Origin of the sequence: Pseudomonas cichorii (assembly GCF_015471405.1) — a bacterium.
In the GTDB taxonomy this organism is placed as follows: Bacteria; Pseudomonadota; Gammaproteobacteria; order Pseudomonadales; family Pseudomonadaceae; genus Aquipseudomonas; species Aquipseudomonas serbiensis.
The window spans coordinates 168,974-226,644 of the sequence record NZ_BLVZ01000011.1; the positions used below are offsets into that span (position 1 = coordinate 168,974).

Genomic DNA, 57,671 nt, shown 5'->3' on the forward strand with positions numbered 1-57,671 from the left:
CATTCTGTCAGGCCAGATACTGGAAATAGGTGCTGGTTGCGGCGCCATCAGCCGATATCTGGGGGAGTGCGGCGCCAGCGTGCTGAGCCTGGAAGGCAGTGCGCGCCGGGCCAGGATAGCCGCGAGCCGCACACGGGATCTGAACAACGTCACAATCGTTGCCGAACGCTTCGACCAGTTCAATCCACCGACTCGTTTCAATGTCATTACTCTGATCGGAGTCCTGGAATACGCCAGCATGTTCGGTCAGGAAACCGATGCAGCCCTGAGCATGCTCAAGCGAGTCAAAAGCTTGCTGAAACCCGATGGGGTGCTGCTGCTCGCCATTGAAAACCAGTTGGGCCTCAAGTACTTCGCCGGCGCACCGGAAGATCATCTCAATAGCCCGATGTACGGGATTGAAGGGCGCTACCGCGACCACGACCCCGAGACGTTCGGCCGCAAGCGCTTGATGGCGTTGCTTGAGGAAGCAGGCTTCAGCCGCTCGGAGTTCCTGTTTCCGATGCCCGATTACAAACTGCCCAACTCCATCGTCACCCAGCGCGGCTTTGAACTGGACAGTTTCGATGCGGCAGCCCTGGCCTGGCAGAACGCCAGAAAAGACCCTCAACTGCCCGGCGCGCCTTTGTTCAATCTGGAGCGGGCATGGCCGGTAGTGGTCAGCAATGGCCTGGGCATGGAACTGGCCAACTCCTTTCTGATCGCGGCCTCATCCTTGCAGTCCAGTGTTGTGCCACCCGACATGCTGGCGGGTCATTACAACGTCAGCAGGAAACCTGGCTACTGCAAGCAAACGCTATTCATTGAAACCGATAGCGGCATCGAGGTTCGGCATGAGTCCTTGCGAGCAGAAACGGCAACGGGTGAAAAAAGCGCTTATCGACATGTGCTTTCGCACGTCGACAGGTACCGACGCGGGCAGGCATTGAGTCAGCAATTCCTCAATATCGCCAGCGCGCCCGACTGGACCCTCAAAGACTTCGGGGCGTTCATCTCGCTTTATATGGCAGTACTCGAAACGTTGCTTGAAGAGCAAGGCCATTCAAGGCACTCGAACACCCTTGATGCACAACTGCCAGGGCTGTTTATCGATGCCGTGCCTCACAATATTCTGCTCGACTCACAAGGCCGCCCGGCCCTGATCGATATCGAATGGGATGTTCAGGAGGGCGTACAGCTCGGGCATTTACTGATCCGCGCCCTATTGCTGCTGATTGCCAGCGCCCAGCCGTTCTGCCCCGGCGTCATGCCGCTGACCCGCCGTCAGTTCATCATTCACAGCCTGCGCCATGCGGGCCTGGAAATGACCCTGCCGGAGCTGGAAGCCTTCATCGAAAAGGAGGCGCAGTTCCAGGCATTCGTCAGCGGTATCAATGCCAGCTACTTCCTGAACTGGGAGCCCGAGCAGATCATCAATTCACGGGCAGCTCCCGTTGAATCCAAAGTCCTGGCCAAGCTGTATTACAGCGACGAGGCTGGCAACTTCAAAGAAGATTACGCGCTGAGCATTGAAGTCCTGCCCGGTCATCAACAGTTGCAGTTTCCCCTGCAAAACCTCAAGGCACGCCCCAAAAGACTCAGGCTCGACCCTGTAGACCGTCATATTTCCTTCTCTGTGGATAACTTGCGCATCCTCACGCCACGGGCCGAAATCTGGACCTGGGATGGCGAGGTTGCGTCCCTGCCGTCGGTGTCGGGCCTGATGGAAGTCGAGAGGTCCGGCTTGTCCGTGCTGTTTGTCTGCCTCGACGATGACCCTTACCTGGAACTGCCGGTAGACCTGTCGCAACTGAACGACCTGCATTCAATCGTCTTGAGGCTGGACCTGGTGCTGTACACCGACGAAGTGATCGCCCGGCGCATCAACCAGAATCGCAACTGGGCCAACCAGAATGAGTCTTCGCTACGAACCGCCGTTGAGCCGCTGCATGAACAGATGCAGACGCTGGCCCTGCGCATCAATGAACTGGAAAGCACCACTTACCTGATCCAGCAGAATGTCGTCGACGGCAAACAACATACAGCCCAGACCGTAGAGCGCCTGCTCAATGACCACGCGCACCTGACCAATGGCCGTGAGGCACTTATAGCCAGCCTGGAAAGTGCTCTGCTCAATCAGCAGATTGAAAAGGACACCCACATCCACGCACTGAACCTGCGCATCCGCGAACTGGAAGGTTCCTATAGCCGCAGGCTGGCAACTCCGCTGCGCCACTCAGCCATCGCGGTGCATCGCCTGGCGCATATCTCGAAGCGCCTGCCGTCACTTGTTCGCCGGGGAGGCGGTTTAAAGAAAACCGCCAGACGGGCTGCCAATGTATTGCAGGAGCATGGCGTGCGGGGGTTACTGGCGCGGATGCGCTGGTTCCTGAGTGAACCGGGCGCGGAACCTGAAAAGGTCGAGATCGAACAGGCGCCAGACCGGCATGACTATGCAGCCTGGATCAGGCAGTACGACACACTCGATGACGATGATCGCCAGGAAATCGCCCGACACATCAGCACCTGGGAAAATCCGCCGCTGATTTCGGTCATCATGCCGGTCTTCGATCCGCCGCTGGACCTGCTGCGCGAAGCCCTCGATAGCGTAAGAAACCAGTTATATCCCCACTGGGAACTGTGCATCGCCGACGATGCTTCCAGCAATCCCGCGGTGCAGGAGTTTCTGAAGCAGGCCGAGCAACAGAGCCCGAAGATCAACGTCATATTCCGCAGTGCGAACGGGCATATTTCAGAGGCCAGCAATTCGGCCCTCGATATCGCGCAGGGGCAATACATCGCCCTGATGGACAATGACGACCTGCTTCCCGAACACGCGCTGTATTGGGTGGCACGCAAGATCATCGAACACCCGGACGCCGGCCTCATTTATTCGGACGAAGACAAGATTGACCGACAGGGGCACCGCAGCGCGCCTTACTTCAAACCCGACTGGAACGAGTTTCTGTTTCGCTCGCAGAACATGCTGTCCCACCTGGGGGTCTATCGGCGCGATCTAGTCGAGCAGGTGGGTCGATTCCGGGTGAGCTTCGAGGGTTCGCAGGATTACGACCTGGCCTTGCGGTGTAGCGAAAAACTGTCCCGCGAGCAGATCATTCATATCAGTCGTGTGCTGTACCACTGGCGAATTCACGCCGGAAGCACCGCCATGGCTGCCGATGAAAAACCCTATGCAGTCCGTGCCGGCGTGAAAGCCCTCGATGAACATCTGGAACGTACCGGGCACAAAGGCTGGACAGAGTTGCTGCCCATGGGCATGTACCGTGTCCATTATCAACTGCCGCTGCACAAACCTCTGGTCAGCCTGATCATTCCAACCCGCAACGCAGGAGCACTGCTCAAACAATGCATCGATAGTATTCAGAACCTGACCACCTACAGCCCGTATGAAATCGTCGTGGTCGATAACGGCTCCGACGATCTCGAATCTCTGGCTTATTTTGAGCAGATCAGCGAACAACCGAACATGACGGTGCTCAGGGATGACGGCCCTTTCAACTATTCAGCCCTGAACAACAAGGCCGTCAAAATGGCTCGCGGCGAGCTGGTCGGTTTGATCAATAACGATATTGAAGTCATCACCCCCGAGTGGCTGGATGAAATGGTCGCACTGGCCATACAGCCGGAAGTCGGTGCCGTCGGCGCGCGCCTGTGGTTCCCTGATAACCGGCTGCAGCATGGCGGCGTCATTCTCGGTATTGGCGGTATAGCCAACCACTCGCATAAATTCCTGCCCAAGGGCGAATACGGTTATTTCGGGCGGGCGGTATTGATTCAGGAGTTCTCGGCCGTGACCGCAGCCTGCCTGGTTATCCGCAAATCCATATTTGAACAAGTCAACGGACTCAATGACGTGAATCTGAAAGTTGCCTTTAACGACGTCGATTTCTGCCTGCGGGTCAAAGAGGCCGGATACGTCAACGTATGGACACCTTTTGCCGAGTTATACCACCATGAATCGGCAACCCGTGGCTTTGAAGACTCACCGGAAAAACAGGAACGGTTTACCCAGGAAGTCGATTACATGATGACTCGCTGGCCGAATATAAAAGCTGATTATGCCTACAACCCGAACCTGACCTTAGAGCAAATAGATTTCGGTTTGGCCTGGCCTCCGGCAACTAGAACTTAACGTTGTTCCACCTATTAGACTGACACTCATCCCCCCATGAACACACCCACTGAAATCGATATTTCAGGACTAAGGTGTTACGACAAGATTGTCGATGATGTGACCTATAGCGCTCCACGCGGTATCACTCGTGAAACACGAGGTCGGGTCTGGATCGTTCGTGTCCTGAAAAACAAACATGTACTGGTCTCGGCGCGCTTCACCGATCTGCGCTTCGGTGGAACCCGCCGCGCTCTGGAAGCTGCAATCATTCACTTGATCCACAGTGGCCATGCCTGGCGACGTGACGATGTCCTGCAATTGACCGAACATGCCACTGCACACTGGCGCAAAAGGAGTGGCGCTGGCCTGTGTGCGGTCGCGTATGTCCCGAAAAAGGGGCCGGGGCGCGGGGAAACCTTTTTCCTGTCCACCTACAAACGGGTCGCCAGTGGTCGGGGCCTGGGGAAACTTCGTTCCAAACTGGTCGAAGTCCTGGAAAACGCCCATGAAATGGAAGAAGGCATTTCGACAATACCTTATTCCACTCAAAAGAAGATTCGTCAGGAGGTTGACCTGTTGTTCGACAGCGAGCAGTTTCGGGCCTTTCTTGAGGCCGGGAAAAGAAAGGCGGACCATATTGCCGTCACTGAATATATCGAGAAGCTGTCCAGGGACCCGGAGCCCTAGGCTCTGATTCAGTTCATGACGCCTGAAGACTTTGTATCCTGCTTGTATCTATTTGTTGAAATCCCGACCATCAATTCTCTATTTTACCTTTTGTTTACATTCATCATATTGAGCCACCTGTATCAGGGCGAAGATAATCAGTCGGCATTGATGCCCTCTCACATCAATCATTCTTCGTTATTAATCCTGATGCCGCGATTCATCGTATTCGTTACATCATCCCGTTGGATTGATTACAGGCGCTGCACCCGTTATCGATACCCGAAATAAACAGGAAAGTTGATTATGTTAAAACTGACCTGCAAGGCCAGTACCGACCTGGAATCTGCGCAATTGCGCTGCTACAACAGGGTCGTTGATGGCATCACCCATAGCGTGCCACGAGGGATCAGCCGTGAAGTACGCGGCAACGCCTGGGTCGTGAAAGTCATCAAGAACAAACAGAATGTATTGCTGGCGCGCTTTACCGATGCGTCTTTCGGTGGGACGCGCAAGGCACTGGAAAGCGCCATCATCCACCTGACGCACAGCGGTCATGCCTGGCAGGCGAGTGACGTCCTGCAACTGGACGAGCGCGCCACCGTGCATTGGCGCAAGAGGAGTGGCGTCGGGCTGTGCGCGGTCGCTTACGTGATGAGCAACAAGCCAGGCCGTGGGGAAACCTTTTTCATCTCGACCTACAAACGGGTCGAGAGCGGCAGGGGCATGGAAAAGCTACGCGCCAAACTGATCGAAACCCGGACGTGCTCTTATGAAACCGAGCATGAGGTTTCGCCCTTGCCCGAGGCGGTCCGGCAAGAATTGCATCTTGATGTCGACACGCTGTTGCGCAGCGACCGCTTCCAGACGTTTCTCGATGCAGGGAAACGCAAGGCCGATCAAATCGCAGTCAATCAATACGTAGAGGCAATCAGCCGGCACGCATAAGGAGCGCCCCAAGACCCTCAGGCCTTGGGGCACGCTCTGTCAGACCCGGAAGCGGCTGACCATTGTCTGCAACTGAACGCCCAGGCGAGCCAGCTCGACGCTGGAAGCAGCCGTTTCTTCACTGGCCGAAGCGGTCTGCTCGGAAACATCGCGCACGTTGATAATGCTGCGAGTGATTTCCTCGGCCACGGCACTCTGTTGCTCGGCGGCAGCCGCAATCTGCTGGTTCATGGACTGGATGCTGGAGACGGTCTGGGTGATGCTGCCCAGCGATGCACCCGCCTTACGACTGAGGGTGACACTGTTGGCCGTCAGCTCACGGCTGCTGAGCATGATGCTCGACACCTGGCGGGTACCGTTTTGCAGACCGGCCACCAACGTCTCGATCTCTTCGGTCGACTGCTGGGTGCGCTGCGCCAGACCACGTACTTCATCAGCCACCACTGCGAACCCGCGACCCGCTTCACCGGCCCGTGCCGCCTCGATGGCCGCATTGAGAGCCAGCAGGTTAGTCTGTTCGGCAACGGCCTTGATCACATCCATGACCTTACCGATCTTGTCGCTTTCCTGCTCCAGTTCGTTCATCGCTTCAGCCGAGCGTCCCACTTCTGAGGCCAGACGTTCGATCTGCGCAATCGCCTCACCCACCACCCTGTCGCCATCGCGGGCTTCACGGTCTGCACTGGATGCCGCTTGCGAAGCCTGTTCGGCGTTGTGGGCAACTTCCTGAACGGTAGCCGACATTTCATTCATGGCCGTGGCCACTTGATCGGTCTCGACTTTCTGATTGTTGACCCCGGCGCTGGTCTGCTCGGTCACGGCCGACAGCTCTTCAGCAGCACTGGCAATCTGGGTCACGCCATCGCGGATACCGACAATCAGGTCGCGCAGGGTAGCGCTCATGCGCTGTACACCCTGTTGCAACACGCCCAGCTCATCGCGGCGTGTGACTGCAATGTTGCGCGACAGATCACCCGACGCGATGCGCTCTACTTCGGCCAGCGTGTCCTGCAAAGGAGCTGTGATCTGGCGGGTGATAATCAGTGCCGCCAGAATGCCCAGAACCAGAGCCAGCACGGTGCCGCCGATCTGCATGTTGCGTGCATGGTCACTGTCTTCAGCACCCCGAACGGCCTGAAGTTGATACAGCGCTTCGCTGACCTTGGCCATCGCTACGCCTTGCTCGGTGTTTTCCTTGCGCGCCGCGCCGATAGCCGCATTGGCCGCCTTGAAGTTATCCACAGCCTGACGGTAGCTGACAATGGCGCTTTCCAGTTGCTTGAACTCTTCAACATAGCTGCCATTGAACGCAGCCCTGAGCGGCTCCATACCCTGCAGGGCAGTATCGAGCTGACGGTATGCATTCTTTTCAGTGGTTTCGTTAGGTTTGCCGGTGTAACCACGCACTTCATAGCGAATCAGGGCCAGATTTTCCTTGGCTTTCAGAATCGCCTGGTAGCGCCCGAAACGGCGCTCGTCATCCGGCGGCATGCTGACAACATCGTCGATGATCCTGCCGATGATTTCTGCGCCTTTGACAGCGTGGACACCCATGGTTTTACGCAGGGCAGCATCGGCACGGTAAGCCTCACGCATCCGGTCATACGACTGCTGATACTCAGCAGTGAGCTTGCCCATTTCCTGGAGCTTTTCCTGGTTACCCGGATAGGTAAAAAGCGCCAGCAGCGAGTTGTGCTTTTCCTTGAGGCGGTTCAAAAGGCCCTGAGCGACATCACCCATCTTTTCATCGCCGTCCTCAGTGACGTACTGCAAGCGTCTGAGGCGCAGCTCACTCATTTCTGCATTGAGATTCATGATGTCGGCGACGCGCTCGCTACGCTCGATCAGGCTGCCCAAACCACCCCAGCCAGTCAGCGCCAGGAGGCAAGTCAGAATGAGTACTGCGCCAAAACCCAGGGCGAGTTTCAATTTGACACTGATGTTCGCAAACCATGTATTCATGACATTCCTTCGATTTCCTGAACGCTCGCCAGGGCGATTTAAACCGCGACCAGTTGTCCAGTAAGTGGGCTGGATCGAACTAATAAATTGATACAGATGATTACATGAATAACAGAAAGAATGGCTCATGGCCATTCATTAGTGCATGAGATTTACTCACGCTGGCGCGCGAAAAGGCTTGAGATAGAGCACTTTGGCTCAGAAAAAACTGAGCCCGGCAAAGGCCGGGCTCAAAGGTGCCGCGGGATGAATCAGACGCGGAAGTGGCTGACCATCATCTGCAACTGGCCGCCCAGGCGAGCCAGTTCGACGCTGGACGCTGCGGTTTCTTCACTGGCCGAAGCGGTCTGCTCGGAAACGTCACGCACATTGATAATGCTGCGGCTGATTTCCTCGGCCACGGCGCTTTGCTCTTCGGCGGCGGCAGCAATCTGCTGGTTCATCGCCTGAATGTTGGACACAGTCTGGGTAATGTTGCCCAGCGATGCGCCCGCCTTGCGGCTGAGTGAAACACTGCTGGCGGTCAGCTCGCGACTGCTGAGCATGATGCTCGACACCTGACGAGTACCATTCTGCAGACCTGCCACCAGGTTTTCGATTTCCTCGGTCGACTGCTGGGTACGCTGCGCCAGGCCACGAACTTCGTCGGCAACCACCGCAAAACCACGACCCGCCTCACCAGCCCGCGCAGCCTCGATGGCCGCGTTGAGGGCCAGCAGGTTAGTCTGTTCGGCAACGGCCTTGATCACGTCCATGACCTTGCCGATCTTGTCGCTTTCCTGTTCCAGCTCGCTCATGGCGTCAGCCGAGCGGCCTACTTCGGCAGCCAGTTTTTCGATCTGGGCAATCGCTTCACCCACCACCTTGTCACCATCGCGGGCTTCACGGTCGGCATTGGAAGCGGCGTGCGAAGCCTGTTCGGCGTTGCGGGCAACTTCCTGAACAGTCGCCGACATTTCATGCATGGCCGTGGCCACCTGATCGGTCTCGACTTTCTGGCTGTTGACCCCGGCGCTGGTCTGCTCGGTCACGGCCGACAGCTCTTCGGCAGCACTGGCAATCTGAGTCACGCCATCACGAATACCGGTAATGAGATCACGCAGCGTGGAACCCATGCGCTGGATACCTTGTTGCAGCACACCCAACTCGTCGCGACGGGTCACCACAATGTTCTGCGACAAGTCGCCCGAAGCGATGCGGTCCACAACGTCCATGGTTTCCTGAAGAGGACGGGTGATCTGACGGGTGATGAGAACCGCGGCCAGAATGCCCAGGAACAGCGCCAGCACGGTGCAGCCGATCTGCATGTTGCGGGCCTGCGCACTTTCCATATCACGACGATCCAGCTGAAGCTGATACATGTCTTCACTGATCTTGACGATGTCCTGACCTTGTACGGTCATTTCCTTACGAGCCTGCGAGATATCGTTATTCGCCGTCTTGAAACCCTGAAGCGCGGTGCGATAGCTGGCCAGGGAGGCTTCCAGTTGCTTGAGGAGATCACCATGGGTGTCGCTGAAGCTGGCTTTGAGCGGAGTCAGCCCTTTGATGGCGTCGTCCAGTTGGTTAACGGCTTTCTGTTCGTTTTCAGGTGTGAGGTCAGCGGCATAGCCACGAACTTCGTAGCGCACCTGCATCAAGTCTTCCTTGGTATTGATGACGCTCTCATACTGGCTGAAACGGGTTTCATCGGCAGGGTCCAGCTTTTTGACGTCGGCCAGGATCTGCTCGATCAGAGCTGCCCCCTTGACGGCATGTACACCCATCTCCGCACGCATGGCAATGCTGGTCCTGTAGCCATTGCGCATGTTGTTCAGGGATTTCTGGTAATCACTGATCACCACACCCAGCTTCTCAAGCAGCCTTACGTTTTCAGGGCTCTTGAAGGACTTGAGCAGTTTCTCCTGATAGCCTTTGAAGCCATCAAGCGACACCTGAACGGTTTCGGCGACCTTCTCGTCCCCGTTGGCGACCATATATTGCAGGCGCGTCACCCGCAGTTTGGTCAGCTGGGAGTTGAGCGAAGTGATGTCGCTCATCCAGTTACTGCGATCAATCAGACCGCTGAGGCTGGTCCAGCCAGTCAGGGCAAGAATGGCAGTAAAAACAAGTACTAGACCGAACCCAAGGGCCAGTTTCATATTTACGCTGATGTTTGCAAACCAGCTATTCATCGACTTTCTCCAGGATCGTCTAGTTTCAAATTATGGCCGCTGGAAAGTTGTTTTTTTAGGCCGCAGCAAAGGCAATACGTAATGTCACTATCGGCAGATCACAGCTGACCTGAAATAAAAAACGGAGAAAGTTGAAAAAAAATCGCTGGGCTTTCACGAAGCTTTCATTCGCTGCAGCCCACAGTTATAAAGGCATGCAGAGAATGACATTCGTCATACCCTGTCATAAAAAAGACGCCATAAATCTGTCTATAATGGATCCAAAAAAAACCAGCATTGCCGTATGGGTATATAGTACTTTAGCCATAGCGAATAGAACGCCTCTATAAAAACAAATTACCCGAACATCAAAACCTATTGTTTCTGCCGAGATTTATAGTAATGAGCTTGAAGTTCCGTCATAAAATCCTGTTAGCCGCATCGGGTGTCGTGGTATTGGCATTCGCACTATTCACTTTCTATAACGATTATCTGCAACGTACGACCATTCGTCAGAATCTTGAGACGTCTGTAGGACAGGCAGGGGAGTTGGCCGCCAGCAGTGTTCAGAACTGGCTGAGCGGGCGCATTCTCGTTCTGGAAAACCTCGCTCAGAACGTTGCCTTCCAAGGTGTAGGGACTGACCTGAGCGGACTAGTGTCCCAATCCTCGTTGGTATCCACCTTCCAGTTCACCTATGTCGGTGACAGCAAGGGCACATTCACCCAGCGACCCAATGTCGAAATGCCGGCGGGTTACGACCCACGCCAACGGCCCTGGTACAAATCGACCATCGAAGCCGGCAAGAGCATCCTGAGCGCGCCTTATCTGGCGTCGGTGGGCGGCCTGGTGGTCACCATCGCCAGCCCGATCAAATCAGGCGGCCAGGTTTCCGGCGTGGCCGGTGGCGACCTGAGCCTCGATACGCTGGTCAAGATCATCAACTCCGTCGAGTTCGGCGGTATCGGTTACGCCTTTCTGGTCAGCGGTGACGGTCAGGTCATCGTCAGCCCGGACAAGGATCAGGTGCTGAAGAACCTCAAGGACATCTATCCGGGCCAGACACTGACTCTGGACAAGCGCCTGCGTGAAGTGACCCTCAATGGCCAGGATCGCATCCTGTCCTTTACCCCGATCACCGGCTTGCCATCGGCCGACTGGTATATCGGCCTGAGCATCGACCGCAACAAGGCCTATGCGCCCCTGAGTCAGTTCCGTAGCTCTGCACTGGTCGCGGTACTCATTGCGGTGGCGGTGATTGCCTTGCTGCTGAGCCTGCTGATCCGTGCGCTGATGCGCCCACTGACCGACATGGGCCGTGCAATGCAGGACATCGCCCAAGGGGAAGGCGACCTGACTCGTCGTCTGCGTATCCAGGGCCAGGATGAGTTCGCCGAACTGGGCGGCTCCTTCAACCAGTTTGTCGAGCGCGTACACGCATCCATTGCTGAAGTGTCGTCCGCAACCGTGCAGGTCCATGACCTGTCGCGGCGTGTGGTGGAATCGTCCAACGCCTCGATCACAGGCTTCGATGAGCAAAGCGCCCGCACCAACAGCGTGGCCGCAGCGATCAACCAGTTGGGCGCCGCCACTCAGGAAATTGCACGCAATGCGTCCGATGCCTCGACCCAGGCCAGCGAAGCACGTGAGCAGGCTGAAGACGGCCGGATTGTGGTGGAAAAAACCATAAACGCCATGAGTGAGCTGTCGAGCAAGATCAGCGACTCCTGCACCAAGATCGAAACACTCAATGCCAGCACCGACAACATCGGACACATCCTGGACGTCATCAAAGGCATCTCGCAGCAGACCAACCTGCTGGCGCTCAACGCGGCAATCGAGGCAGCACGTGCCGGTGATGCCGGACGCGGTTTTGCCGTGGTGGCCGATGAAGTGCGCAACCTGGCACATCGCACCCAGGTTTCCGCCGATGAGATCCACAAGATGATCGGCGAGCTGCAAAGCGGTTCTCAGCAAGCCGTCTTGAACATGAACGAGAGCCAGACATCCAGCCAGGACAGCGTGGAGGTTGCCAATCAGGCAGGTAACCGTCTGCGCGATGTAACCCGGCGCATCGGTGAAATCGACGGCATGAACCAGTCGGTTGCAGCGGCTACTGAAGAACAGACCGCCGTGGTGGAAACCCTGAACGTGGACATCAGCCAGATCAACACCCTCAACCAACAGGGCGTGTCCAACCTCAATGAAACCCTCAAGGACTGCGCGGCGCTTTCACAACAGGCCGGGCGTTTGAAGCAACTGGTGGACAGCTTCAAGATCTGATGAGGTCAGCCACGTCAGCCGCCTCCTGTGCAGGAAGCGGCTGACGGGTTTCAGACAGGATCGTTACTTCAGCGCACGCCAGGTGAACGGATAACGGTATTCCTGGCCTTCGTTGGCCTTGATCGCAGCAATGATCGTCAGCACCAGTGCGCCGACACCGATCAGCATCAATAGCGGAAATCCGATAACCACGATCACCAGCAACATGCTGACAGCCATGGCAATCGAAACCGTGATCTGGAAGTTCAGCGCTTCCTTGCCCTGTGAATCCAGGAACGGATCAGAGTCCTTCTTGAGCTGCCAGACAATCAGCGGCCCAAGCAGATTGCCGAACGGAAAGATAAACCCGCCGAAAGCCGCCAGGTGACAGAACATTGCCCACTGACGAACATCCCGAGCAGGTTTTGGAAACTGGCTGTCACTCATATGCGGCTCCTTTCATTGCGCATCAGTCGGCCAGTGCGGCACGCTGCAATTCGAACAACTCGGTCATGCCTTTCTGGGCCAGCGCCAGCATTGCGTTCAGCTCTTCGGGCTGGAATGGCGCGCCTTCGGCAGTACCCTGAACCTCGATGAAACCACCGGCGCTGGTCATGACCACGTTCAGGTCGGTCTCGGCGGCGGAGTCTTCCAGATAGTCCAGATCGAGCACTGGCTCGCCCTGATACATACCGACCGACACGGCAGCGATCATCTGCTTGAGCGGGTCACCGCCCTTGAGGCCGCCGCGCTTCTTGATCACTTTCAGGGCATCGACCAGGGCAACCATGGAGCCGGTGATGGATGCAGTACGAGTACCGCCATCGGCCTGAATCACGTCGCAGTCGACATACAGGGTCACGTCGCCCAGCTTGGACATGTCCAGCGCAGCACGCAGCGAGCGGCCGATCAGACGCTGGATCTCCAGAGTACGCCCGCCTTGCTTGCCACGGCTGGCTTCGCGCTGGTTACGCTCGCCGGTCGCACGCGGCAGCATGCCGTACTCGGCGGTCAACCAGCCCTGGCCCTGACCTTTAAGGAAGCGTGGTACGCCATTTTCGACGCTGACCGTGCAGATCACCTTGGTGTCACCGAACTCCACCAGCACAGAACCTTCGGCGTGTTTGGTGTAGTTGCGGGTGATGCGGATCGGACGGAGCTGATCGGCAGCGCGACCACTTGGACGTTTCATCTGGGATACCTGTACTGGGACGGAAAACTGCCGAGCATTATAGAGGTCACAGCCCAAGCTGGGCATATCTAAAAGTCGCAATACCGATACCGGATAGTTCAAAGGCTCTGGGACCGGGCTTTCAAGCCTCGAGCACTGGAAAGAACGGAGCCTTGCATCGCTTGTCACATTCACGGATTGGGAGCCTGAGCTGCACTGCGCTACAATCCTGCGCCTTTGCAGCCTGTCGGCTTTTACGACTTCCGTGACCGCGCTCATGGACCGAACCAAGAGGTACTTCCTATGGTGCACAGCATGACGGCCTTTGCCCGAGTCGAACAGGCCGGCGCTCAAGGCACATTGAGTTGGGAACTACGCTCGGTCAATCATCGCTACCTTGAACCTCACCTGCGTCTGCCGGAATCCTTCCGCGACCTGGAGGGCGCAATCCGCGAGGCCCTGCGCCAGGGTTTGTCACGTGGCAAGGTCGAATGCACCTTGCGCTTCGTTGAGGAAAACGCGGGCAAACCGCTGCAAGTGGACCGCGAGCGCGCCGGACAACTGATTGCTGCTGCCGAAGTCGTCGCCGGCCTGATCAAGCAGCCTGCGGCCCTCAACCCTCTTGAGGTCCTGGCCTGGCCTGGCGTTCTGGTGGCCGACGCCTCGGACCCGCAAGCCCTCAACAATGAAGCCCTGAAACTCTTCAACGAAGCCCTGACCGAACTGAAGAACGGTCGCGGCCGCGAAGGTGCGGATCTGGCCAGGCTGCTCGATGAGCGCCTGACGTCCATCACCCAGGAAGTCGCCACCCTGCGCACTCTGGTGCCACAGATGCTGGCCGCTCAGCGGCAGAAAGTCCTGGATCGCTTTGCCGACATGAAGGCAGAGCTTGATCCCCAGCGCCTGGAGCAGGAAATGGTCCTGCTGGCGCAGAAAAGCGATGTCGCGGAAGAGCTCGATCGCCTGAGCACGCACGTCACGGAAGTGCGCCGCGTGCTCAAGACCGGCGGACAGGCGGGTCGTCGCCTGGACTTCCTGATGCAGGAGCTCAACCGCGAAGCCAACACACTAGGCTCCAAGGCCTTCGACCCACGCAGCACACAGGCTGCCGTCAACCTAAAGGTGTTGATCGAGCAGATGCGTGAACAAGTGCAGAATATTGAGTAAGGCTGAACCTGACATGACCCACAGTACCGGTACCCTGTACATCATTTCCGCTCCGTCCGGCGCAGGCAAGACCAGTCTGGTCAAGGCTCTGATCGACGACTCGGAGCAGCAGATCCGCGTTTCGGTTTCGCACACCACCCGCGCCATGCGCCCCGGTGAAGTCGATGGCGTGAATTATCACTTCGTTGATCGCGCCGAATTCCAGCGCATGATCGACCATGGTGATTTCCTGGAGCAGGCCGAAGTCTTCGGCAACCTCTACGGCACGTCGCAGAGCCATCTGCAGCAGACACTGGACGAAGGCCATGACCTGATTCTGGAAATCGACTGGCAAGGCGCCCAGCAGGTTCGCAAGCAGATGCCCCATGCACGCTCGATCTTCATCCTGCCGCCAACCCAGCAGGCACTGCGCCAGCGCCTGACCAACCGTGGCCAGGACAGCGACGAGATCATCGACGCACGCATGCGCGAAGCGGTCAGCGAAATGAGTCACTACAAGGAATATGAGGCCATCGTGGTCAACGATGACTTCGCCCATGCACTGGAAGACCTGAAAGCGATTTTCCGCGCCAACCGGCTCAGCCTGCAGCATCAGGAAGAGAAATACAGCCAGTTATTCAAAGAGTTACTGGCCTGAACCGACCTTGCGGGCACGCGCTGACGCCTGCCCGCAACGCTCACCCTTCGGCGTGCCGCTTGAAGCTTGTGGCTAACCGCTTGTAAACTACCGAGTCCGCTCGCCCATCCGGGCACCGCGCATACGCATTTGCTACGAGGAATACCCATGGCCCGCGTGACTGTTGAAGACTGCCTGGAACACGTCGATAACCGCTTCGAGCTGGTCATGCTCGCTACCAAGCGTTCGCGTCAGCTCGCTACTGGCGGCAAGGAGCCCAAGCTGGCTTGGGAAAACGACAAGCCTACCGTCGTCGCTCTGCGTGAAATCGCAGCTGGCCTGATGGACTACTCTGTCATCGCAGAAGCTGAAATCGTTGAAGATGAACCATTGTTCGCAGCGTTCGAGGACGAGTCCAGCGAGGCCGTCTAAGCCTATGCCGGGGCGATGTGGTACGACGCAGTGTAAAAGCCACGAGCAAGGAGTAACGCCTTGCCGAGCATAGACGCACTCGCCGACCGCCTTTCGGCCTATCTTGGCAAGGACCAGGTCAATCTGGTCCGCCGAGCGTATTACTACGCCGAACAAGCCCACGACGGCCAACGCCGTCGTAGCGGCGAAGCTTATGTAACGCATCCGCTTGCGGTTGCGAGCATCCTTGCCGACATGCACATGGACCATCAGAGCCTGATGGCCGCGATGCTGCATGACGTGATCGAAGACACCGGTATCGCCAAGGAAGCACTCTGCTTGCAGTTTGGCGAAACCGTGGCCGAGCTCGTCGACGGGGTCAGCAAGCTGACCCAGATGAACTTCGAGACCAAAGCCGAAGCCCAGGCTGAAAACTTCCAGAAGATGGCCATGGCCATGGCACGCGACATTCGCGTGATCCTGGTCAAGCTCGCCGACCGTCTGCACAACATGCGTACGCTGGAAGTCCTGTCCGGCGAGAAGCGCCGCCGCATCGCCAAGGAAACCCTCGAAATCTATGCCCCGATCGCCAACCGGCTGGGCATGCATAGCGTTCGTATCGAGTTCGAGGACCTGGGTTTCAAGGCCATGTATCCCATGCGCTCTTCGCGCATCAACCAGGCGGTCAAGCGCGCCCGGGGCAATCGCAAGGAGCTGGTCAACAAGATCGAAGAGTCCCTGAGCCATTGCCTTGCAGTGGACGGGATCGAAGGCGAAGTCAGCGGACGCCAGAAACACCTCTATGGCATCTACAAGAAGATGCGCGGCAAGCGTCGCGCCTTCAACGAGATCATGGATGTCTACGCATTCCGCATCATCGTCGACAAGGTCGACACCTGCTATCGCGTGCTGGGCGCTGTACACAATCTGTACAAGCCACTGCCCGGTCGCTTCAAGGATTACATCGCAATTCCCAAAGCCAACGGCTATCAGTCGTTGCACACCACCCTGTTCGGCATGCATGGCGTACCCATCGAAATCCAGATCCGCACCCGCGAAATGGAAGAGATGGCCAATAACGGCATTGCCGCACACTGGCTGTACAAATCCACCGACGACGAGCAGCCCAAGGGCACCCACGCCCGCGCCCGTCAGTGGGTCAAAGGTGTACTGGAGATGCAGCAACGTGCTGGCAACTCCCTGGAATTCATCGAGAGCGTGAAGATCGACCTGTTCCCGGACGAGGTCTACGTCTTCACGCCAAAAGGCCGGATCATGGAGCTGCCCAAAGGCTCCACGGCAGTGGACTTCGCCTACGCAGTCCACACCGACGTCGGCAACAGCTGTATAGCCTGCCGGATCAACCGCAGGCTGGCACCGCTTTCCGAACCGCTGCAAAGCGGCTCGACCGTCGAAATCGTCAGCGCACCGGGCGCACGCCCGAACCCTGCATGGCTCAACTTCGTCGTCACCGGCAAGGCCCGCACCCATATTCGTCACGCCCTGAAGCTGCAACGCCGCTCCGAGTCCATCAGCCTGGGCGAACGCCTGCTGAACAAGGTGCTCAACGGCTTCGAGTGTACGCTGGACAAGATCGCGCCCGAGCGCATCCAGCTGGTTCTGACCGAATACCGCGTCGAAGTCCTGGAAGACCTGCTCGAAGACATCGGCCTGGGCAATCGCATGGCCTATGTGGTCGCCCGCCGCCTGCTGGGTGAAGGCGAACAACTGCCAAGCCCGGAAGGCCCGCTGGCGATTCGCGGGACCGAAGGCCTGGTGCTCAGTTATGCCAAGTGCTGCACGCCGATCCCTGGCGACCCGATTGTCGGGCACCTGTCCGCAGGCAAGGGCATGGTTGTACACCTGGACAACTGCCGCAATATCAGTGAAATCCGCCACAACGCGGAAAAATGCATCCAGCTGTCCTGGGCCAAGGACGTCACTGGCGAATTCAATGTCGAGTTGCGTGTGGAGCTGGAACACCAGCGCGGCCTGATTGCCCTGCTGGCCAGCAGCGTCAACGCCGCCGACGGCAACATCGAAAAGATCAGCATGGACGAACGCGATGGCCGTATCAGCGTGGTCCAACTGGTCGTCAGCGTTCACGACCGCGTGCACCTGGCTCGCGTGATCAAGAAACTACGCGCCCTGACCGGGGTGACACGTATCACCCGCATGCGCGCATAGCCAACCCATCATCAGGAGTTCTTCATGACCAAGACTGTCATCACCAGCGACAAGGCACCTGCGGCCATCGGTACTTACTCCCAGGCGATCAAGGCTGGCAATACCGTCTACATGTCCGGACAGATCCCGCTGGACCCGAAAAGCATGGAACTGGTCGAAGGCATCGAAGCCCAGATCGTTCAGGTCTTCGAGAACCTCAAGTCTGTCGCTGAAGCAGCGGGTGGCTCCTTCAAGGACATCGTCAAGCTGAACATCTTCCTGACCGATCTGGGCCACTTCGCCAAGGTCAACGAGATCATGGGCAAATACTTCGAGCAGCCTTACCCGGCCCGTGCAGCCATCGGCGTTGCCGCACTGCCACGTGGCGCTCAGGTCGAAATGGACGCGATTCTCGTCATCGAATAAATCATTCCAGCGGGGCGCCAGCCGCTCCGCTTCCCCTGCAAAGGAAGGACTCCGCTATGCGCTCCGCGCTCGCCATCTCACTGCTGGCTGCCATCCTGACTGGCTGCGCCAGCCACGCCGACCGCAACCCTGACGGTACCTGGATCAATCAGAACGCCATCGACGCTGCCGTCAAAGGCGGCAACCTGCGCGAAGCACTGCTTGCCAACGGCCCGAACCTGGAATGGCAGGTGAACACCAAGGCCAATCAGGCCATCTATTCCAATGGTTTCGAGCTGGGCGAAGGCAAGATTGCCAGCGCTGCCGACGGCAAGCTGCACATCGACTTCTACGGCAACTTCTCTGAAGACCTGACCGTCAAGGGCGACCAGTTGATCCAGGCTGCCAGCGAATCAGGTCCGGAGCAGCATTTCGAGAAGCCCGAAAACCCGGCCCCGGAAGGCGCACCTTCTGGCAGCAGCTTTGAAAAAGCCCTGTACGGCGCTTACATGGGCGGCAAATGGACCATCGTCAGTGGCGATGGCCAAGGCAGCACCGTGCAGTTCCTGCCGGACGGCAGCGTGCAGGGTCTTCCCGAAAATGACCGCTACGCCCTGTGTCTGGCGGGCGATTGCGCAGCCATGAGCGGCGAATTCGACAGCATGTGGCTGGAAAAGAACGAACAAGGCAACCCGTGGATCTTTGCCCGCAAAGGCAAGCAACTGGAAATATTCCAGGCACTCAACACGGCTGGCGCTGGCGAGATGCCTCAACTGCGCCCAGGCCAGCGTCACTGGCTGCTCGAACAGCAGTGATGCATCCGTGAAGACGGGCCTGCTCATCACGATGATCAGGCCCGCCTCGCATTACCCGAGCAACGCCGCATACCCCGCACGATAATCCGTATACTTCGGCGCCCAACCCAGCGCCCGCGCTCTGGCATTGCTGCATCGCTTGCTGCCCACGCGCTGCACGCTGACATCTTCGGACCATTCGGTCACACCCAGATATTCGCGAATCCAGGCCACTACATCGGCCAGCGCCGCCGGATCGTCATCGACGCCAAGATAGCAATCCTCAAGCGCCACCCCGCGCGCATCGGCCTGAAGCAGAAAAGCCAGCAAACCCGCTGCGTCGTCAGCATGAATGCGATTGGCATAGACCGGCGGGTCGACCCGCACACTATGGCCCTGACGAACACGATTGGAGAGATCGTTGCGACCGGGGCCGTAGATCCCCGTCAAACGCACGACCGTGGCAGGCCAGCCGCTGTTGAGGGCGACCTGTTCGGCTTCCAGCATCACCGTGCCGGAAAAACCCGAGGGCTCGGTTGCCGAGGCCTCATCGACCCATTCGCCATGCTGCTGCCCGTAAACACCGCTGCTGGAGACAAACACAACCCGCCTGGGCTGCTGACCGTGCTGCTTCATCCAGTGCAACACATGAGACAAGCCCTCGACATAGGCGCGTCGGTAGCCGTATTCGTCCCTTTGCGTGGGTGTGGCGCAATAAACCAGATAATCGATAGTATCCGTCGGCCAGTCCTGCGGCTCCAGCCAGTCGAACAGATCGCCCTTTACCGGAATCACGCCTTCAGGCAACTGTGATGTATCACGCCGCAAGCCATGGACGCGCCATTCAAGAGGCAGCAATCGAGTGGCCAGACGAGCGCCTATATCGCCGCAACCGGCGATCAAAAGGGATGGTGCAGACACCTGATACCTCCACATGACAACGAATAAGGCCAAAAAATAATCAGGAATAAAGCAGCCTGATGTTATTTATTGAAAAAAAGATACATTATTACTTCTGCTAACAAGAACGATTTGCAATAATACCCGTCCATTTGTTCCCGCACTCCCGTCGAGCCTATAACGCGACGTCCCGGAACAACCATTATTTCCATTTCAGGTCAGGCCAGCATGACACGCATTCAATCACCCGCTTCGCCAACCAAGCTACCTCGCCTGCCGCGTGCATGGCGTGGTGTGGCTGCCCTTGTGTTGAGCCTGATGCTCGCACCTGTCGCTCTCGCTGACCAATCGGCACCGGCCGCTCAGGCACCTCAAGCCGCTGCCGCTGCTCCAGCCGCCACCGCGCCTGCAACCCAGCCAGAAGCCGTTGCACCTGTCGACACCCTGGAGCCTGTCGTTGAAGAAGCCGGCCTGGGCATGGCTCACGATCTGTCGCCATGGGGCATGTACCAGAACGCCGACATCGTCGTCAAAGCGGTCATGATCGGTCTGGTCATCGCTTCGATCATTACCTGGACCATCTGGATCGCCAAGGGTTTCGAGCTGCTGGGCGCCAAGCGTCGTCTGCGCGTTGAAATCGCTGGCCTGAAAAAGGCCCGCTCCCTGAGCGACGCCAGCCAGAGCGCCAACAAGGAGGGCACCCTGGCTCACCTGCTGGTCCATGACGCACTGGAAGAAATGCGCCTCTCTGCCAACAGCCGCGAGCGCGAAGGTATCAAGGAGCGTGTCAGCTTCCGTCTGGAGCGTCTGGTTGCTGCCTGTGGCCGCAACATGAGCAACGGCACCGGCATGCTCGCCACCATCGGTTCGACGGCTCCCTTCGTCGGCCTGTTCGGTACCGTGTGGGGCATCATGAACAGCTTCATCGGCATCGCCAAGACCCAGACCACCAACCTGGCAGTGGTTGCACCCGGCATCGCCGAAGCCCTGCTGGCAACAGCACTCGGTCTGGTTGCAGCGATTCCGGCAGTCGTTATCTACAACGTCTTCGCCCGCTCCATCGCTGGCTACAAGGCTCAGGTTTCGGACGCTTCCGCCCAGGTTCTGCTGCTGGTCAGCCGCGACCTGGATCACCTGCCGGAAAGCGATCGCAACCAACAGCAACCGCACATGGTAAAGGTGGGCTAAGACGTGGGCCTGCATCTTAACGAAGGCGGCGATGATCTCGCCGAGAACCATGAAATCAACGTGACGCCGTTCATCGACGTCATGCTGGTGCTGCTGATCATCTTCATGGTCGCGGCACCGCTGGCAACGGTAGACATCAAGGTCGACCTGCCAGCCTCTACCGCAACACCGCAACCAAGGCCCGAGAAGCCGATCTTCCTCAGCGTCAAGACTGACAAGAGCCTGTATCTGGGCGAAGAGAAAGTCGCTCGCGAGCAGATTGGTCAGGTGCTGGATGCCAGAACCAAGGGCAAGAAAGACACCACCATCTTCTTCCAGGCCGACAAAGGCGTGGATTACGGCGATCTGATGGAAGTCATGAATACCCTGCGCGGTGCTGGCTACCTGAAAGTCGGTTTGGTTGGCCTTGAGACGGTTGGTAAAAAATGATCACTACGCGCCAAAAACTGACGCGCTATAGCGGTAGTCTGTTGTTGGTGCTGGCTGTGCATGCCATCGCGGTCATCGTCGCACTCCGGTGGCCGGCATCACAGGCTATCGAGTTGCCACCGGCCGCCATGATGGTCGAACTGGCACCGTTGCCCGAGCCCGCACCGCCACCACCGCCCAAGGTCGTTCAGCCGCCGCAACCTCCAGCGCCGGAAGAGGAAATTCCTCTGCCTGAACTGGTCGAGGCGCCAAAGCCGGAAATCGCGGTTCCCAAGAAAGTGGAAAAGCCCAAGCCAAAACCGCAGCCGCCAAAGCCGCAGAAGAAGCCTGAGCCACCGCAGGAAAAGCCTGCCGATGAAAAGCCGGTGGACACGCCGCCAACAACGGCCCCTCCTGCAAAATCGGCTGCACCGACGCCGCCTAGCCCGCCGTCTCCACCCAGCACGGCATTGCCAAGCTGGCAGAGCGACCTGCTGAGGCACTTGAGCAAGTACAAGAAGTACCCTGAAGATGCTCGCCGTCGCGGCATGCAAGGGGTCGCCCGTCTGCGCTTCGTGGTCGATGCGGAAGGCAACGTCCTTTCCTACTCGATTGCCAGCACTTCAGGCAGTCCGGCACTGGACCGAGCCACCATGGAGATGATCCGTCGTGCTCAACCGTTGCCTAAACCGCCAGCGGAAACACTGAACAACGGCACGATCGAAATCCTGGCACCTTTCGTTTATTCCCTGGATAAACGCTGAATAACACTTTTGTTACTCATGAGTGCTTCTGATAACGTGCGTCTATCGATTGCACCCGCTATGCTGGGTCCGCAACTTCATGGACGCACGTTATGACCCTTACAGAATTGCGCTATATCGTTACGCTTGCTCAGGAACAGCACTTCGGCCACGCTGCCGAACGCTGTCACGTCAGCCAGCCCACGCTCTCGGTGGGCGTGAAAAAGCTTGAAGATGAACTTGGTGTGCTGATTTTCGAGCGCAGCAAGAGTGCTGTACGTCTAACGCCTGTCGGTGAAGGCATCGTTGCCCAGGCCCAGAAGGTACTGGAACAGGCACAAGGCATCCGCGAGCTGGCACAGGCGGGCAAGAATCAGCTGACAGCACCACTCAAGGTCGGCGCGATCTACACCGTTGGCCCCTACCTGTTTCCGCATCTGATTCCGCAACTGCACCGGGTCGCCCCGCAAATGCCGTTGTACATCGAAGAGAACTTCACTCACGTGCTGCGCGACAAACTGCGCAACGGTGAGCTGGACGCGGTCATCATCGCCTTGCCATTCAACGAAGCCGATGTGTTGACCCTGCCACTCTACGACGAGCCCTTCTCGGTTCTGATGCCAGCCAACCATCCATGGACCCAGAAAGAGTCCATCGATGCCTCGGCATTGAACGACAAGAGCCTGCTGTTGCTAGGTGAAGGTCACTGCTTCCGCGATCAGGTCCTGGAAGCCTGCCCGACGCTGACCAAAGGCGGCGAAGGTGCCAAGCACACGACGGTGGAATCCAGCTCTCTGGAAACCATTCGCCATATGGTCGCTTCCGGTCTCGGGATCTCGATCCTGCCGCTGTCGGCCGTGGACAGCCATCACTATGCACCCGGCGTGATCGAGGTTCGCCCACTGACAGCACCTGTACCTTTCCGTACGGTCGCTATCGCATGGCGCGCCAGTTTCCCGAGGCCCAAGGCAATCGAGATTCTTGCTGACTCTGTACGCCTGTGTTCCGTGGCTCGTCCAAAAACAGAAGCAAGCTAGGCAGAGAAAAATGAGCGAGCTTTCCAAAGTCTCGGTCACGGCGCTCAAGGGTGTCGGCGAGGCCATGGCTGAAAAGCTGGCAAAGGTGGGCCTGGAAAACCTGCAGGATGTGTTGTTTCACCTGCCGCTGCGTTATCAGGACCGGACCCGTGTTGTCCCTATCGGCGCGCTACGCCCCGGCCAGGATGCGGTGATCGAAGGCGTGGTCAGCGGCGCCGATGTGGTCATGGGCAAACGCCGCAGCCTGCTGGTGCGGCTGGGTGACGGAACAGGCGTTGTCAGCCTGCGCTTCTATCACTTCAGCAACGCCCAGAAGGAAGGCATGAAGCGCGGGACTCACCTGCGCTGCTTTGGCGAAGCCAGACCCGGCGCCTCAGGCCTGGAAATCTATCACCCGGAATACCGGGCACTGACCGGTGATGAACCCGCTCCCGTGGAGCAGACGCTCACCCCGATCTATCCGACCACCGAAGGCCTGACCCAGCAACGCCTGCGCCAACTCTGCCAGCAAAGCCTGGCAATGCTCGGCCCCAAAAGCCTGCCGGACTGGCTGCCCGAAGAGCTGGCCCGCGACTATCAACTGGCTCCGCTGGACGATGCGATTCGCTATCTGCACCACCCGCCCGCCGATGCCGATATCGAAGAACTCTCGCTGGGCCATCACTGGGCGCAACACCGCCTGGCCTTTGAAGAGTTGCTGACCCATCAGCTTTCCCAGCAACGCCTGCGTGAAAGCCTGCGCGCGCAACATGCACCGGCTCTGCCGCTGGCGAAAAAGCTGCCGAAACAGTTTCTAGCCAACCTCGGCTTTCCGCCCACCGGCGCACAGCAGCGCGTGGGCAAGGAAGTCGCCTACGACCTCAGCCAGCCGGAACCCATGCTGCGCCTGATTCAGGGCGATGTGGGCGCGGGCAAGACCGTGGTCGCCGCACTGGCGGCCCTGCAAGCGCTGGAAGCCGGTTATCAGGTGGCCTTGATGGCGCCCACCGAAATCCTCGCCGAGCAGCACTACATCAACTTCCAGCGCTGGCTTGAACCTCTGGGCGTCGGAGTCGCGTGGCTGGCCGGCAAGCTCAAGGGCAAGGCACGCGCCACCTCGCTGGAACAGATCGCCAGCGGCACGCCCATGGTGGTGGGCACTCATGCCCTGTTCCAGGACGAAGTGCAGTTCAAGAATCTGGCGCTGGTCATCATCGACGAGCAGCACCGTTTCGGCGTCCAGCAGCGCCTGGCCCTGCGCAAGAAAGGCGTTGGCGGCATGATGTGCCCACATCAATTGATCATGACCGCGACTCCCATTCCGCGCACCCTGGCCATGAGCGCCTACGCGGATCTGGATACCTCGATCCTTGACGAACTGCCTCCGGGCCGAACACCGGTCAACACCGTACTGGTAGCCGACAGCCGTCGCATCGAAGTCATCGAGCGGGTGCGCGCAGCCTGCGCAGAAGGTCGCCAGGCCTATTGGGTCTGTACGCTGATCGAAGAGTCCGAAGAACTGACCTGCAAGGCCGCCGAGACGTCATTCGAGGAACTGAGCAGCGCACTGGGCGAGCTTCGTGTCGGGCTGATCCACGGACGCATGAAGCCTGCGGAAAAAGCCGCCATCATGGCCGAGTTCAAACAGGGTGCTCTGCAATTGCTGGTGGCGACGACGGTCATTGAAGTCGGCGTCGATGTTCCCAATGCCAGCCTGATGATCATCGAAAACCCCGAACGCCTCGGACTTGCCCAACTTCACCAGTTACGCGGGCGTGTCGGACGCGGCAGCGCCGTCAGCCATTGCGTGCTGCTCTACCATCCGCCGCTTTCACAAGTCGGCCGTCAACGTCTGGGCATCATGCGTGAAACCAACGACGGTTTTGTCATCGCTGAAAAGGACCTGGAATTGCGTGGTCCGGGTGAAATGTTAGGAACCCGACAAACGGGCCTCCTGCAGTTCAAGGTGGCTGATCTAATGCGTGATGCCGATTTGCTACCTGCCGTGCGAGATGCGGCCCACGCGCTTTTGGAGCGTTGGCCACAGCATGTCAGCCCCTTGCTCGAACGCTGGTTGAGGCATGGTCAGCAGTACGGTCAGGTGTGACGCAGGCAACGCTTTGGGAAGCCCATGCGGCCCAAAACAAATAAGGTAGTTATACTGCCGGCAATGTAGGAATACGGACAAAGACCATGACAGAAGTTGCCCACGTCGATGACTCTCACCAAGCCCCGTCGGTAATCCGGCAACTGCTTGAAAAACTGGCCATCCGCTATAACGAAGTCGTGGATGACGCGAGCCTGCCAGCATCGCGCAAAGTCCAGGCCGCGTTGGTCGAAGACGCTGTTGGCGCACTGCTGATTCTGTTCCCGCAAAGCCAGTTGCTGGACCTCAACCGGATCACCGAGCTGACGGGCCGCCAATTGACAGCCGTCCCGCATGATCGCCTCCTGCGCATGCTCGCCAAACACAATCTGCATGCCCTGCCAGGTCTTCCAGCCCTGACCAGTTCTCCTTGCCTTTATGACGACCGTCTCCTGCAAGAGCCCGCGCTACTGATTGGCTCAGGCGAACCGGGCGTGCTGCTCGAAATCAACAGCGAAGACTTCAAAGGCATGCTGAGCAAGGCCAGTGCGGCGCATTTTGGCGAACTGCTGAGCGGCATCCACCCCAACCTTGATCGTCCCGATGACGATCGCGAGGAAATCACCCAGGCCATGCATGCCTTCACGGCACGGCGCATCCAGCAACGTCTGGAAGCAACCCTGGAAATTCCGCCTCTGGCTGGCACGGCGCAGAAGATCATCAAGCTGCGTGTCGACCCCGATGCAACTATCGATGACATTACCGGCGTGGTTGAAACCGACCCGGCACTGGCCGCACAGGTCGTGAGCTGGGCTGCTTCGCCTTACTACGCATCGACAGGCAAGATCCGCTCGGTCGAAGACGCCATCGTCCGCGTGCTGGGTTTCGATCTGGTCATCAACCTCGCGTTGGGCCTGGCGCTGGGCAAGACCCTGAGCCTGCCCAAGGATCATCCGCAGCAGACAACGCCTTACTGGCAGCAGTCGATCTATACAGCCGCTGTCATCGAGGGCCTGACCCGCGCCATCCCGCGCGCCAAACGCCCAGAAGGCGGCCTGACCTATCTGGCCGGCTTGCTGCACAACTTCGGCTACCTGCTGCTGGCCCACGTGTTCCCGCCTCACTTCTCGCTGATCTGCCGTCAGCTTGAGGTAAACCCGCACCTGCATCACAGCTATGTAGAGCATCATTTGCTGGGCATCAGCCGCGAGCAGATCGGTGCCTGGCTGATGCGTTACTGGGACATGCCGGACGAATTGTCCACCGCATTGCGCTTCCAGCATGACCCTTACTACGCGGGCAAGCATTGTGAATATGCCAACCTGATTTATCTGGCTGTGCGCTTGTTGCGCACCAACGGCATCGGCTCAGGCCCACAGCAGGAAATCCCGGACGAGTTGTTCGAGCGCCTGGGCCTGACCCGGGAAAAGGCCAACGAATCTGTCAGAAAGGTTCTGGAAGCCGAAGTCATGCTGCGTGAGCTGGCGTCTCAGTTCGCCCAGTGATCGGCCTTTTCGCGAATGAATTTGCTCCTGTGCAGACTGTGCGGGAGCAAATTTATTCGCGAATCCTGTTCAACATTGAAAGGTAAGTGAAAGCTTCTGCAATTAGGATCACCTCACCACCGGCAAAAGACCGGCTAGCCAGGAAACGTGCTCAACGCACTTTCAGGCCCAATTAACAAAAATAAATGGTGATTCCGATGTTTGCTCCGACCCCGATCTACACCCTCCTTGCGCCTCCTCTCCACGTATTGCCCCTGCTGAGCTGATTTCGTTCGATTCATCGTTCCGTAGCCGTATTACGTCTGGAGAATTCCTATGTTGACTTTCCTTGGCTTCGCCATGGTTATTGCGTTCATGTACCTGATCATGAGCAAACGCATGACTGCGCTGATTGCCCTGATTATCGTACCGATCATTTTTGCCCTGTTTGGCGGCTTCGGCCCGCAGATTGGCCCGATGATGCTGGCTGGCATCACCAAGCTGGCGCCAACCGGCGTCATGCTGATGTTCGCAATTCTCTACTTCGCCCTGATGATCGACTCGGGCCTGTTCGACCCGGCCGTGCGCAAGATCCTGAAAATGGTGAAAGGCGACCCGATGCGCATTTCGGTCGGCACTGCCGTACTGGCGCTGGTGGTTTCCCTGGACGGTGACGGCGCGACCACTTACATGATCTGCGTCGCAGCCATGCTGCCGCTCTACAGCCGTGTCGGCATGAGCCCGCGCATCATGGCTGGCCTGATCATTCTGGCTGGCGGCGTGATGAACATGACGCCATGGGGCGGCCCTACCGCTCGCGCAGCCAGCGCCCTGCATGTCGATGCCTCGGATATTTTCGTACCGATGATCCCTGCCATGCTGGCCGGTGTGGTCGCGATCCTGGTCATTGCCTACTTCTACGGCAAACGTGAACGTGCCCGTCTGGGTGAACTGCATCTGCAAGGCGATGAAATCGATCACAGCGAAATCAGTGTTTCGCAGTTCCCGGATGCCCGTCGTCCGAAAATGATCTGGTTCAACGGTGCCCTGACGCTGGCGCTGATGGTCGCCCTGATGATGAGCCTGCTGCCTCTGCCAGTGCTGTTCATGATCGCGTTCAGTATCGCGATGATCATCAACTACCCGAAACTTCAGGACCAGAAGGACCGCGTTGCAGCCCACGCTGGCAGTGTTCTGTCCGTCGTCGGCCTGATCTTCGCCGCCGGTATCTTCACCGGCATCCTGACCGGCACCGGCATGGTCGACGCCATGTCGAAAAGCCTGCTGGCTGTGATCCCGGAAGCGATGGGGCCTTACCTGGCGGTCATCACTGCACTGGCGAGCATGCCGTTCACCTTCTTCATGTCCAACGATGCGTTCTACTTCGGCGTACTGCCGGTGCTCTCTGAAGCAGCAGCCCACTACGGCATCACCCCGGTGGAAATGGCTCGCGCCTCGATCGTCGGCCAACCGGTTCACCTGCTCAGCCCACTGGTTCCATCGACCTATCTGCTGGTTGCACTGGCCGGTATCGACTTTGGCGATCACCAGCGCTTCACCCTGAAATGGGCGATCCTGGTCTGCATCTGCATCCTGATCGCTGCACTGCTGATGGGTATTTTCCCGCTGGTCAGCAGCGTTTAATCAAGCAGTGCTCCCCGCCGCCAACCTGACCGTTGGCGGCGGGCACCAGTCAGAAAAGACATATTCCTTGTCGCTGTCCTGATAGCGACGTCAATACACTGATTTATGACAGTTTTATTTCAATAGATCAGTGCCTATGCGATGCTGGCGCCAAGGCCAAAGGCCGACTAAAAGCTTTAGTAGAGCGTCATAAAAAATTTCCGCTCGCTACACGCTGCACCTTCAATCCTTTGCCCTGAATGGGGCACGTCTCAGGGGGCTTTCAGTATGCTGACCCTGCTCGATTTGTTATCCGCCGTCGCCCTGCTGATCTGGGGCACGCATATCGTGCGCACCGGTATTCTTCGCGTGTATGGCGCACAGTTGCGCCGCGTCCTCAGCCAGAACATGTCCAAACGACCTCTCGCGTTTATCGCGGGCATTCTGGTCACCGCATTGGTGCAGAGCAGCAACGCCACCGCCATGCTGGTGACTTCGTTCGTGGGCCAGGGCCTGATGACGCTGACTCCCGCGCTGGCGATCATGCTCGGGGCCGATGTGGGAACGGCACTGATGTCCCGCGTGCTGACCCTGGACCTCTCCTGGCTTTCGCCGCTGCTGATTTTCCTCGGGGTGATTTTCTTTCTGTCGCGCAAACAGACACGAGCAGGGCAATTGGGCCGGGTCGCCATCGGGCTGGGTCTGATCGTACTGGCATTGCAACTGATCGTCAGCGCGACCACGCCCATCACCCAGGCCTCCGGGGTAAAAGTGCTGTTCGCCTCACTGACCGGCGACCTGATGCTCGATGCACTGGTCGGCGCCCTGTTCGCGCTGATCTCCTACTCCAGCCTTGCGGCAGTATTGCTGACTGCCACGTTGGCAGGTGCCGATGTCATTGGCTTGCCGGTCGCTATCGGCCTGGTGATCGGTGCCAATATCGGCAGCGGGCTGCTGGCTTTCCTCAGTACCAGCATGCAAAACGTCGCCGGTCGGCAAGTCGCCCTGGGCAGCCTGCTTTACAAGTTGCTGGGCCTTTTGCTGATCATTCCGGTGCTCGACCCGCTGGTACACTGGCTCTCTTCTCTGGGCTTCAGCCCTCAGGAACTGGTCATCGGTTTTCACCTGATCTACAACACCGCGCGTTGCCTGCTGATGTTGCCCACGGTTGGCCCGATGGCGCGCCTGTGCGCCGCACTGCTGCCCTATCAGGCAGAAACCAACGGCCCGGCCAAGGCAAAGCATCTGGACCTTGCCGCGTTGTCGACACCCAGCCTGGCATTGGCCAATGCCGTGCGTGAAACCTTGCGCATGGGAGACCTGATCGAAAGCATGCTGGGCTCGATGCTCGCGGTGCTGCGCGGCACGCAAACGGCCGTCACTCAGGAAATGCGCCGCCTGAACGATGATGTGGAAGCGCTCTATAGCGCGATCAAGCTGTATCTGGCCCAGATGCCTCGCGAGGAACTGGGCGAGCACGATAATCGTCGCTGGGCAGAGATCATCGAGCTGACCATCAATCTGGAACTGGCCAGCGACCTCATCGAACGCATGCTTCGCAAGATCCAGCAGCAGAAGACCTCACAGCGGCGCTCGTTCTCGGAAGTCGGGCTGGAAGAACTGGCCGATCTGCATATCCAGCTGCAATCCAACCTGCGTCTTGGCCTGTCGGTCTTTCTCAGTTCGGATGAAGAGAGCGCCCGCCAGTTGCTCAGGGAAAAGCGCCGTTTCAGAGCGCTGGAGCGGCGTCTGGCGCATGCCCATGTCAGCCGCCTGCAACGCAAGGTCGTACAAAGCATCGAAACCAGTTCGCTGCATCTTGAACTCATCGCTGACATGAAACGCCTTAACTCGCTATTCTGCAGCAGTGCCTATGCCGTGCTGGGAACAGCCGATACTGGAGCCTTGTCGAGCGAGAGCATTCAAGAGCAATCGGTGTGAACGTACCAGGCAGAGCGAAGTCTGTTAAACATACCGGCCCGCAAGGAAAGCTGCTTTATGCGTTGCCTGCTGTTTGCTTGTCTGCTTCTGAGTTCTCTCCCTTCGCTGGCCCTTGATCGTCTTCAGGTCGAGGGCTACCTGTTACCCAACGGCCTGCAAGTGCTGCTCAAGCCGGGCTATGAAAAGGGCCATGTGGCGATTCGGCTGGTGGTCGGCATCGGCTTCGATGACTTCGCCTGTCAGGACAAGGAACTGCCGCATCTGCTGGAGCATTTGCTGTTCAGCGGCACAGACGACAGCGGCGAAGGCGGGCTTGAAGAGCGTATGCAGGCGCTGGGTGGCGAGTGGAATGCGTTCACCAGCAACACCGACACCACTTTCGTGATCGAAGCACCAGCCCGCAATCAGCGCAAGATTCTGGATCTCTTGCTGGAGGTTCTGACCAACACCGAACTGCTGCAAAGCCGTTTCGATGAGGTCAAACGCATCGTCGAGCGCGAAGATGGCGGTCACTTTTCCCACCTGCAGCGCCTGCTTGATCGCCGCGAATCGGGCACCGGTGCCAGCAACCAGTTGGCGATAGAGCTGGGGCTCAAATGCGCCGAGCGTCCAGAGGTCAATGACATTACCCTCAAGCAGGTCGAAGATGTCTTCGCGAGCTGGTACGCCCCCAACAACATGACGCTGATCGTTGTCGGCGATCTCGACAGGCTGCTGCCCAGCTATCTGGAACGCACTTACGGGCAGCTCAACCCGACTGACCCCATCGAGCACCCGCCGCTGGCCGAAAGCAATGGCGCAGCCCAGGCTTCGCGCACTCTGATCCGGGGCTTGCTGGGCGAGGGCGCACGCCTGCACCTGACCTTCACCGAACCGCAGCTCGAAAAGCAACACGACGAGACATGGGAGCTGGTCGAGGCCTATCTGGACTGGGCGCTCTATACAGAACTGCGCCTCAAGCACGGCTTGTCCTATGGCCCATCGGTTGATCGTGAGGTCTTTGGGGAAGTCGGCTTCATGAGCCTGAATGCCGACCTTGAGCGCGATGACATCCATGAAGCCGAGCAAAGCATTCGCACTCTGCTTGCGCGCCTGAAAAAAGAAGGCATGCAACCTTCCACCTTCGCCCGTCTGCAACAAGCCGCCATCGCCAGACAGGCATGGGCCGTACAGGGCAACAGTGCGCTGGCCGATTACTACTGGAGCGCGCTCAATGATTACGAAGACGGACGCTTTGCAGACCCGGCCAAACGCATCAAGAGCGTGAGCCTGGACACCGCCAATCAGGCCCTGCGCCAACTGTTGGCCAAGCCCGGTTATTGGCGGGTCGAAAAGTCATTGCTCAGTTATGACGATTTGTATGGGTTGGCTGCGGTGGTTGCCGGGATGATCGGGTTGTTGGTGTTCTGGCGGGTACGCAAGCGTATTCGCAAGTGAGTTCGCTTCGACCCCTTCATATCCCCCGTCGCGGCCAAGGCCCCTTCCACAATCTGTAAGGGATGGTATTTACACGCACCTTGGCATTGATATGCTGCCGGGGTTTTTGAAGCCAATGAAAGTGAACTGCCCAAATGCCTGACTGGAACTCCTACGTAACGCGCACGCTCGGTCTGATACGGCGCTATCCGGGGGTGATTGCGGCAGGTGGTTTCATCTCCGGGATCGCCAGTTTCATTCTGGTGGACCGTCAGGCCGGGCTGGCGACCTGGATTGCGGTGGTCATGCTGATCAGCTGGCTATGGCTGATGATCGAAAACAGCATGGTGCGGCTGTTCAGCAAGACGTTCGGTCGGGAAATACCTCAGGGCCTGCTGCGTTACGGCACGCAGTTGATCCATCAGGAAAGCCTGTTCTTCGTGCTGCCGTTCTTCTTCATCACCACCACATGGAACAGCGGACAACTGGTGTTCACCGCCTTGCTGGGGGCCGCGGGGCTTATCTCGATCATCGATCCGCTTTACTACAAATGGCTGGCACCGCGCCGCTGGCTGTTCATGGCGCTGCACACGCTGACGCTGTTCGCGGCACTGCTCACGGCATTGCCCATCATCCTCAACCTGACCACTGCAGAAAGCTACAAACTGGCGCTGGGCACGGCCATGCTGCTGTCATTCCCCAGCCTGGCCTCAAGCTTCCCGATCAATACCTGGCGACGCGGTGTGGCGGTGGTCGCTCTGATCCTGGCCGTCGGCAGTGCAGGCTGGCTGTTACGCTCCTGGGTTCCGCCCGCAACCTTGTGGCTGACCGAAGTCGCCGTGAGCACCAACTTCGATAACAAGAACCGCACACCGGGCGAGAGCATCAGCCAGATAAGCGCCGCGCAGCTACGCCGCGATGGTTTGTATGCCTACACCGCCATCAACGCACCTCGCGGCCTTGAGGAGCGCATTTACCATGTATGGCGACGTAATGGCGAAGAAGTGGATCGTATCGCGCTGGATATTCATGGCGGACGCAAGGAAGGCTATCGTGCCTGGACCCACAAACAGAACTTCCCTCAGGACGTTGTCGGGCGTTGGCAGGTCCGGGTGTTGACCGAAGACGGGCAAATGATCGGCGTGCTGCGCTTTGAAGTGACCGATACCGATCAACCGGCAGTCACCAAACCGACAGGCAGGCTGATCAAGCTCAAGCCGGGCGGCGACCAGGAAGAAAGCGCTCCGCAAGCGGAACAGCCCCCCGCTCAGAAGGAAGAGCCCAAGCCCGCGCCGGAACCGGAGCAGCCTGCTTCAGAGCCCGCGCCCGAGAAGCCCGCTGCACAATGACGGTCAGGTAGCGGTCGCACCAAAGAACCAGTAGCAGACGAAAATGGCCGCGACGACACCCGAGAACTCGGCCAGCAGTGCGCAACCCACCGCATGGCGCACTCGCTGGATACCGACCGCGCCGAAATACACCGCCAATACATAGAACGTGGTTTCCGTGCTGCCCTGAATCGTGGCGGCAGCCAGCGCAGCGAAGCTGTCCACGCCCTGGGTCTGCATGGTTTCGATCAACAAGGCCCGCGCAGCACTGCCGGAAAAGGGTTTGACCATGGCGGTCGGCAGGGCATCGACAAAGCGCGTATCCCAGCCCAGCCACTCCACCAGATGGCGGATGCCTTCCAGACCGAAGTCCAGCGCACCCGAAGCGCGCAGCACACCTACCGCACACAGCATCGCCACCAGATAAGGCAGCAGGTTTTTGGCAACATCGAACCCTTCCTTGGCACCCTCGACAAACGCCTCATAGACCTGCACCTTGCGCAGCGCACCAATGATCATGAACAACATGATCAGGCCGAACAGCGTCAGGTTGCCGAGAATGGAGGACAGACCGGCCAGCGCCGCCGCCGACAGCGTGCCCAGGAAAGCCATGAAACCACCGAGCAGCAAGGCGCCCGGAATCAGATAGGCAAGCACCACCGGGTCCCACAGACGCAGACGTTGCATGAACGCCACCGACAGCAGACCCACGATAGTCGACACGCTGGTCGCCAGCAGAATAGGCAGGAATACCAGCGTCGGGTCCGGCGCGCCTTGCTGGGCGCGGTACATGAAAATGGTTACGGGCAGCAAAGTCAGGGACGAAGCGTTGAGCACCAGAAACAGGATCTGCGCGTTGCTGGCAGCCGTCTGGCTGGGGTTCAACTCCTGTAGAGAACGCATCGCCTTGAGCCCGATAGGCGTAGCGGCGTTATCCAGGCCCAGAGCATTGGCGGCGAAGTTGAGGGTAATCAGGCCCAGCGCGGGGTGGCCCGGCGGCACTTCGGGCATCAGGCGCAGAAACAGCGGGCCAAGCACCTTGGCCAGCCAGTCGACAATCCCGGCCTTCTCGGCAATGCGCAGAAAGCCCAGCCAGAGCGTGAGGGTGCCGAACAGCAGAACCATCACCTCGACCGAGAGCTTGGCCATCGCAAAAATGCTTTCGACCATCGCGGCAAAAATACCGGCGTTGCCTCCAATCAGCCATTGCCCCATGGCGGATACGCACGCAACGATAAAAAAACCAAGCCACAGGCCATTGAGCATCGGATATGTCCCTCACAAGATGCGGCGATGATAGCGGCGGGGCGAGCTGGAGGGAAATCGGGAGCCGCAGATACGACAAACCCCGGAAAGCCCGGGGTTTGTCGGTGTAACCGATCAGCGATCAGTCAGCGAGCTGAGCAGCAGGAACCGGGTCCTTGCTGCGCCAGTGCGGCAGGGAGTTCCAGTAGCGCTGGCCCTTGGCTTCGTCGTACATGCCTTCCCAACGAGCAATAACCAGTACCGCCAGGGCATTACCGATCACGTTCAGTGCGGTACGCGCCATGTCCATGATGCGGTCGACACCGGCGATGAACGCCAGACCTTCCAGCGGAATGCCCGCGCTGCCCAGAGTGGCCAGCAGCACCACGAACGATACGCCCGGCACGCCAGCGATGCCTTTGGAGGTGACCATCAGAGTCAGTACCAGCATCATCTGTGCGCCAACCGACAGGTCGATGCCGTACAGCTGGGCAATGAAGATTGCCGCGATGCTCTGGTACAGGGTCGAACCGTCGAGGTTGAACGAGTAACCGGTCGGTACCACGAAGCTGCAAATGGCTTTCGGCGCGCCGTAGGCTTCCATCTTCTGGATCACACGCGGCAGGACCGTTTCGGAACTGGCGGTGGAGTAAGCCAGGATCAGCTCGTCCTTGAAGATGCGGATCAGCTTCATGATCGAGAAGCCGAACATGCGGGCGATCAGGCCCAGGACCACGAAAGCGAAGAAGGCGATGGCCACGTAAACCAGGATCACCAGCTTGGCCAGCGGCAGCAGGGAAGCGAAACCGAAGTTGGCGACTGTCACCGAGATCAGAGCGAATACGCCAATCGGGGCGTAGTTCATGATCATGTGAGTGACTTTGAACATGGTTTCCGAGACGCCCTGGAACATCTTCACCAGCGGCTCACGCACCTCGGCTTGCAGGCTGGAAAGACCCAGGCCGAACAGAACCGAGAAGAAGATGATCGGCAACATTTCGCCACGCGCCATGGCAGCAAAGATGTTGGAAGGGATCAGGTTGAGGATCGTCGCGATGAATGCGTGATCGTGCTGAACCTCGGCAGTGGTCTGCTGATACTTCGAGATATCGACCGTGCCCAGGGTGCTCATGTCGATACCAGCGCCCGGCTGGAACATGTTGGCCAGAACCAGGCCGACAAGAATCGCAATGGTGGTGACGACTTCGAAGTAAATGATGGTCTTGAGACCAATGCGACCCAGCTTCTTCGCGTCGCCCACACCGGCAATACCGACGATCAGCGATGCAATCACGATCGGGATCACGATCATTTTGATAAGACGAATGAAGATATCGCCTGCTGGTTGCAGGATATTACTGATCCACCAGGCCTTCTCGGCACTGAAGTGGTTGAGCAACGCACCGAGGGCAATCCCCAGTACCAGTCCAATCAGAATCTGCCATGCCAGACTCAGCTTTGCCTTCTTCATTCAATTACCCTTGTTTTTAGTGGCTTGGACATACCCGTAACCGACATGCTGAAACTGCTTTTTCCACAGCAATGCCGAAGCCGAAACGTCCAGAGAAGGTCACCGCAAACGAGCATCAAAGCTCTATAGCAGGCGAAAAAAGGCGCAACTATTCCCATGGCACGGGGGTACGTCTAATGCCATAAACGACTACCTCATGCCGAATCGGCATACAAAAACGACCATTCGTATCTAATAACGACACAAAAAAGTTGTCCCTATTGCCCCCACAAGTGGCTAGAACGTCGCCTCCAGCCTGGCAAGGAAAATTGGCAGCGACTGCATGGCCGAGGGAAAACGGGGCCGTATCCTTACAAGAAATATTGGATCGACGGTCGTCCCGGCTCACTGAAAGACGCTGATCCGTCCCATGAATCCACCGCCTGAGGACATACATTCAGCAACATATTTGGCGACTGGGTGAGTGCGCAAGAAGTTGCGCACTGAACTGTGGATAACCCTGTGCATACCTTTATGCAGGGCTTTTAATTCAAGACTTACAGACGATTGCGCAAAAAGTTGCGCAGTAGTGCGCAACTTCTTGCGCACTTTATCCCTGTTTTTTAAAGAAAATCGGGCATGGGTAGCGCTGAAATTTCCTAACCACTTGATACATAAGAGCCTTACCAAAACTGGCATGTCTTTTGATGGGAAAAGGCACCCCGACAGGCCTTTTTGCCCTTTCGGGAGGAGGAGATTCACTCACAGTTTTCAGGCATGGATAGCCAGAAAAGCGATCCGTGCTCGTTGCAGCCCAGCACGAGGAACAAGGGATGTTCTCATCGGCCAACCAGCCCCATTTCACGCTGACCCTCGAAGGTGCAGACTTTCAGGTTCTGGCCTTTGAAGGCCGTGAAGCGCTCAACACACCCTTCGCATTTGAACTGGAACTGGTCAGCGAAAAAGCCTCGCTGGACCTCGAAGGGCTGCTGCACAAACTCGCCTTCCTGCAACTGTCGCCTTCGGGCACCGGCATTCACGGCCTGGTGTACAGCATCGCCCAAGGCGAGGCCGGCAAGCGCCTGACTCGCTACCGGATCAGCCTGCGCCCGAAGCTGGCTTACCTGGAGCACCGCATCAATCAGCGCATCTTCCAGCAAATGACGGTGCCACAGATCATCACCCAGGTACTGGAAGAGCACGGCATTCTGGCCAGCGATCACCAGTTTCATCTGAGTACGGAATACCCCGAGCGGGTGTACTGCGTGCAATACGACGAGTCCGACCTGCAATTCATCCAGCGCTTGTGTGAGGAAGAGGGGATTCACTACCACTTCCAGCACAGCAGCAGTGCCCACACACTGGTGTTCGGCGACGACCAGACGGTGTTCCCCAAGCTGGCCCCGGTGGCCTACCAGCAGGACAGCGGCCTGGTGGCCGATACCCCGGTCATCAAGCGCTTCGAGCTGCGCCTGACGACCCGCACCAGTCGCACCACCCGGCGTGACTACGACTTCACCAAGCCGCGTATCGAGCTGGAAAGCGATGCCAAAAGCGAAGCCCAGCCAGATCTGGAGGATTACGACTACCCAGGCCGCTTCACCGATCGCCAGCGCGGCAAGCATCTGGCCAACCGGGCGCTGGAGCGCCATCGCAGCGATTACCGCATGGCCGAGGGCCGCAGCGACCAGCCGCTGCTGGTCAGCGGGCACTTCCTGTCGTTGACCGAACATACCAACGCGGCCTGGAACGATCTGTGGCTGCTCACCGAGATTGTCCACGAGGGCAAACAGCCGCAGGTCCTGGAAGAGTCGGTGACCAGCGACACCACCCACCTCAAGGACGATTTTCACCAGGGCTATCGCAACCGCTTCACGGCCACCCCATGGGACGTGCCATACCGCCCGCCACTGGATCACCCCAAGCCGCAGGTGCTGGGCACCCAGCGCGCGGTAGTCACAGGCCCGGAGGGCGAGGAAATCTTCTGCGACCAGTATGGTCGGGTGAAGGTGCAGTTCTTCTGGGACCGCGAAGGCGAGCACGACGACAAGACCAGTTGCTGGATGCGCGTGGCGTCAAACTGGGCCAGCCAGAACTTCGGCTCGATCAATCTGCCGCGCATCGGCATGGAAGTACTGATCACCTTTCTGGAAGGCGACCCCGACCAGCCGCTGCTCACCGGCTGCCTGTACCACGGCGTCAACCTGCCGCCCTACAAGCTGCCCGATTTCAAGACTCTGGCCACGGTCAAGAGCAAGGAATACAAGGGCAGCCGCGCCAACGAACTGCGTATCGACGACACCACCAGCGAGATCAGCATTGCACTGCGCAGCGACCATGGTGCCAGTGCGATCAACCTCGGCTACCTGACCCATCCACGCCCGTCTGGCGGCAAGCCACGCGGCGAAGGCTTCGAGCTGCGTACCGACCGCCATGGCGCGGTGCGGGCGGCGGCAGGGTTGCTGATCACAACCGAACCACGCCCCAACGAATCGAAACACCACAAGGATCTGCCCGAAACGGCCGAACGACTGGCCACCGCCAGCGAGCAGCAGGACGGCCTGGGCGCCCAGGCCCGCGAAGTGCAGGCTCAGGAAACTGGCGATCAGGACGATGTGGCCAAAGCGCTGCATGCTCAGCACCAAGGCATTCTGGGCAGCGGCCCGGCGAACATGAGCGCCAATGAGTTTCCGGAATTCACAGAACCGCATCTGGTGCTGGCAAGCCCGGCCGGCATCGCCTTGTCCACGCCGCGCTCCAGCCATATCGCCACTGGCGAACACCTGGCCCTGAGCAGCACCGGACACACCAGCCTGTCCATCGGCAAACGCCTGCTGGCCAGCGCCAGCCAGGGCATGCGGCTGTTCGTGCAGAACCTGGGCTGGCGACTGGTGGCCGTCTCCGGCGACATCGACGTCAAGGCCCTCAAGGACAGCATCAACCTGCTGGCCAAGCTCAATATCACCGCCAATGCCGACCGCATCACCATCACTGCCAAGACCGAGCTGGTGATTCAGGGCGGCGGCAGCGCCACCACCTACAACGCGGGCGGCATCACCCACGCCACACCCGGCCCCTACACCGCGCACGCGGCGAACTTTGCCTACACCGGGGCCAAGAGTCTGGCGGGCGTCTTCCCCGAACCACCAAAACCGGGCCAGGGCACGCTGGAGTTGTTCAACCAGTACGCGGGATTGCAGGGCATCAAAGGGGGAGACTTCGAGGTTATCGATGCGTTGGGCAAAAGCCTCAAGGGCAGCCTCGACGCCAAGGGCTTTGCCACGGTTTCGGGCGCAGCACCGGGGCCAGCGCAGGTGAAGTTCGGGCCGGACCCGGCGGACACCTGGAGTGACGGCAGCTACATCGGCAAACCTGAGTGGCCAGCCGAGCAGCCGGAAAGCGACAGCGCGCCGTCGTCCATTCAGGCGATGGTGGCCAGTGTGCTGCCGAGCGAAGGCAAGGCTGCCGAGCTGCTGGACAGCGGCAAGGCGCTGGCCAAGGGCGGAATGGACATGGCCAGCAGTGGAATGGCCGCCGTCCAGAAAGGCATGGGCGTGGTGCAATCCGCGCAAGGAGCCCTGCAGACCGCCCAGCAAGCCAAGAGCGCATTGCAGGCCGGCGCATCAGGCCTTCCGCAACTGGCCAACCTGGCTGGCACCGCTGTGCCGAGTGCAGCGTCGGTATTGGGTAACGCGAGCAAGTTGGCGCAATTGCCCACGCTACCGGCAATGCCCAAGCTGCCGAGCTTGCCGAGCCTCACGCCTCCCTCGATTCCCCTGAAAACCCCCGATCTTCTGGCGGGTGAGATGCTGTCATGACGACTGAAACTACAGCGGTAGCAAAACGTGAAGCGCAGGTGGCAGTCGCGCCGCTCAATACCCTCGACCTGCAAGACGTGGGACGCGGTGCGGCGGTCTTCGATGCCTGGTTGCAGGAAGTCAGCGGCGGCATCGTGACCCTGGAGCGGATCAAGAACACCGCCGGGGCCTTGCCGGTGGTGGGCAACATCATGGCGCTGGTCGATGCGCTGAGCGATATCGTCACTCTGACCAAGAGCCAGAAACGCGAAATGCTCGACTGGGTAAGCCTGGGCATCAACCTGATCGGCGTGTTGCCAGCGCCACCCACCATGGCTGCGGCGCGCATGAGCCTGCGCCCGACACTGTTTCTGGTGCGCCAGGAACTGCGTCACAGCGCCAAGCTGGTGATGGGCGATGCCCTGATCGAGATTCTGATCGGGCACCTGAACGCCACCATCGTCGGCACCATCGATGACTTCGTCAAACAGGCCGAACCCAAGCTGGCAGCGATCCTCAAGGACGCAGGCAAGCTGGGCGAAGACGTGATCGGCGAAATCGCCAAGGGCCTGGAAGCCGTGGCCAACGGCACCCTCGACGCCAAGGGCGACCTCAAGGCTGCCAACGCCCAGCTCAGCATGGCGGGCGATCAACTGCTCAATGACCCCAAGGCCGCCATCGGCAATATCTTTGGCGGGCTGTTCAGTGCCTACAAGGCGGCAGGCAAAGGTGTCGCCAACAGCGCGGCAAAAAACCTGCTGCCCGACGAAGCCAGGAAACGGGTACTGACCGAAACCGCTGGCCTCAAGGCCATGGGCCCGGAACTGAGCGCCCAGCTAAGCCGCCTGAGCGATCCCCGAGCCTTGCACTCCATTGGCTGGCTGCTGCAAATGCTGGCGACCTCGGTTGCTTCCTGGCGCAAGCGTCAGTTGCGTGGCCAGAGCGCCAGCGTCAAATCGGGCACCACCAGCCAGGCAACAAAGCAAGCGGGCGAAGGAGAAATGGGCGCGCAGGAAAAACAGGCACCCGCCACTGGCAATCCCCAATGCCAGAAAAACGGGGTCTGTGCCGTTACAGACAAAAGCATCAGCTTCGCCCTCGGTTCCGAAACCTTCAGCCACACCGACTTCAGCCTGCCCGGCCCCTTCCCGATTCACTGGGCGCGCCTCTATAACTCGCGTTTGTCGGCCTACGATCAGGGCATCATGGGCGCGCGCTGGATCAGCGAACTCACCACCCGTTTCGACCGGGTCGACGACGGGCTGATGTTCCACGACGCCGACGGCCGCAGCCATGCCTGCCCGCTGCCTGCGGTCGGCCTGTTCCATTACGACGCCATCGAAAACTTCACCCTGGTGCGCGCCAGCGAAGAGCAACTGGTGCTGTGTCGTGGCTTCGAGCGCAAGGAAACCTACCTGCGCCACGGCAGCCACTACCGACTCACCGGCGTCGAACTGCGCAACGGTGCCGGGGTGATGCTGCATTACGAGCATCGCCATGGCGACTCCAGCGTGCTGTCCGACATCCTGACCTATCAGGGTGGCGACATCAGCAAGGTACACCTGCACGTCGGCACGATGCTCGACGAACATGGCCGCCTGATCGGTCTGTGGGAAATCAAGGACGGCACGCCGCTGCGCCAACTGTGCCGCTACCAGTACGACGCTTATGGCGATCTGGTCCAGGCGCAGGATGAAAACGGTGCCGCCTGGCAGTATCACTACCAGTCGCACCTGATCATCCGCTACACCGACCGCACCGGACGCGGCATGAACCTGCAATGGGACGGCAACGGTGCCGACGCCCGAGCCGTGCGCGAATGGGCCGACGACGGCAGTTTCGACACTCGCCTGGAGTGGGACGAAAACATCCGCCTGACCTACGTCACCGATGCCCTGGGCCATGAAACCTGGCACTACTACGACATCAAGGGCTACACCTACCGCATCCGCCACGCCGACGGGCGCTCGGAATGGCTGTTCCGTGACGAGGCCAAGAACGTCGTGCGCCACGTGCATGCCGACGGCAGCACCGATCGCTATCGCTACGACGAGCGCAGCAACCTGCTGCAGCATATCCGCGCCGACGACACCGTGGTGCATTACGCCTACGACGATCAGGACCAGTTGATCAAGATCAGCGACGCCGAAGGCGGGCAGTGGCAGCGCGGCTACGATGATCACGGCAATCTGGTCGAAGCCATCGACCCGCTGGGCAACAAGACCGAATACGCCTACAACGACGCAGGTCTGCCCACGGCCATCAAGGACGCCCACGGCAATGAAAAGGTTCTGGCCTACAACGACGCCGGGCAACTCGTCGAATACACCGACTGCTCCGGCAAGAGCAGCGCCTGGGAATACAACGACCAGGGGCAGATGGTCAGCTTTACCGATGCCGCGGGCAACACCACCGAGTACCAGTACAAGACCGGGCACCTGGCGCTGATCATTCACCCGGACAAGACCGAAGAGCGTTTCGAGCGCGATGCCGAAGGCCGACTGCTGGCCCACGTCGATGCCCTGGAACGCTGCACCACCTGGAGTTACAGCGCAGCGGGCATGATTGCCGAACGCATCGATGCTGCCGAACAGACCCTGCGCTACCGCTGGGACCTGCTGGGTCGCCTGACCACCCTGGAAAACGAAAACGAGCGCCGCGCTCACTTCCACTACGACCCGGTAGGCCGTCTGCTGGACGAGTCCGGTTTCGATGGCCGGATCACCCGCTATCAGTACGACCCGGACACCGGCCGTCTGGCTCGCACCGTCAATGGCGAACGGGCCATCGACCTGAGCTTCGACCCCATGGGCCGCCTGATCGAACGCACGGCGCGCCTGGGCGAAAAGACCCAGACCGAAACCTTTGCCTACGATGGCAACGGCAACCTGATCCTCGCCGATAACCCCGACAGCCGCCTGCAATGGTTCCACGACCCGGCGGGCAACCTGCTGCGCGAGCATCAACACTATCTGGGGCTGGAAAAACCTCAGGTCGCGGTCTGGCAACATGAATACGACGTGCTCAACCAGCGCATCGCGACCACCCGCCCGGACGGGCATCGCGTCAGTTGGCTGACCTATGGCAGCGGTCACTTGCTGGGAATGCGTCTGGATGACCATGACCTGATCGGCTACGAACGCGACGACCTGCACCGCGAGATCGCCCGTCACCAAGGCAACCGCCTGCTGCAAACCCAGAGCTGGGACCCGGCCGGACGCTTGCAGGAGCAACTGCTGGGCCGCTCCGACGACAAATCCACCCTGCTCAAACGTGAATATAAATACGACGCCGCCGGCCAGTTGACCGACATCAACGACAGCCGCCGTGGCCCGCTGGCCTATCGTTACGACCCGGTAGGCCGTCTGCTCAGCGCCACCAGCCGGTTGGGCGTGGAAACCTTTGCCTTCGACCCGGCAGGTAACCTGCTGGACGACACCGTCAACGAAATCCGCCGCCCGCTGGACCAGGACCCCAAACGCAGCCAGTTGCTGGATAACCTGCTGCGCGAATACGCCGGTACTCATTACGAATACGACGAGCGCGGCAATCAGGTACTGCGCTGGCACAACGGTGCCTACAGCCGCCTGACCTGGGACCTGTTCGACCGGCTGGTGCATTTCGACGATGCGCGCCTGGCAGTGGACTACGCCTACGACGCCCTGGGGCGCCGTCTGTACAAGCACTCGACCGCCCACACCCAACACCGCCCCGAAGCGGGCTCGCAATGGAACCGCAACGAACACGCCCGCAAACAACGCGAACTGGGCTGCGGCTTCACCCTCTACGGCTGGGACGGCGACACCCTCGCCTGGGAAAGCAGCCCGGCACAACACGAAAGCGGCACCGGCCGCACCGTGCACTACCTGTACGAACCCGGCAGCTTCGTGCCCGTGGCTCAAGCCCTGCGCCAGCGCCCGATCCAGTTGCTCGACCTGCCGGACTACAGCGGCCCGTACAACTTCGACGAAGACCCGCTCTGGCATCACACCGCGAAAGTCCAACCCTTCGACGCACTGGCCTGGTACCAGTGCGACCACCTGGGCACACCACAGGAACTGACCGACCAGGACGGCAATATCGCCTGGAGCGCGCAGTACAAGGCATGGGGTGAAATCAAGGTCCAGCGCTCAGGCACCGCCCAACAACTGGGCCTGACCAACCCGATTCGCTTCCAGGGTCAGTACCACGATCATGAGACGGGTCTGCATTACAACCGATACCGGTACTATGATCCGGGGGTAGGGCGGTTTGTTAGTAAGGATCCGATCAGTTATGCGGGTGGGTTGAACCTGTATGCGTATGCGCCGAATCCTACTGGGTGGACAGATCCTTTTGGGCTTACAAGCACAATCGATGGTAAAGGGAAATCAGTGCCGCTTAGCGACCTTGGTATACCTGCTGGTGCGCAGTTTGATCCTAAAGCCGGAATCACCACTCCTTATAAGCGTGGAGCTGAATGTGGTCCTACAAAAGAGCAAACCTTAGAGGTACAAGGTTTAGCTTGTGCTCGATGCGGAACGAAAGCACCTAAAATGGTGGCAGATCACAAAGATGCTCTTGTAGTAGAGTACTATCGAACGGGCAGTAATGATGTTGCAAATCAAACGTCATTAAGTGCGATTCAGCCGCACTGCCCAACATGCTCTCGTCAACAAGGTGGACATGCCTCGGCATTTTCAAAATGCATGAAGGGTAAATTAGGAATCTAAATAATGAAAACTGATAAATTCGAAAAGCCAGATGTGCTGCAGGAACAAACTTGTAATAAGTATGGTTTACCTATGCATCCTCCCGAGGAGATGGTGGCGATTGCACTGGACACACTTCACAAGACACCTATTTATGGAACTAGAGTTAAATTACCAGAGGGGGGAACTATAAGCTGGTTTATACATTGCGGTGAGTATTCTGCGGCTAGCGGTTTTTATCAGGCTCTTCATACCTCACATCTAAAAGAGGAACTGCCCGAGGTTGTAAAATATTTATTTTTACCCGAGGGAGCAAAATTTATAATTGACCGGGAGGGGTACGAGGATGTCTGGATGGCGGACGCCTGATGGAGTATTTCATTTTACTTATTGAAATTTTCAGGACTGCTGAATGAAAGACATCATCCGCCTGGGCGACGCCACCACTCACGGCGGAGTAGTCCTTGAAGCCTTCTCGCAAACCAGCCTCAACGGCAAACCCATCGCCGGTGTGGGCCATAAAGTCAGTTGCCCTCTGTGCAAAGGCGTTTTTCCCATTGCCGAGGGCAGCAGCACGTATGCGGTGGATGGGACACCCGTTGCTCTGGATGGTATGAAAACCGCTTGTGGTGCCAGCCTGATTGCCAGCGGGCCGAAAGGCGCGGTGATCGGTTAGGCGAGACTCCCACAGACCCGGTCTGACTCTGCGGGAGAAGTCCGTTTTTACAACTTCGCCTTCACCGCCGCCAATCCATCCTTGTCATCAATGGTCTTCACGCCATCGAGCCACTTGTCCAGAACAGCCGGGTTGGCCTTGATCCAGGCTTTGGCAGCTTCGGCGTTGCTGACTTTCTTGTTCGCCACCTCGGCCATGATGCTGTTTTCCATTTCCAGGGTGAAGCTCAGGTTGGTCAGCAGTTTGCCCACATTCGGGCAGGCTTCGGCGTAACCGTTACGGGTCAGGGTGTAGACCGAACCGGTTTCACCGAAGTATTTCTCGCCGCCCTTGAGGTAGTGCATGCCTTTGATCTGCACGTTCATGGGATGCGGTGTCCAGCCCAGGAAGACGACGAAGGCTTTCCTCTTCACGTTGCGATTCACTTCGGCCAGCATGGCCTGTTCGCTGGACTCCACCAGTTTCCAGCCGCCCAGCTCGAATTCGTTTTTCTTGATGATGTCCTGCAGCGACAGGTTGGCTGGCGCGCCGGAGCCGATGCCGTAGATTTTCTTGCTGAACTTGTCGGCAAATTTGTTCAGGTCGGCGAAGTCATGCACGCCTGCTTCCCACACATAATCGGGCACGGCCAGGGTGAATTCGGTGCCTTCCAGGTTTTTGGCCAGTTGGGTCACGTCGCCGGTGGCCACGAACTTGTCGTAGAAACCTTGTTGCGCCGGCATCCAGTTACCCAGGAACACATCCAGTTGACCGTCCTTGAGGCCGCCGAAGGCAATCGGCACCGCCAGCGTATCGACCTTGGCCTTGTAACCCAGGCCATCGAGCAGCAATCCGGTAATGGCGTTGGTGGCGGCAATGTCGCTCCAGCCGGGGTCGGCCATTTTTACCGTGCTGCAACTCTGATCAGCGGCATGCGCAGCCAGGCTGCTGAGCGTCATGACACCGACCGCAAGTGCTGTGGATAATTTTTTCATGCGTGTGACCCTTTTGGTTTTCTCGGTGATGGCAGGGTTCAAGGTTGCGGATAACGGGCCTTGCGCTCCAGATCGTCCAGATCAATATGGTTGCGCATGTACTGCTGACTGGCGTCGACCAGTGGCTGGTGATCCCAACTCTTCAGCTTGCCGATGGCCAGTGTGCTGGCGACAAAACGTCGCCGACGCTGGCTGGCGAGCACCTGATGGTGTATCGCCGGTATGTCCCATTTGGCGCGAGCTTCGGCCAGAAAATCAGTGAACAACTGTTGATGAACGGGCGACTGGCTCAGTTCTTCCTGTTCCTTTGGATCGTTGTCTACATCGAACAATAGGCACGGGTCCTGTTCCGAGTAGATGAATTTGTAGGCGCCCCGACGAATCATCATCAAGGGGCTGGTGGTGCCTTCAGCCATGTATTCGCCGAAAACCTCGTCATGCCCGCCTTCGCCTTGCAGATGCGGTAGCAACGAGCGGCCGTCAAGCGGCAGGCCGCTGTCCAGTTGGCCTTCAGCCAGATCAACGAAGGTCGGCAACAGGTCGGCGGTGGACACCGAAGCACTCACGCGACCCGCCTTGAAGTGGCCCGGCGCGTAGACCAGCAGCGGCACCCGCGCCGACATCTCGAACCAGTGCATTTTGTACCAGAGGCCACGCTCGCCCAGCATGTCGCCATGGTCGCCCGAGAACACGATGATCGTGTCTTCGGCCAGGCCCGTTTCTTCAAGTGTTTGCAGCAGTTTGCCGACGTTGTCGTCGATATAGCTGCAAGCGCCGAAGTAGGCACGGCGGGCATCGCGGATCTTGTCCACAGGCAGCGGCTTGTCCCACAGGTCATAAACCTTGAGCAAACGTTGCGAGTGCGGGTCCAGCGCATCCTGATCGGCGTGGGCCACAGGCAGAGGAATGTCTTCGTCGCGATAAAGATCCCAGAACGGTTTGGGGATGGTGTACGGGTCGTGAGGATGGGTCATGGAAACCGTCAGGCAAAACGGCGCGTCGCCGTCCTGGCGAACATGATCAAACAGGTACTGGCGGGCCTTGAATACCACTTCCTCGTCGAAATCCAGTTGGTTGGTGCGCACACACGGCCCGGCCTGAAGCACCGACGACATGTTGTGATACCAGCTTGGGCGAACATCCGGCTCGTCCCAGTTCACGGCCCAGCCATAATCGGCCGGGTAGATATCGCTGGTCAGCCGCTCTTCGTAACCGTGCAACTGGTCCGGGCCGCAGAAGTGCATCTTGCCCGAGAGCGCGGTCTTGTAGCCCAGGCCGCGCAGGTAGTGGGCATAAGTCGGGATGTCTGCGGGAAAATCCGCGGCGTTGTCATAGGCGCCGATCCGGCTCGGAAGCTGGCCACTGACCAGGGTAAAACGCGAGGGCGCACACAGCGGGCTGTTGCAGTAAGCGGAGTCGAACACCACGCCTTCTGCAGCCAGACGGCTCAGGTTTGGCACTTTGACGGGAGACGTTGCGTAGAACGGCAACATGGGCGCGGCCATTTGATCGGCCATGATGAACAGAATATTTTTGCGCTTCATGTAATCTCGGCATCCCATTGTCAGCAGTTATGCGAAAGTGTTGTATCGAGGATGAAGATCTCCGGTTTTACGGTAAAGCCCACACAAAACAATGCCTAGGATAAGCACAGCTTATGTTTGAAACCCTCGGTGACATGTCTCTGGATCTGCTGCGCGCCTTTGAAGCCGCAGCCCGCCTGCGCAGTTTCACGGCAGCGGCCATGGAGCTGGGCACGACCCAGCCTGCGATCAGCCAGCAGATAAAGCGCCTGGAAGAACAATTGGCGACCCGCCTGTTCGACCGTGTCTATCGCGGGATCGAGCTGACCGAGGCCGGAGAAATCCTGTTCGGCCATGTACAGAGCGGGTTGCAGTCCATGGACAGCGGTCTGGTTGCCATTACCGAGCAGCATCAGAACGAGGTGTTGCAGGTCGCGACTGACTTTGCATTCGCCGCCTACTGGCTGATGCCTCGTCTGCATCGCTTTCACAAACACCACCCGGATGTGGACGTCAGCCTTGTGACCAGCGAGCGCAGCCACAGCATGCTCAGCGCCGATATCGATGTGGCGGTGCTGTTCGGAGACGGGCGTTTCAAACAGGGTGAAAGCCGCTGGTTGTTCAGCGAAGAGGTTTTTCCGGTGTGCAGCCCACAGTTGCTTGCCGGCCGGGCAACCCCCTTGCCCAACGAAGTCTTGCGCGAATTCGCGCTGCTGCATTTACGCGGCGAGGGCAGTAACAACTGGTTCGACTGGGCCGGCGTGTTTCGGGAATTCAATATTCCCCAGGCCCCGGCCCCCGGCCAGTTGCGTTTCGACAATTACACGCTATTGATCCAGGCCGCCATTGCCGGGCAGGGTATTGCCATTGGCTGGCGGCATCTGGTCGATGATCTGCTCGATCAGGGCCTGTTGTGCCGCCCTGTTGCAGCCACGGCGATTTCCGCCTGTGGCTATTACGTGGTCCTGCCGCAGCGCAAGCGACGACTTCAGGTCGTGCAGCAGTTTGTCGACTGGCTGGCCAGTGAACAGGCCCTCAGTGGCGACTCATTGACCGGTAAACCACTACCGTCGATTGCGGTTTGATCCTTATCTGTGGATAACTGGGAGCAATCTTGAGTTAGGGAGGACTTGGTAATGCAGGATGTTCAGGGCTATCACGCTCATATTTATTTCGATGCACAGACCATCGGGCAGGCGCGGGCCTTGTGCGAAGCCGCCACTGAAAAGTTTGACATACAGATGGGGAGGGTCCACGAGCGACTGGTGGGGCCGCATCCGGATTGGAGTTGCCAATTGGCGTTCGGGCACTCGCAGTTTGCCGATGTAGTGTTGTGGCTGGCGCGCAATCGAAAAGATCTGGTGGTGTTTTTGCACCCCTTGACGGGCGATGAGCTCAAGGATCACACCGAACATGCCATCTGGATGGGAGAAATTCGGCCTCTGGATATCTCCATATTCAGGGCCTGAGACGCAGGTTCATGAAGGCACAGAGCTGTGTATAACCTGCTCCGCTATAAGCAGTGAAGATGTTCCAGGTCATGGAATGGTGACTTCCACTTCAGGCAAATGGCTTCAGCAGTGGTTTGTCGGTAATGTTTGAATCCAATAGCGCTATCCCGTGGAGATGTCATCACATGGACATTCGCACTCTGAAAAATCTCATGCAAGTCGCGCAGTGCGGTTCTCTGACCGCAGCTTCCGAAATCTGCTGCCTCAGTGTCCAGGCACTGGCCGCGCAGTTGAACAAGGTCGAAGCGCAATTTGGCTTCAAGCTTTTCAAGCGCTCCAACAAAGGGCTGACCCTGACCAGTGCGGGCCAGGAGCTTGAGCCCTACATGGAACAGGTGCTGGAAGCTTCCCGGCAACTGGACAACAAGGTTGCAGCGCTCAGTGTCTCGTCCTCAAGGATCCTGCGGGTGGCGCTCAACAGTACACTGTCGAGCGAGGTCAATCGCTGCATCGTGGCGCGCATGATCGAAGCGTTCGACGACTGCCAACTGGAGTTCAGCTACGCCGAGTCGGTGGAAAACCTGAGCAAGCTGAATCACGAAAGCTTCGATATGGCGGTGCTGATCGGGCCGCAGTCGATACGCCCCAGCGTTCTTCTGCCCTTTGTACAGGTCCAGGTCGTGGGCGTGCATTGCGGGCCGAAAGATACGCCGCTGTCTTCGCTCAATGAAAAACTCCAGGTTCGCCCCAGCAGCAGTTGCCCGTACTCCGACAGTTTCCAGCGCTTCATTGCTGGCGGCACGCCCAAGAAAGGCAAACCGCCGAGCATTGTGTACTCGGGCAGCGAAACGCTGACGCTTTCCTTGATCAGGCAGTTCGACGGCATTGGCCTGGTGTCCAGAAGTGTCGCCGAGCACAGTGGCCTGACCATCGTGCCGGGCTTCGAGGATTCGCTGGAGGTGCATCTGGTCGTGAACAATTCAAGCCTGTCGTGCCAGGCCTTGAATTACGTGGTCCACACTGCATTACAGGACAGCACTGATAATAATGTAGGCCGCCACACCCAGCGCCACACTGAGAAACAGATTCCTGCTCAGGTATGCGCATAACAGCGTCGGCAAGGCGGCAAGAAACTCGGGGCGATCAAGTTGCAGTTGCTGATTCCTGATCAGCAGCGGGGTCACGGTAATAGCAGCCACGATCGCCACAGGCAGGTATTCCAGTGCCTTGGCGATAAAGTCCGGCCAGTGCTCGGTATTGACCTGCAACGGCAAGGTGCGCGGCAGCAGTGTGACGGCGACCATCGACGCCACAACCAGAATCAGGAACGCTTGTTCAGACATAGACCTGCCCCGCAACCCAGAAGTGTGGCGATAAATACATTGAAGGCGGAGTCGCCCAGCAGGCTGAGCCCGCCCATGGTCACGACAGCCACCAGTGCTGCAATCAGCTTCTTGCGGGTATCACACAGCGAAACCAGCACGTACAGCATCATGGCACTCAGTGCGTAATCGAGCTTGTAGCTCACCAGATGCGCCGCATATTGGGCGCACAAGGCACCGAGCAGACCACCGGCGACCCATGAGGTGTGGCAGTAGAGATTGAAACCGATCAGATAACGGGCCGTGACAGGCTGGTCTTTGCCGAGACGGATGCTGTGGAAGGCGAACGACTCATCGGTCAGCTCCGCGCCATAGCAAAAACGCTCCAGACGGCTCAGTTTCAGGGTACGCAAGGCCTTGGCCATATAGACCGACATCAGCATGTGCCGGGCATTGATCAGAAACGTCGTAAGGATGATCGTGGGCAGCGAAGCGCCTGCGCTCAGCAGCGCCAGAGCCGCGAACTGCGAGGCACCGGCATAGACGAACAGACACATCGCAACCGGCAACCAGAGCGGAAAGCCCGCGTTGATCGCCATGAGCCCGAACACGAAGGCAACGGCAAAGTAGCCGGCCACGACAGGGCTCGCTTCAGCAAAAGCACGGGATTTCTGATTCTGGACAGGCAAGGTTTGATCGATCGATAGCTTGCTCAAAGGTCTTTCTCGCAAGTAATTTCGCCCTTGGGCTCATGAAAGCCCAGGCTATTCCAGAAATTACGCCCCACCAGATTATCGCCATCGACGAACAGGAACATGCGCCGCACATTGAGGCGCTTCATGTCCGTGGTTGCAGCATCCACCAGACACTGCCCGACACCCTGGCCGCGATATTCAGGGCTGACCGCCAGATGATTGATGGTCCCGCGAGTTCCCAGAACACCGCCCAGCACCGCGCCAACGACATCGCCTTTGGCATCTTCGGCCAGATAAGCAATGGTAGTCTCGCGGGTCAGGATACGCTGCAAGCATTTGGTGTCCTGCCACTGGCAGAACGCGACCTCTTTGAAAGAGCGGAAAAAGCTCTCCAGCAGCGCAGCATCCTGATAGGTCGCTCGCTTGAGAAGCGCAATTTCAGCAGGTTCGAGGTTTTCAGCGAACGATGTCAAAAGGCGTCCCCGGCAAGGAAAATGAAATAGCCATAATCTGCCGATAGGCCGTTTTATGCGGGTCGCGATTGCTCGCAGGCGTTACGTAGTGGCGCATTTCACGGTCGAGGAAGAAGGTGGTGTCCAGCACTTCATCGTAGGTGAGTGCTGCCAGTTGTTCTTCCTGGGCGTTGTACAGCCGGCTTTGCGCGCCCTCGACGTTCTGCTTGCCCCAGAAATGCACGCCGCTGAAAGGATAGCCATCGCAATGGATGCCTTCAGGAGTGATTTCAAGCGTCTTGCCCGGTTTGATTTCGATACGAATCTGGTGGATCTGGCATTGCCAGACCTTGTCGTGCAACTCCAGGGGCAGCACGTTTTTGTAGACCTCAAAGTCCAGGTCTATGAGGCTGCGTACAACCGGAGAGGCGATGACTTCTTCGGAAAAGTCCTGAAAATGCCGTTCCATGCCGCCAACGTAGCGGTTATGGGCGGTGGACTGGACATAAGCACGGTGTTCGAGTTGACGCAGGTCGCGAGTGACGGGGTTGTATTCAAAGTCGCTATAGCGGCGAAACCGCATGCCTGCATCGGCCTGCCCGTAGTACTTGTCTTCTTCCATGTTCTCCCAGCTCTTGGTGAGCCGGATGAAATCGGCGAAATGACCGTACAAACTAAAATCGCTGCCTAGAACATTTGCAAACTTGTCACGTTGTAGCGAGTGGCCAACTTCCTTGTTCAAGACAAGCATTTTCAGGGTCCTTTTCTACGGTGAGCGCCTAATTTAGACGTCATGGCAGATAGTTCCATGAAAAAGAATTTGAGGCATATCAAGCCCTGATTGATGCGCCTGAAGGGCTGCCTGCCGCAAGCAGACAGCCCGTTTCACGGGCTAGTGAATCAATTCAGTACGCCATCGAGGATAGCGTAGACAATTCCTGTGCCCACCGCGATCAAGACTACGTCGGTACCCAGACGACGCCACTCGTAACCGTCATAACGCGGCAGGTATTGCAGCGAACGACTATCCAACCGCTTGCCATAACCACGGGGCAGTGGCTTGCCTTTGACAATGTGTACGCCCGGCGGCAGAGGCTGGCCACGGCCGATGACATCGCGATGCTGCTGAAAGGTCTGACGGACCTGGCCGAAGTCCTGAGGTGGACGATTACCGCCACGGTTGTCCTGATGCCCCTGATTGCCATGGCCTTTGTTGCCACCATTGCCACGACCATCGGGGCCGCCATTGTTTTGCGGGCCGTGCTGCTGACCGCCACGATTGTCATCACGCCCGTCACGCTGATCCGGCGCGGCCTGGAGCAGCGGACTGGCGCTGATCAGCAGGATGCCCAGCCCGGCTATAAAACGATTTGGCAGTTTCATGGGGATACCTCAGCATTCAATGAAGCAAAAAAAGGGGCTCAGGACCTTGGCCGTGAACCCCTTGTGTCTTGCTGCATAGGACAGCTAATGGCGAATTGATTCCTCTGTATCAGGAACTTTACCTTCAGCTCTTGCGAGCTTGACGCACACCATCAGCCAACGCCGCGCAAAGGCTCAACACGCCATCGACGGCCTCGCCGGGCGACTTGGCTGTGGCGATCTTGTCCACCAGCGCAGAACCGACCACCACGCCATCGGCCAGACGGGCGATAGCGGCTGCCTGCTCAGGCGTACGAATGCCGAAACCGACACTGATCGGCAGAGACGTATGGCGACGCAGACGTGCAATGGCTTCGGTGACGTGCTCGGTGGTAGCCGATCCGGCACCGGTCACACCGGCGACGGACACGTAGTAGACGAAACCGGAACTGCGCTCCAGAACACGTGGCAGACGTGCGTCATCGGTGGTCGGCGTGGTCAGGCGAATGAAGTCGATGCCAGAAGCCTGGGCAGGCGTGGCCAGCTCGGCGTCATGCTCAGGTGGCAGGTCGACGATGATCAGGCCGTCGACGCCCGCATCCTTGGCGGCTGCCACGAATGCATCCACACCAAAACGATGAATCGGGTTGTAGTAACCCATCAGCACGATAGGCGTGGTCTGATCTTCTGCGCGGAACTCGCTGACCATTTGCAGGGTTTTCAGCAGAGTCTGCCCGGCGTCCAGGGCACGCAGGGTCGCCAGTTGAATCGCGACACCATCGGCCATCGGATCGGTGAAGGGCATGCCCAGCTCGATCACGTCGGCACCCGCAGCCGGCAGCCCTTTGAGGACTTTCAGCGACGTATCGTAACCAGGGTCGCCAGCAGTGATGAAGGTCACCAGCGCCGCACGGCCTTCGGTTTTCAGCTGGGCGAAACGTTGCTCAAGACGGCTCATACCGACTTCTCCTGATTCTTTTCGGCGGCGGCCATGTGGTTCATTACGGTTTGCATGTCTTTGTCTCCGCGACCGGAGAAGCACACGACCATCAAATGGTCCTTGCTCAGAGTGGCGGCACGTTTGATGGCTTCGGCCAGTGCGTGGGCAGTTTCCAGCGCGGGGATGATGCCTTCGAGTCGGCAGCACTGATGGAAAGCCTGCAGGGCCTCTTCGTCGGTAATGCTGACGTATTCGGCGCGCTTCACTTCATGCAGGTAAGCGTGCTCAGGGCCGATGCCTGGGTAGTCCAGGCCCGCGGAAATCGAATGGGCGTCGGTGATCTGGCCGTCGTCGTCCTGCAGCAGGTAAGTACGGTTGCCGTGCAATACGCCGGGTACGCCGCCGTTGAGGCTGGCTGCATGCTTGTCGGTGTCGATACCGTGACCACCAGCCTCGACGCCAACGATCTGCACGCTGGCATCATCGAGGAATGGATGGAACAGGCCCATTGCGTTGGAGCCACCGCCCACGCAAGCCACCAGACTGTCTGGCAGACGTCCTTCCTTTTCCTGCATCTGGGCCTTGGTTTCCTTGCCGATGATCGACTGGAAATCACGGACCATCGCCGGATACGGGTGTGGGCCTGCCACAGTGCCGATCAGGTAGAAGGTGTCTTCAACGTTGGTTACCCAGTCACGCAGGGCTTCGTTCATGGCGTCTTTCAGGGTGCCGGTGCCGGAAGTGACCGGCACGATCTCGGCGCCCAGCAGCTTCATGCGAAATACGTTGGCCTGCTGACGCTCGATGTCGGTTGCGCCCATGTAGATCACGCAAGGCAGACCGAAACGGGCAGCGACCGTGGCAGTAGCAACGCCGTGCATGCCTGCGCCGGTTTCCGCGATCAGGCGCTTCTTGCCCATGCGTTTGGCCAGCAGGATCTGGCCGATGCAGTTATTGATCTTGTGTGCGCCGGTGTGGTTCAGCTCTTCGCGCTTGAAGTAGATCTTGGCGCCACCGCAGAACTCGGTCAGGCGCTCGGCGAAATACAGAGGGTTGGGGCGGCCTACATAATCACGCTGGAAGTACGCCAGTTGCTCGGCGAACTCAGGATCGGCCTTGGCGGCTTCGTACTCGCGATTGAGGTCAAGCACCAGCGGCATGAGGGTTTCAGCTACGTAGCGGCCGCCAAATGAGCCGAACAGGCCGTTGGCGTCGGGACCGCTGCGAAAGTTGGTCTGGGTCATGGGGGCTCCAGTTGCAGTCTTGGGCGAATGGGTTGAGCCGTATCGGCAATGGGCTCACTTTAACCAGCGCAAGCCCGGATGAAAACCGATAAGATCGCCACAACCTGTCAGGAAAACTCACACATACCATGAGCCGCGACCTTCCTCCCCTCAATGCCTTGCGCGCTTTTGAAGCCACTGCCCGCCTGGGCAGCGTCAGTCATGCTGCGGAACAGCTGCACGTGACCCATGGCGCGGTCAGCCGTCAGTTGAAAGCCTTGGAAGAACACTTGGGCGTCAGCCTGTTCAGCAAGGATGGTCGCGGCCTGAAACTCACAGATTCAGGTATTCGATTGCGCGACGTCAGCGGTGAAGCTTTCGACCGATTGCGCGATGTGTGTGCCGAACTGAGCCAAGGCAGCGCGGATGCGCCATTCGTACTGGGTTGCTCCGGTAGCCTGCTGGCGCGCTGGTTCATTCCACGCCTTGGGCGCCTGAATGCCGAGCTGCCGGACCTGCGTCTGCATCTCTCGGCGGGCGAGGGCGATCTGGACCCGCGCCGACCGGGGCTGGATGCACTGCTGGTATTCGCGGAGCCCCCATGGCCGGCGGACATGCAGGTTTTCGAGTTGGCCAGCGAACGTATCGGGCCAGTGCTGAGCCCACGCTTCACACATTTCGAGGCATTGCGGCAGGCACCTGCCCAAGCGTTATTGAACGAATCACTGTTGCAAACCACCTCGCGCCCACAAGCCTGGCCAAGCTGGGCTCAACACCATGGGATCGATCCGCAGGCTTTGCGTTACGGGCAGGGGTTCGAGCATTTGTATTATTTGCTGGAGGCAGCAGTCGCGGGCCTGGGCATTGCCATTGCCCCCGAGCCGCTGGTCACGGACGACCTGCGGGCCGGACGCCTGGCTGCGCCATGGGGTTTCAGCGAAACCCCGGCACGCCTTGCACTCTGGCTACCCCGACGCGCTGCTGACGGTCGGGCGCAGCAGTTGGCTCAATGGTTGAAAAACGAGCTGGAGCACTCCATCGAGCCGATCAGAAAATGATCAGTCGCCACGTTTGATCAACAGATAGGCAGCAAGCAGGCCAATCGCGCCGACTGCAACGCCCGCAGTCGTCCAGGGATGTTCCTGAGCGTAATCGCGGGTAGCGAGTGCATTTTCACGGGTCTTGACCTTCACGTCCTCGTACAGATCGCTGAGCAGATGGCGCGAATGGCTCAGCGCATTTTCAGCATTGACCTTGAGACTTTTCAGCGTCTTGCGCGACTCCTCGGAAGCATCGCCTTTGAGGCTTTCCAATGACTTTAGGAGGCTTTCGATCTCTGCTTCCATGCTTTGCAACGAGGCTTTACGAAGGGAATTGCTAGCCATGGTATTTCTCCTGCTGTGATGAGTACGTGTGTTGTTTCCGACTGCGCAGGTTTTGGAAAGTGCGATGGGATTTATGCAAAGTGCTGAACTTTTGTCTGCATTTTCCTGACAGAACCAATGAGCGTCGCCACTGCTACGCTCCTGAAGGCTACCAAGGAGAACTGCCATGAGTGATCACCACACCTACAAGAAGATCGAGCTGGTTGGCTCGTCTACCACCAGTATCGAAGACGCCATCAACAATGCGATTGCAGAGGCCAGCAAGAGCCTTCAGTTACTGGAATGGTTTGAAGTGACCGAAACCCGCGGGCACATCGAGAACGGCAAGGTTGCGCACTATCAGGTAACCCTCAAGGTGGGCTTTCGCATCGCCGATAGCTGACAGGTTCTGACGCTTTTAACTGGCCGTTTGCCATAAATTCCGCTACAGATAGAGACCGCTGCCACGCATCAATGCGTGGCGGTTGCCATTGAGCGCTTCATTTTGGAGTGCCTGTATTTGTCAACACGAGGGAGTGTCATTGATGAAGAAGCTTCTATTGGTAGTAGGCTTGCTGAGTTTTGCTGGAACCACCATGGCGGCGGGCAAGAATTGCGAAGAGCTGAAAGCGGAGATTGACGCAAAACTCAAGTCGCTCAAGGTTTCGTCCTACACGCTGGAAATTATCCCGACCGACGATCTGAAGGATCAGAAAGTCGTAGGCTCCTGCGATGTGGGCAGACACAAGATCATCTACACCCGCAACTGATCCGGGTACGCGCCACCGCCGTGCAGGAGCGGATTCATTCGCGAAAGGCCGATCCTTACCGTCAGGTATGCCGCCTTCCCGGATAAATCCGGTCCTGCACTGTGCGGTGTCCTTATCCCTGCGCAACCTGCGCCAGAATTTCATACGAACGTAGACGATCCTCGTGTTCGTACATGTCGCAGGTGAAGATCAATTCATCGGCATCGGTCTGCTCCAGCAGCACATCCAGCTTGGCGCGGATCTTTTGCGGACCGCCCACCATCGCCAGCCCCAGAAAACTCGCCACGGCCTCTCGTTCGTGAGGCAGCCACAGCTTGTCCATGGATTCGACGGGCGGACGCTGCACCAGGCTGTGCCCACGCATCAGCGCCAGAATGCGCTGATAGACCGACGTCGCCAGGTACTCGGCATGCTCGTCAGTGTCGGCCGCCGCCAGCGGTACACCCAACATCACGTAAGGCTTGTCGAGCACGTCTGAAGGCTGGAAATGATTGCGATAGACGCGAATCGCTTCATGCATGTAGCGCGGCGCGAAATGGGAGGCAAAGGCATAAGGCAGCCCACGCATCCCGGCGATCTGGGCACTGAACAGGCTCGAACCCAGCAACCAGATCGGCACATTGGTGTCTGAACCCGGCACAGCGATCACTTTTTGATCAGGCGTGCGTGGCCCGAGGTAGCCCATCAGCTCGGTGACATCATCAGGGAAGTCATCCGCGCTACCGGAGCGCTCGCGTCGCAATGCCCGGGCCGTCATCTGGTCCGAAC

At 58.6% G+C, this 57,671-nt stretch carries 48 protein-coding genes and 1 pseudogene (2 of these 49 running past the window's edge); 30 read left to right on the forward strand and 19 right to left on the reverse strand.

Going from position 1 to position 57,671, the window contains the following annotated elements; translation table 11 throughout:
• The 3 genes from JL015_RS18710 to JL015_RS18720 form a co-directional block, all read left to right on the forward strand.
• Positions 1-4,132, forward strand: partial view of a glycosyltransferase gene (locus tag JL015_RS18710; RefSeq protein ID WP_201019492.1) — the 3' portion only. Its footprint begins 242 nt before the window's first position; only the last 4,132 of its 4,374 coding nucleotides appear in the window; its start codon lies beyond the left edge, outside the window; it ends in the stop codon at positions 4,130-4,132.
• Positions 4,133-4,168: 36 nt separating this feature from the next.
• Positions 4,169-4,801 carry a hypothetical protein gene (locus JL015_RS18715; protein WP_201019493.1) on the forward strand — a complete coding sequence of 211 codons (633 nt, stop codon included), beginning with the start codon at positions 4,169-4,171 and terminating at the stop codon, positions 4,799-4,801.
• A 285-nt stretch (positions 4,802-5,086) separates the two neighbouring features.
• A complete protein-coding gene (locus JL015_RS18720) occupies positions 5,087-5,728 on the forward strand; it encodes a hypothetical protein (RefSeq protein WP_201019494.1) in 642 nt (213 codons plus the stop codon).
• A 39-nt stretch (positions 5,729-5,767) separates the two neighbouring features.
• Here the strand turns inward: JL015_RS18720 and JL015_RS28275 are convergent, their stop codons facing one another.
• From JL015_RS28275 to JL015_RS28285, 3 genes and pseudogenes are all read right to left on the reverse strand, one after another.
• Positions 5,768-7,690 (reverse strand): HAMP domain-containing methyl-accepting chemotaxis protein, encoded by a 1,923-nt coding sequence (locus JL015_RS28275; protein WP_201019495.1) that lies wholly within the window; start codon positions 7,688-7,690, stop codon positions 5,768-5,770.
• A gap of 251 nt (positions 7,691-7,941) precedes the next feature.
• Positions 7,942-8,805 (reverse strand): methyl-accepting chemotaxis protein, encoded by an 864-nt coding sequence (locus JL015_RS28280; protein WP_405046120.1) that lies wholly within the window; start codon positions 8,803-8,805, stop codon positions 7,942-7,944.
• A gap of 39 nt (positions 8,806-8,844) precedes the next feature.
• Positions 8,845-9,729: pseudogene (locus JL015_RS28285) on the reverse strand (methyl-accepting chemotaxis protein); the annotation flags it as partial.
• A gap of 516 nt (positions 9,730-10,245) precedes the next feature.
• On the opposite strand from JL015_RS28285, the gene JL015_RS18735 reads away from it, so the two are divergent.
• Complete coding sequence (locus tag JL015_RS18735) at positions 10,246-12,126, forward strand: methyl-accepting chemotaxis protein (protein WP_201000991.1); 1,881 nt, start codon at positions 10,246-10,248, stop codon at positions 12,124-12,126.
• A 63-nt stretch (positions 12,127-12,189) separates the two neighbouring features.
• On the opposite strand, the gene JL015_RS18740 is transcribed toward JL015_RS18735, so the two are convergent.
• Both JL015_RS18740 and rph read right to left on the reverse strand, forming a co-directional pair.
• Complete coding sequence (locus tag JL015_RS18740) at positions 12,190-12,552, reverse strand: DUF4870 domain-containing protein (protein ID WP_201000990.1); 363 nt, start codon at positions 12,550-12,552, stop codon at positions 12,190-12,192.
• A 22-nt stretch (positions 12,553-12,574) separates the two neighbouring features.
• Positions 12,575-13,297 carry a ribonuclease PH gene (gene rph / locus JL015_RS18745; RefSeq protein WP_201019497.1) on the reverse strand — a complete coding sequence of 241 codons (723 nt, stop codon included), beginning with the start codon at positions 13,295-13,297 and terminating at the stop codon, positions 12,575-12,577.
• 282 nt (positions 13,298-13,579) lie between these two features.
• Here rph and JL015_RS18750 point away from each other — a divergent pair, with 282 nt between their 5' ends.
• From JL015_RS18750 to JL015_RS18775, 6 genes are all read left to right on the forward strand, one after another.
• The gene (locus JL015_RS18750; protein ID WP_201019498.1) at positions 13,580-14,443 is read left to right on the forward strand and encodes a YicC/YloC family endoribonuclease; all 864 of its coding nucleotides are present in this window, start codon (positions 13,580-13,582) and stop codon (positions 14,441-14,443) included.
• A gap of 13 nt (positions 14,444-14,456) precedes the next feature.
• Positions 14,457-15,080 (forward strand): guanylate kinase, encoded by a 624-nt coding sequence (gene gmk, locus JL015_RS18755; protein ID WP_201019499.1) that lies wholly within the window; start codon positions 14,457-14,459, stop codon positions 15,078-15,080.
• A gap of 147 nt (positions 15,081-15,227) precedes the next feature.
• Positions 15,228-15,491, forward strand: a complete 264-nt coding sequence (gene rpoZ / locus JL015_RS18760; protein WP_117163837.1) for a DNA-directed RNA polymerase subunit omega — start codon at positions 15,228-15,230, stop codon at positions 15,489-15,491.
• 60 nt (positions 15,492-15,551) lie between these two features.
• The gene (gene spoT, locus JL015_RS18765) at positions 15,552-17,657 is read left to right on the forward strand and encodes a bifunctional GTP diphosphokinase/guanosine-3',5'-bis pyrophosphate 3'-pyrophosphohydrolase (protein WP_201000982.1); all 2,106 of its coding nucleotides are present in this window, start codon (positions 15,552-15,554) and stop codon (positions 17,655-17,657) included.
• A gap of 24 nt (positions 17,658-17,681) precedes the next feature.
• On the forward strand, positions 17,682-18,062 hold the full coding sequence (locus JL015_RS18770) for a RidA family protein (protein WP_201000981.1): 381 nt from the start codon (positions 17,682-17,684) through the stop codon (positions 18,060-18,062).
• Between the two features lie 56 nt (positions 18,063-18,118).
• The gene (locus tag JL015_RS18775) at positions 18,119-18,856 is read left to right on the forward strand and encodes a hypothetical protein (RefSeq protein ID WP_201019500.1); all 738 of its coding nucleotides are present in this window, start codon (positions 18,119-18,121) and stop codon (positions 18,854-18,856) included.
• 51 nt (positions 18,857-18,907) lie between these two features.
• Here JL015_RS18775 and JL015_RS18780 read toward each other — a convergent pair whose 3' ends face one another.
• Positions 18,908-19,756 (reverse strand): SDR family oxidoreductase, encoded by an 849-nt coding sequence (locus tag JL015_RS18780; protein ID WP_201019501.1) that lies wholly within the window; start codon positions 19,754-19,756, stop codon positions 18,908-18,910.
• 207 nt (positions 19,757-19,963) lie between these two features.
• Between JL015_RS18780 and exbB the strand changes: the two genes are divergently transcribed.
• From exbB to JL015_RS18830, 10 genes are all read left to right on the forward strand, one after another.
• Positions 19,964-20,923, forward strand: coding sequence for a tonB-system energizer ExbB (gene exbB / locus JL015_RS18785; RefSeq protein WP_201019502.1), 960 nt, complete (start codon positions 19,964-19,966; stop codon positions 20,921-20,923).
• A 3-nt stretch (positions 20,924-20,926) separates the two neighbouring features.
• Entirely contained in the window at positions 20,927-21,352 is a 426-nt protein-coding gene (exbD, locus tag JL015_RS18790) for a TonB system transport protein ExbD (RefSeq protein ID WP_003377967.1), read from the forward strand.
• Positions 21,349-22,095: an energy transducer TonB gene (locus JL015_RS18795; protein ID WP_201000977.1), complete on the forward strand. Its 747-nt coding sequence runs from the start codon at positions 21,349-21,351 to the stop codon at positions 22,093-22,095. The genes exbD and JL015_RS18795 overlap by 4 nt, the downstream gene beginning before the upstream one ends.
• Positions 22,096-22,187: 92 nt before the next feature.
• The gene (locus tag JL015_RS18800) at positions 22,188-23,111 is read left to right on the forward strand and encodes a hydrogen peroxide-inducible genes activator (protein ID WP_122314833.1); all 924 of its coding nucleotides are present in this window, start codon (positions 22,188-22,190) and stop codon (positions 23,109-23,111) included.
• 10 nt (positions 23,112-23,121) lie between these two features.
• Positions 23,122-25,197, forward strand: coding sequence for an ATP-dependent DNA helicase RecG (gene recG, locus JL015_RS18805; RefSeq protein ID WP_201000976.1), 2,076 nt, complete (start codon positions 23,122-23,124; stop codon positions 25,195-25,197).
• Between the two features lie 86 nt (positions 25,198-25,283).
• Complete coding sequence (locus tag JL015_RS18810) at positions 25,284-26,681, forward strand: aminoacyl-tRNA deacylase and HDOD domain-containing protein (RefSeq protein WP_201019503.1); 1,398 nt, start codon at positions 25,284-25,286, stop codon at positions 26,679-26,681.
• Positions 26,682-26,996: 315 nt separating this feature from the next.
• Positions 26,997-28,304: a CitMHS family transporter gene (locus tag JL015_RS18815; RefSeq protein ID WP_201000972.1), complete on the forward strand. Its 1,308-nt coding sequence runs from the start codon at positions 26,997-26,999 to the stop codon at positions 28,302-28,304.
• A 267-nt stretch (positions 28,305-28,571) separates the two neighbouring features.
• Positions 28,572-30,224 carry a Na/Pi cotransporter family protein gene (locus JL015_RS18820; protein ID WP_201019504.1) on the forward strand — a complete coding sequence of 551 codons (1,653 nt, stop codon included), beginning with the start codon at positions 28,572-28,574 and terminating at the stop codon, positions 30,222-30,224.
• 57 nt (positions 30,225-30,281) lie between these two features.
• A complete protein-coding gene (locus tag JL015_RS18825; RefSeq protein WP_201019505.1) occupies positions 30,282-31,661 on the forward strand; it encodes a M16 family metallopeptidase in 1,380 nt (459 codons plus the stop codon).
• A 134-nt stretch (positions 31,662-31,795) separates the two neighbouring features.
• Complete coding sequence (locus tag JL015_RS18830) at positions 31,796-32,989, forward strand: DUF5924 family protein (RefSeq protein ID WP_201019506.1); 1,194 nt, start codon at positions 31,796-31,798, stop codon at positions 32,987-32,989.
• Between the two features lie 3 nt (positions 32,990-32,992).
• On the opposite strand, the gene JL015_RS18835 is transcribed toward JL015_RS18830, so the two are convergent.
• Entirely contained in the window at positions 32,993-34,234 is a 1,242-nt protein-coding gene (locus JL015_RS18835; protein ID WP_201019507.1) for a nucleoside recognition domain-containing protein, read from the reverse strand.
• A 121-nt stretch (positions 34,235-34,355) separates the two neighbouring features.
• Positions 34,356-35,684 carry a glutamate/aspartate:proton symporter GltP gene (gene gltP / locus JL015_RS18840; RefSeq protein ID WP_201000962.1) on the reverse strand — a complete coding sequence of 443 codons (1,329 nt, stop codon included), beginning with the start codon at positions 35,682-35,684 and terminating at the stop codon, positions 34,356-34,358.
• 812 nt (positions 35,685-36,496) lie between these two features.
• On the opposite strand from gltP, the gene JL015_RS18845 reads away from it, so the two are divergent.
• From JL015_RS18845 to JL015_RS18860, 4 genes are read left to right on the forward strand one after another with little or no spacing between them, the layout of a single operon-like run.
• Positions 36,497-39,481, forward strand: a complete 2,985-nt coding sequence (locus JL015_RS18845; RefSeq protein ID WP_201019508.1) for a type VI secretion system Vgr family protein — start codon at positions 36,497-36,499, stop codon at positions 39,479-39,481.
• Positions 39,478-44,172: an RHS repeat-associated core domain-containing protein gene (locus JL015_RS18850; protein ID WP_201019509.1), complete on the forward strand. Its 4,695-nt coding sequence runs from the start codon at positions 39,478-39,480 to the stop codon at positions 44,170-44,172. The genes JL015_RS18845 and JL015_RS18850 overlap by 4 nt, the downstream gene beginning before the upstream one ends.
• 3 nt (positions 44,173-44,175) lie before the next feature.
• Complete coding sequence (locus tag JL015_RS18855) at positions 44,176-44,520, forward strand: immunity protein Imm33 domain-containing protein (protein ID WP_371874285.1); 345 nt, start codon at positions 44,176-44,178, stop codon at positions 44,518-44,520.
• A 43-nt stretch (positions 44,521-44,563) separates the two neighbouring features.
• Positions 44,564-44,827, forward strand: a complete 264-nt coding sequence (locus JL015_RS18860) for a PAAR domain-containing protein (protein ID WP_200994359.1) — start codon at positions 44,564-44,566, stop codon at positions 44,825-44,827.
• A gap of 47 nt (positions 44,828-44,874) precedes the next feature.
• Here JL015_RS18860 and choX read toward each other — a convergent pair whose 3' ends face one another.
• Both choX and betC read right to left on the reverse strand, forming a co-directional pair.
• Positions 44,875-45,801, reverse strand: a complete 927-nt coding sequence (gene choX / locus JL015_RS18865; protein ID WP_201019510.1) for a choline ABC transporter substrate-binding protein — start codon at positions 45,799-45,801, stop codon at positions 44,875-44,877.
• 38 nt (positions 45,802-45,839) lie between these two features.
• Entirely contained in the window at positions 45,840-47,345 is a 1,506-nt protein-coding gene (gene betC / locus JL015_RS18870) for a choline-sulfatase (RefSeq protein ID WP_201019511.1), read from the reverse strand.
• A gap of 113 nt (positions 47,346-47,458) precedes the next feature.
• On the opposite strand from betC, the gene JL015_RS18875 reads away from it, so the two are divergent.
• The 3 genes from JL015_RS18875 (at position 47,459) to JL015_RS18885 (ending at position 49,884) form a co-directional block, all read left to right on the forward strand.
• Positions 47,459-48,409: a choline sulfate utilization transcriptional regulator gene (locus JL015_RS18875; protein ID WP_201019512.1), complete on the forward strand. Its 951-nt coding sequence runs from the start codon at positions 47,459-47,461 to the stop codon at positions 48,407-48,409.
• A 51-nt stretch (positions 48,410-48,460) separates the two neighbouring features.
• Positions 48,461-48,793 carry a DOPA 4,5-dioxygenase family protein gene (locus tag JL015_RS18880; RefSeq protein ID WP_201000950.1) on the forward strand — a complete coding sequence of 111 codons (333 nt, stop codon included), beginning with the start codon at positions 48,461-48,463 and terminating at the stop codon, positions 48,791-48,793.
• Between the two features lie 167 nt (positions 48,794-48,960).
• Complete coding sequence (locus JL015_RS18885; protein ID WP_201000949.1) at positions 48,961-49,884, forward strand: LysR family transcriptional regulator; 924 nt, start codon at positions 48,961-48,963, stop codon at positions 49,882-49,884.
• Here JL015_RS18885 and JL015_RS18890 read toward each other — a convergent pair.
• The 7 genes from JL015_RS18890 to trpB all read right to left on the reverse strand — a co-directional run bounded on the left by JL015_RS18890 (position 49,801) and on the right by trpB (position 54,790).
• A complete protein-coding gene (locus JL015_RS18890; RefSeq protein ID WP_201019513.1) occupies positions 49,801-50,118 on the reverse strand; it encodes an AzlD domain-containing protein in 318 nt (105 codons plus the stop codon). The genes JL015_RS18885 and JL015_RS18890 overlap by 84 nt on opposite strands.
• Positions 50,097-50,813: an AzlC family ABC transporter permease gene (locus JL015_RS18895; protein ID WP_201019514.1), complete on the reverse strand. Its 717-nt coding sequence runs from the start codon at positions 50,811-50,813 to the stop codon at positions 50,097-50,099. The genes JL015_RS18890 and JL015_RS18895 overlap by 22 nt, the downstream gene beginning before the upstream one ends.
• On the reverse strand, positions 50,810-51,187 hold the full coding sequence (locus JL015_RS18900) for a GNAT family N-acetyltransferase (RefSeq protein ID WP_201001381.1): 378 nt from the start codon (positions 51,185-51,187) through the stop codon (positions 50,810-50,812). Before JL015_RS18900 ends, JL015_RS18895 begins: the two co-directional genes overlap by 4 nt.
• A 61-nt stretch (positions 51,188-51,248) precedes the next feature.
• Positions 51,249-51,995: a 2OG-Fe dioxygenase family protein gene (locus JL015_RS18905; protein ID WP_201000946.1), complete on the reverse strand. Its 747-nt coding sequence runs from the start codon at positions 51,993-51,995 to the stop codon at positions 51,249-51,251.
• A gap of 149 nt (positions 51,996-52,144) precedes the next feature.
• A complete protein-coding gene (locus tag JL015_RS18910; protein WP_201019515.1) occupies positions 52,145-52,627 on the reverse strand; it encodes an anti-virulence regulator CigR family protein in 483 nt (160 codons plus the stop codon).
• A gap of 124 nt (positions 52,628-52,751) precedes the next feature.
• Entirely contained in the window at positions 52,752-53,564 is an 813-nt protein-coding gene (trpA, locus tag JL015_RS18915) for a tryptophan synthase subunit alpha (RefSeq protein ID WP_201019516.1), read from the reverse strand.
• Entirely contained in the window at positions 53,561-54,790 is a 1,230-nt protein-coding gene (trpB, locus tag JL015_RS18920; protein ID WP_201019517.1) for a tryptophan synthase subunit beta, read from the reverse strand. Before trpB ends, trpA begins: the two co-directional genes overlap by 4 nt.
• Before the next feature lie 128 nt (positions 54,791-54,918).
• Between trpB and JL015_RS18925 the strand changes: the two genes are divergently transcribed.
• The gene (locus tag JL015_RS18925) at positions 54,919-55,827 is read left to right on the forward strand and encodes a LysR family transcriptional regulator (protein ID WP_201019518.1); all 909 of its coding nucleotides are present in this window, start codon (positions 54,919-54,921) and stop codon (positions 55,825-55,827) included.
• Here the strand turns inward: JL015_RS18925 and JL015_RS18930 are convergent, their stop codons facing one another.
• Positions 55,828-56,154, reverse strand: coding sequence for a DUF883 family protein (locus tag JL015_RS18930; RefSeq protein WP_201000938.1), 327 nt, complete (start codon positions 56,152-56,154; stop codon positions 55,828-55,830).
• A 166-nt stretch (positions 56,155-56,320) separates the two neighbouring features.
• Here JL015_RS18930 and JL015_RS18935 point away from each other — a divergent pair, with 166 nt between their 5' ends.
• Positions 56,321-56,536, forward strand: a complete 216-nt coding sequence (locus JL015_RS18935) for a dodecin (RefSeq protein WP_201000936.1) — start codon at positions 56,321-56,323, stop codon at positions 56,534-56,536.
• 142 nt (positions 56,537-56,678) lie between these two features.
• Positions 56,679-56,903: a DUF1161 domain-containing protein gene (locus JL015_RS18940; protein WP_201019519.1), complete on the forward strand. Its 225-nt coding sequence runs from the start codon at positions 56,679-56,681 to the stop codon at positions 56,901-56,903.
• A gap of 112 nt (positions 56,904-57,015) precedes the next feature.
• Here JL015_RS18940 and JL015_RS18945 read toward each other — a convergent pair whose 3' ends face one another.
• Positions 57,016-57,671: the 3' portion of an LLM class flavin-dependent oxidoreductase gene (locus tag JL015_RS18945; RefSeq protein WP_201019520.1), read on the reverse strand. It continues 346 nt past the right edge of the window; 656 of the gene's 1,002 nt are visible here — the last part of the coding sequence; its start codon lies beyond the right edge, outside the window — the gene reads right to left on this strand; its stop codon occupies positions 57,016-57,018.

What these genes read in the sequence shown, in the direction of transcription:
- JL015_RS18930 (WP_201000938.1), bottom strand. Translation starts at nt 56,154, where the DNA reads ATGGCTAGCAATTCCCTTCGTAAAGCCTCGTTGCAAAGCATGGAAGCA.
- JL015_RS18845 (WP_201019508.1), top strand. Translation starts at nt 36,497, where the DNA reads ATGTTCTCATCGGCCAACCAGCCCCATTTCACGCTGACCCTCGAAGGT.
- JL015_RS18820 (WP_201019504.1), top strand. Translation starts at nt 28,572, where the DNA reads ATGCTGACCCTGCTCGATTTGTTATCCGCCGTCGCCCTGCTGATCTGG.
- JL015_RS18795 (WP_201000977.1), top strand. Translation starts at nt 21,349, where the DNA reads ATGATCACTACGCGCCAAAAACTGACGCGCTATAGCGGTAGTCTGTTG.
- JL015_RS18910 (WP_201019515.1), bottom strand. Translation starts at nt 52,627, where the DNA reads ATGAAACTGCCAAATCGTTTTATAGCCGGGCTGGGCATCCTGCTGATC.
- JL015_RS18800 (WP_122314833.1), top strand. Translation starts at nt 22,188, where the DNA reads ATGACCCTTACAGAATTGCGCTATATCGTTACGCTTGCTCAGGAACAG.
- JL015_RS18825 (WP_201019505.1), top strand. Translation starts at nt 30,282, where the DNA reads ATGCGTTGCCTGCTGTTTGCTTGTCTGCTTCTGAGTTCTCTCCCTTCG.
- JL015_RS18890 (WP_201019513.1), bottom strand. Translation starts at nt 50,118, where the DNA reads ATGTCTGAACAAGCGTTCCTGATTCTGGTTGTGGCGTCGATGGTCGCC.
- JL015_RS18880 (WP_201000950.1), top strand. Translation starts at nt 48,461, where the DNA reads ATGCAGGATGTTCAGGGCTATCACGCTCATATTTATTTCGATGCACAG.
- gmk (WP_201019499.1), top strand. Translation starts at nt 14,457, where the DNA reads ATGACCCACAGTACCGGTACCCTGTACATCATTTCCGCTCCGTCCGGC.
- JL015_RS18775 (WP_201019500.1), top strand. Translation starts at nt 18,119, where the DNA reads ATGCGCTCCGCGCTCGCCATCTCACTGCTGGCTGCCATCCTGACTGGC.
- JL015_RS18885 (WP_201000949.1), top strand. Translation starts at nt 48,961, where the DNA reads ATGGACATTCGCACTCTGAAAAATCTCATGCAAGTCGCGCAGTGCGGT.
- JL015_RS18770 (WP_201000981.1), top strand. Translation starts at nt 17,682, where the DNA reads ATGACCAAGACTGTCATCACCAGCGACAAGGCACCTGCGGCCATCGGT.
- JL015_RS28275 (WP_201019495.1), bottom strand. Translation starts at nt 7,690, where the DNA reads ATGAATACATGGTTTGCGAACATCAGTGTCAAATTGAAACTCGCCCTG.
- JL015_RS18715 (WP_201019493.1), top strand. Translation starts at nt 4,169, where the DNA reads ATGAACACACCCACTGAAATCGATATTTCAGGACTAAGGTGTTACGAC.
- exbB (WP_201019502.1), top strand. Translation starts at nt 19,964, where the DNA reads ATGACACGCATTCAATCACCCGCTTCGCCAACCAAGCTACCTCGCCTG.
- JL015_RS18720 (WP_201019494.1), top strand. Translation starts at nt 5,087, where the DNA reads ATGTTAAAACTGACCTGCAAGGCCAGTACCGACCTGGAATCTGCGCAA.
- JL015_RS18850 (WP_201019509.1), top strand. Translation starts at nt 39,478, where the DNA reads ATGACGACTGAAACTACAGCGGTAGCAAAACGTGAAGCGCAGGTGGCA.
- rpoZ (WP_117163837.1), top strand. Translation starts at nt 15,228, where the DNA reads ATGGCCCGCGTGACTGTTGAAGACTGCCTGGAACACGTCGATAACCGC.
- JL015_RS18835 (WP_201019507.1), bottom strand. Translation starts at nt 34,234, where the DNA reads ATGCTCAATGGCCTGTGGCTTGGTTTTTTTATCGTTGCGTGCGTATCC.
- gltP (WP_201000962.1), bottom strand. Translation starts at nt 35,684, where the DNA reads ATGAAGAAGGCAAAGCTGAGTCTGGCATGGCAGATTCTGATTGGACTG.
- trpB (WP_201019517.1), bottom strand. Translation starts at nt 54,790, where the DNA reads ATGACCCAGACCAACTTTCGCAGCGGTCCCGACGCCAACGGCCTGTTC.
- JL015_RS18925 (WP_201019518.1), top strand. Translation starts at nt 54,919, where the DNA reads ATGAGCCGCGACCTTCCTCCCCTCAATGCCTTGCGCGCTTTTGAAGCC.
- betC (WP_201019511.1), bottom strand. Translation starts at nt 47,345, where the DNA reads ATGAAGCGCAAAAATATTCTGTTCATCATGGCCGATCAAATGGCCGCG.
- JL015_RS28280 (WP_405046120.1), bottom strand. Translation starts at nt 8,805, where the DNA reads ATGGGTTCCACGCTGCGTGATCTCATTACCGGTATTCGTGATGGCGTG.
- choX (WP_201019510.1), bottom strand. Translation starts at nt 45,801, where the DNA reads ATGAAAAAATTATCCACAGCACTTGCGGTCGGTGTCATGACGCTCAGC.
- JL015_RS18875 (WP_201019512.1), top strand. Translation starts at nt 47,459, where the DNA reads ATGTTTGAAACCCTCGGTGACATGTCTCTGGATCTGCTGCGCGCCTTT.
- recG (WP_201000976.1), top strand. Translation starts at nt 23,122, where the DNA reads ATGAGCGAGCTTTCCAAAGTCTCGGTCACGGCGCTCAAGGGTGTCGGC.
- JL015_RS18735 (WP_201000991.1), top strand. Translation starts at nt 10,246, where the DNA reads ATGAGCTTGAAGTTCCGTCATAAAATCCTGTTAGCCGCATCGGGTGTC.
- JL015_RS18905 (WP_201000946.1), bottom strand. Translation starts at nt 51,995, where the DNA reads ATGCTTGTCTTGAACAAGGAAGTTGGCCACTCGCTACAACGTGACAAG.
- JL015_RS18935 (WP_201000936.1), top strand. Translation starts at nt 56,321, where the DNA reads ATGAGTGATCACCACACCTACAAGAAGATCGAGCTGGTTGGCTCGTCT.
- JL015_RS18740 (WP_201000990.1), bottom strand. Translation starts at nt 12,552, where the DNA reads ATGAGTGACAGCCAGTTTCCAAAACCTGCTCGGGATGTTCGTCAGTGG.
- JL015_RS18815 (WP_201000972.1), top strand. Translation starts at nt 26,997, where the DNA reads ATGTTGACTTTCCTTGGCTTCGCCATGGTTATTGCGTTCATGTACCTG.
- JL015_RS18810 (WP_201019503.1), top strand. Translation starts at nt 25,284, where the DNA reads ATGACAGAAGTTGCCCACGTCGATGACTCTCACCAAGCCCCGTCGGTA.
- JL015_RS18940 (WP_201019519.1), top strand. Translation starts at nt 56,679, where the DNA reads ATGAAGAAGCTTCTATTGGTAGTAGGCTTGCTGAGTTTTGCTGGAACC.
- trpA (WP_201019516.1), bottom strand. Translation starts at nt 53,564, where the DNA reads ATGAGCCGTCTTGAGCAACGTTTCGCCCAGCTGAAAACCGAAGGCCGT.
- JL015_RS18750 (WP_201019498.1), top strand. Translation starts at nt 13,580, where the DNA reads ATGGTGCACAGCATGACGGCCTTTGCCCGAGTCGAACAGGCCGGCGCT.
- rph (WP_201019497.1), bottom strand. Translation starts at nt 13,297, where the DNA reads ATGAAACGTCCAAGTGGTCGCGCTGCCGATCAGCTCCGTCCGATCCGC.
- JL015_RS18855 (WP_371874285.1), top strand. Translation starts at nt 44,176, where the DNA reads ATGAAAACTGATAAATTCGAAAAGCCAGATGTGCTGCAGGAACAAACT.
- JL015_RS18860 (WP_200994359.1), top strand. Translation starts at nt 44,564, where the DNA reads ATGAAAGACATCATCCGCCTGGGCGACGCCACCACTCACGGCGGAGTA.
- JL015_RS18830 (WP_201019506.1), top strand. Translation starts at nt 31,796, where the DNA reads ATGCCTGACTGGAACTCCTACGTAACGCGCACGCTCGGTCTGATACGG.